This is a genomic window from Streptomyces sp. NPDC050759 (assembly GCF_044456945.1).
Lineage (GTDB): Bacteria > Actinomycetota > Actinomycetes > Streptomycetales > Streptomycetaceae > Streptomyces.
The window spans coordinates 1-56,926 of the sequence record NZ_JBITGI010000004.1 but is presented as its reverse complement, the minus strand read 5'-3'; the positions used below and the strand labels follow the sequence as shown (position 1 = coordinate 56,926).

Genomic DNA, 56,926 nt, shown 5'->3' with positions numbered 1-56,926 from the left:
AGGGGTTGACGAGCACGCGTGGTGCGGTCACGTTGAACACGCCAGGGGTGTGGGAGCGCTCCCGCGTCGAACGAGCCGTACCGGACTCGGCACCGCTTCCCGCGTCCCGCTCCGACCGTCCCCCACCGAAGGATGGCCACATGCTGCCCCCTCCGCCCCGTCCCTTACCCCGCAGAACACTGGTGACCGCCGCCGCTGCCGGCCTGGTCGCCGCCGTCGCCGCTCCCTCGCGGGCGTCCAGCGCCGCCCCGACCCGGTTCCACACGGTGGGCCGGGTCAAAGCGGCCGCCGACGGGTTCGTGCGGTACAGCTGGCCCGGCATCTACTTCGAGGGCCGGTTCCGCGGTACCGGCGTCGGCGTCGTCCTCGACGACTCCGTCAACGACTACGACGTCCAGGTGGACGGCAGGACCACGGCCACCCTCGTGACTCCGGGCCGGACCACCGCCTGGGTCAGGGGACTCACCGACACCGAGCATCGCGTGCGGCTCGTCAAGCGGACCGAGAGCGCCTGGGCCGAGGGCCGGTTCGGCGGCTTCGTCGCCGCTCCGGGCGGCGCGATCCTCGCCAGGCCGTCCGCCCGGCGCCGGCAGATCGAGTTCATCGGCGACTCCTACACCGCGGGCTACGGCAACCTCTCCGGCACGCGTGACTGTTCGAACAACGGGGGAGTCGACCGGAACACCAACTCGGACCTCTCCTTCGGCGCCCTCACCGCCCGACGCCTCGGCGCCGACTACCAGATCAACGCCTTCTCCGGCCGTGGCATGGTCCGCAACTACAACGGCAGCAGCCCCGGCACCGACTTCCGCACCTACTACGACCGTGCCCTGCTGAGCGTGGAGGGCGACGTCTGGCAGAAGCCGGCCGGCTGGCGGCCGCAGGCCGTCGTCATCGGGCTGGGTCTCAACGACTTCTCGACACCCCTCAACCCCGGCGAGCGTTGGAGCACCGAGGCCGAACTGGTCGCCGCCTACGAGTCCGCCTACCACGGCTTCCTCGACAAACTGCGTGCCCGCTACGGCCCCGGGACGTTCCTCGTCGTCAGCGCCACCAACCTGGGCTCCAGCCCCTTCGCCGAGACCGCCGAGCGCATCGTCCGGACGCGAAAAGCCCAGGGCGACGAACGAGTCGGCTATTGGTACTACGACGACCCCGCCCTGGACCACCTGGGCTGCGACTGGCATCCCTCCGCGCAGGACCACCGGATCATCTCCGGCCTGCTCTACGACCACCTCGCCGGACTTCCGCTGCGCTGGTAGCCGACGGGTCGTCAGCACACCCTCACGCCGGTCCGGTGTTCAGTTGATGCAGAGCAGGTTGAGCACGCACAGCCCCGACGGATCGGTCGCAGAGGACGAGGAAGTCGTTTGCGAGCTGTTGCTGCTTGTGCCCGTGTTCGCGGTCGTGTTCGTGTTCGTGGTCGTCGTGCTGTCCGTGGCCGTGGACGAGGAGGTCTGATCCGTCGTCGTGCCGGTGGTGCCGGACGTGCCCGTCGTGTCGCCGGTGCCGGCGCCCGCCGCGGCCGACGTCGAGAGCGTGCTCCGAGACTTCGACTGCGAGGCGGTCGTCGCCGTGGGAGTGGGGGCGGTGGCGGAGTCCGCGTGGACCGACGACCGGGTCGTGGTGGACGCCGCGTCGCCCGTCCGCCGGTGCGAGGCGACCGACTTGGAGGGCGTGTTCGTGGAACCGTGCTGTGCCTCGGCGGGCGTCGACGCCGGGAGTGCGTCGTCCGAGGTCGGCAACTCCGCCACGCCCATGGACCGGTTGTCCGGCGAAGTGGCCGCCTGGGGCCGGACGTTGGACTGCTGGTTCATCGCGGAGACGGTCAGGCCACCACCGACGAGGGCGACGGCGGTCGCGACCACGGCCTTGCGCTGGTTCTTCCGCCAGCGGGCCCGCTGGCGTCGGCGGGCCGCCCGGCCCTCCGTCGCCACGGGCGCGTCCGTCACGTCGTCGGACGGCAGCTCGGCCGGGTCGGATCCGGCGGCCGGCTCCTCGTGGAGTCCCGCGTCGTGTGACGCGGGTGCTTCGTCCCAGGCCGCTGCCGCCACGCCCGTCGTCGCGTAGATGTGGGCGGGGGGAGCGATGTCCGGGGCGTAGGCGCCGCATCCGGGACATGCCAGGGCGCCGTTGAGATGCCGACGGCACGAGGAGCAGTAGTCCATCTGGTCTTCCTGAGTCGACTGCACCATCGGCCCAGTGGCCGTGGCCGGTCTCGTTCGCACGGAGGATCGAGCCGGAGGCAAAAGTAGCGAGCCTTTCGAAAGGCGGTGTGCAGCCTGTGTGATGCTCCTGCGCAGATGTCCGAGGGGTCAGGTGGACAGGAGGGGCGTACGTCGTATTCGCGCCCCTTGTTCCTCGGTGAGCGGCATTTGCCGGGTCCCGCGCGCGACAGGGCCCTGCCGCCGACGGGGGCCTGCTGCGGCGGCGCCGCGCGCGTGCCCCGGTCCCTGGAGTGCGTCTGGCAGGCGCACCTGCTCTCAAAACCGACGAGCGGGTGTGCGCGGAGTACGCGGGCGGACCGGGAGAAACCCGCTGACGCGATGTCAGTACGCCCGCACGGCCGCGTCCGCCGCGCTGTTGCCGACGGCAGCCCCGTGCCGGTCGACGTCGAATGCCGTGAAGTGGAGGGCGCCGACCGCGGGCAGGGGCGTGAACTCGCCGGTGTCGACCCGGTAGACGTAGCCGAAGGGGCCGGGGTTGGTGTCGACGGTGGCGCACTTTCCGGACACGCCGTTGATGTAGGTCCGGCCGGGGCCGAAGGTCGACAGCGTCTGTGGCGTCCAGCCCCTCCAGCCAACCGCCCGCCCCACGGAACGTACGAAAAAACTCATCCGGGTGACGAATCCCCTGTGGACGCGCGGCGCGCAGGTGCCCGCGCCGCCAGCGCCTCCAGCAGCAGGTCCACCGCCTCCTCGAACGAGCCGTCCGCCATGCCCGGCAACTCGCGCCGTACCGCGGTGAGCGCCGGGTACGCCACCGGGTCCAGGTCCTGGTAGACGTCCCGCCACGCCCGCTGGTCGGCCTCGCGCTGCTGCCGGGGGAGTGCCTGGAACGCCGCGTCGGTGGCCGCGTGGCTGAGCACCGTGTCGATGAAGGCCAGGTACAGGCGCGCGGCGGCGGCCGGGTCGAAGCCCGCGGAGAGCAGCAGGCCGATCCCCGTGTCCACCGCCTGGATCTCGCTCCTGCGCCGGGTCACCCGGTGCGCGGCCATGGCGGCCGCCCGCGGATGGGCGAGGTATCCGGCACGGACCCGCAGGGCCATCTCGCGCAGCGAGGCCACCCAGTCCTTCCCGGGGACGAACCCCGCCATCGCGTCACCGATGATCCGGTCCGCGATGGCGAGCACCAGGTCGTCGGTGTCGTGGAAGTAGCGGTAGAGGGCGGTCGGGTCGCAGCCCAGCGCCGCGCCGAGCCGGCGCACGCTGAGCGCTTCGGGACCGTGCTCGCCGATCAGCCGCAGTGCCGTCTGCACGATGAGGTCCTCGGACAGCAGGACTCCGGAGCGGGTGGGCCGCCGGCGTCGGCGCTCCTGCGGGACACGGCTGGACATGGGCAGGTTCCTCTCGTCCGGGCGCGCTCAGTGAACGACCCCCGCCCGCCTTACGTCAACAGGGTTGACCCAATGTGGACGTCGGCTGTTCCATCACCTCACCGCGCGGCTCTTCCCCGTCTCCCGTCCCCGAGGAGCCCTCCATGTCGTCCGCCCCGCCCCTGCCCTCCGCACCGAGCCCGGATCTGCGCCGTTCCCTCGGCGTCGTCGACGGCGTGGCCATCGCCGCCTCCAGCACCGCGGCCACCACCAGCATCGCCATCGGCATGGGCACGATCGCGACCATCGTGGGCCTCCAGGCCCCGGCACTGCTGCTCCTGGCGTTCCTGCCGGTCCTCGGCATCGCCACCGCCTACGCCCGCCTGAACCGCTCGGAACCGAACTGCGGCAACGGCTACGTCTGGGTCGGCAAGTCCCTCGGCCCCTGGCCCGGCTTCCTGACCGGCTGGGTCACCCTGGTCGGCTCCGTCATCTTCTGCGCCTACACCAGCGCGATCATGGGCTCGGTCGTCCTGGCCTTCGCCAACAAGGCAGGTCTGCACAGCCTCGCCGGCATCACCCTCGACCCCACGTCCACCGGTGTCACCACGGCCGTCGGGCTGGTGATCCTCCTCGGCCTCACCGCGCTCGCCGTCACCGGGGTGCGGTCCGCCACCCGCTTCCAGTTCGCCCTGCTGATCTTCGAGTACGCCGTGCTGCTGGCCTTCTGCGGCTGGGCCCTGGTCACCGGCGACCACCCCCTCTCGCTGTCCTGGTTCAACCCCTTCGAGATCTCCAGCGGCACCACCTTCGCCCAGGGCATGGTCCTCGCGGTCTTCTTCTTCTGGGGCTGGGACGCGGCCTTCAGCGTCAACGAGGAGACGAAGAGCCCGGGCGACGCGGCCCGCGGCGGCCTCATCGCCCTCTTCGCCATGCTCGGCCTGTTCCTGTTCGCCTCGGTCGCCTTCCAGCGGGAGATGAGCCTGGCCGAACTCGTCAGGAACGGCCCCCAGGCCCTGCCGTACCTCGGCGAGAAACTGGCCGCCGAACCCTGGGCCACCCTGCCCCTGGTCGCGCTGATGTTCTCCGCCGTCGCCTCCGTGCAGGCCACCCTGATCCCCACGGCACGCGGCCTGTTCGCCATGAGCCGGGACCGCACGATGGGACCGGTGTGGACCCGGATCCACCCGCGCTACGGCACCCCCGCCGCCGGCACGGTCGTCGTGATGTCCATCGCCGGAGCGATCGCCGTGCTCGCCGTCGCGATCCCCAAGCTGAGCGACATGCTGCTGGCCGCCGTCAACGCCATCGGTCTGATCGTCGCCCTCTACTACGGCCTCACCGCGGTGGCCTGTGCCGTTCGCTTCCGCTCCGCGCTGCACGATGGAGCACGGGAGGCGCTTCTCGCCATCGGCGTGCCCGCCGTGTCCGGCCTGATCCTGCTCGGCCTCGGCGGTTACCTCGGATACTCGTACCTGACCATGAGCGATCACTTCGAACTCAGCCCGGACAACGGCTGGTTCATGTTCTCGCTGCCCGCCGCGATCGTCCTCGCCGGCCTCGGCATGGCCGCCGTCGCCAAGTACGTGCGGCACTCGCCGTACTTCACCACGGGGCGCGGTACCGACGCCGAGTCCCTGACCCTGCCGATGGACCGCACGGCGGTCTGACCATCCCTGGAGCCCACCCCCATGTCACACACCGCGGACCTAGTGCTCACCGGCGGTCCCGTGCACACCGTCGATCCCGCCCGCAGCCGCGCCACCGCCGTGGCCGTGCGCGACGGGCGGATCGCCGCCGTCGGCCACGACGAGGTGCGCGAGCTGATCGGCCCGCGCACCGAAGTCGTCGACCTGGCAGGGAAGTTGCTCCTGCCGGGCTTCCAGGACGCCCATGTCCACCCGCAGGGCGCGGGCCTCGAACTCGGCCTGTGCCACCTCGCCGACACCGTCGACCCGGCCGAGTACCTGCGCAGGATCAAGGCGTACGCCGATCAGCACCCGGACGCCGAGTGGATCACCGGCGGCGGCTGGTCCCTGGAGGCGTTCCCCGGCGGCGCTCCAACCGCTGCGGCCCTCGACGCGATCGTCCCGGACCGACCCGTCTTCCTGCCCAACCGCGACCACCACGGCGCCTGGGTCAACAGCCGGGCACTGGAGCGCGCGGGCATCGACTCCCGTACCCCGGACCCGGTGGACGGCCGGATCGAACGCGACGCCGACGGCAACCCCACCGGCATGCTCCAGGAGGGCGCGGTCCACCTGGTGGGAAGGCTGGCTCCGGACCCCACACCGGAGGAACAACTCGCGGCCCTGCTGCGGGCCCAGGCCGTGCTGCACTCGTACGGCGTCACCGCCTGGCAGGACGCCATCGTCGGCGCGTACGCCAACATGACCGACCCGGCGCCCTCCTATCACGCGGCCCTCGACCGGGGACTGCTCACCGCCCGCGTGGTCGGTGCCCTGTGGTGGGACCGTGAGCGGGGTGCCGAGCAGATCCCCGAACTCGTCGCCCGACGCGAGGACTTGAACCGTGGCCGGTTCCGTGCCACGACGGTGAAGGTCATGCAGGACGGCATCGCGGAGAACCACACCGCCGCGATGCTCGACCCGTATCTGACCGGCTGCGGCTGCTCCTCGGACAACAGCGGCATCAGCTTCGTCGAGCCGGGCGAGCTGAGGAAGTACGTCACCGAACTCGACGCGGCCGGCTTCCAGGTCCACTTCCACGCGCTCGGCGACCGCGCGGTGCGTGAGGCCCTCGACGCCGTGGAGTCCGCCCGCGCGGCCAACGGGTGGCGGGACACACGGCACCACCTCGCACATCTGCAGGTCGTGCACCCGCACGACATCCCCCGGTTCCGCGCCCTGGGCGCGAGCGCCAACCTCCAGATGCTGTGGGCCGCCCACGAACCGCAGATGGACGAACTGACCCTGCCCTTCCTCGGTGCGGAACGGGGCACACGGCAGTATCCGTTCGGCGATCTGCTGCGCGCGGGCGCGACCCTGGCCGCCGGCAGCGACTGGCCGGTCAGCAGCCCCGACCCCTTCCAGGCCATCCATGTCGCCGTCAACCGGATCGCCCCCGGCGCCCCCGAGGGCACGCCGGAGTTCCTTCCGGAGCAGCGCGTCGACCTGGGCACCGCCCTCGCCGCGTACACGGCGGGGAGCGCCTATGTGAACCACCTCGACGACGTCGCCGGCAGCATCACCGTGGGCAAGTCGGCCGATCTCGTCGTCCTCGACCGCGATCCGTTCGCGGGGCCGCCCGAGGAGATCGCCGCCACCCGGGTCCTGGAGACCTTTGTCGACGGGCAGCGGGTTCACGCGGCGCGGGATGCCTGAGCCGCTGTGATGGGAAAATCGAAATAGGTGTCCGGATAAGGCTCGTCCTTGAGTGTGTAGTGCCACCACTCGTATGGGTATGAGCTGAAACCGCCGGCCTCCATGAGGGAGCGCAGCCGGTGACGGTTTGCCGCTTCGGCCGGCGTGATCCCTCTTGCTCCATGATGCGAGAGGGAATCCATCAGGTCATGGCCACCGCCCATGGGGACGAGTTCGCCGGTTTCCAGGTGATACAGCGTAAGGTCAACGGTGCTTCCCCGGCTGTGGCCCGACTTGGCGGCCACGTACCCCTTGTCGAACATCTCGGCTCTGTCGATGTTCGGATAGTGCCGTCGTTTTGTCCGGCCGTCCTCCGGCTGTTGTGACCAGCGCAGAAAGCAGTCCACGGCGCGTTGCGGGCGGTAACCGTCCCACAGGAGCAGGCCGAAACCGAGGGACTCGGCCTTTTCCTGCGTCTTTCCCAGGGCCGCACACATGGTCCTCGTGCCGACTATGCGATTTGCCAGGTATCCGTCCACCGGTTTGCCGGTGAAGTTGTCCCAGGTGGCGTACTTGGCATCCCAGCGTATTCCGGGTACGAGTTCGTCCACGAAGGCGAAATCATCCTTCATTCGCTTTTCCCCGTCAACGCCAGCGACACGACCCGGTCGATCACTTCGGCGAGCGGCAACCCGGCGGCGGCCATCATCCTCGGATAACGGCTGTACGAGGTCATACCCGGCAGGGTGTTGACCTCGTTGAGGATCACCTCGCCATCCTCCTTGAGGAACATGTCCACCCGTGAGAGCCCCCTGCAGCCCAAGGCGCGGTACACGGCTTTCGCGGTCTCCTGCACCAGTGATCGCGACTCCGCCGGAATGTCGGCGGGAACGATCGGTGTCGAGTTTTCGGAGCCGCTTTCAGGCGCTGACTCCTGATGAATTCTGAAGAAGCCGTGCGAGAGGGCAATCCGATCCACCTCGCCCACGACCAGATCCGGACCGTTCCCCAGGACGGCACACCCGATCTCGCTGCCGACGACAGCCTCTTCGATCAGCACCTTCGAGTCGTACTCTCCTGCGCTTTTCACCGCGCTCAGGAGTTCCTCTTTTCGGGACACCTTGCTGACGCCGAAGGACGACCCCGAACGGGCCGGCTTCACGAAAACGGGGTAGGTGAGCCGGTCGGGATCGATGCTTTCGTCCGCTGCGACGGTCCAGAACTTCGGCGTGGCGATACCCGCGCTTCCGGCGACGAGGTAGGCAAGGGATTTGTCCATGCACAGGGCAGAGCTCTGGACGTCGCAGCCGACGTAGGGGATGCCCGAGATTTCCAGCAGGCCCTGTATCGCACCGTCCTCGCCGAGCCTGCCGTGCAGAACGGGAAGCACGACGTCCAAACGGATCGTTTCATATCGCCCCTGCTCCAGAATGAGCAGTCCGTGCACGCTTCTGTCCGGTGACAGGGCGACGGGACGGCAACTGCCGTTCTCCCACTGCGGTTCAGGGCCGTCACAGAGCTGCCAGGCGCCGCCCTTCGTGATCCCCACATAGAACGGTTCGTACTTCTCGGAATCGAGGTTCCGTGCTACCTCCTGTGCCGACTTGACGGAGACACTGTGCTCTTCGGAGCAACCCCCGAATATGACTCCGACCTTCACCTTAGCCATGCCGACTCCTGCTTTCGAATTTCAGACAGTTGGTGATCGAGTTCTCGACCGTGTCCCTCAGGGCGTGTTCCGTGTAGTAGGCGGTGTGCGGAGTGATGAGCACATTCGGGAGTTTTTGCAGCCGCAACAGCACCTTGCTCCCGATGGGTTTGTTTCTGCAGTCGGCGTAGAATATGCCCTCCTCCCCTTCGAGGACATCCAGCGCCGCACCGCCCAATCGGCCGCTTTCCAATGCGAGAACAAGGGCCTCGGTGTCGAGCAGTGCACCGCGTCCGGTATTGATGACGAACGCCCCGTGCTTCAACCGCTCGATACGCTGATGATCGAGGAGATGGTATGTGTCCGGGGTGAGCGGTGCGTGGAGCGTTACGATGTCGCTCAGCTGCAGCAACTCATCGAGCGGGACATGGTCGGCAGCAGTCCTCGGGCGATTGTCATGCGCCAGTATGCGACAGCCGAATCCCCGCAGCCTGTCGACGACAGCGCTGCCGATGCGTCCCGTTCCGACCACTCCGACGGTGAGGTCGCGCATTTCCTTTCCGCGCACATCGTTCAACCGGTAATCGTGCTCGTCCGTGCGGCGGGCGGTGGATTTCGCATGCCGCACCGCCATCAGCATCAGCATCAGCGTGTAGTCGGCGACGCTGTCGGGTGAATAGGTGACGTTTTCGACTGAAATACCGACGCTGGCCGCGTAGTCCACGTCGATGTGGTTGCAGCCGATACTCCTCGTGGAGATGTATTTCACCCCGGCCTGCCCGAGCGCAAGAAGAGTGGGATGGGTGATCCGGGCTTTATGGCCTACGCTGATGCACCGGTTTCCGAGGGCCAGTGACGTATTGGCTTCGGATACCGGGGCCTCCGTGATCGTCGGCTTGACGCCGAAGCGGGGCGCCATCTCACGGAACAAGAGGGCCTCGTCCTGGCCGCATCCATAGATGGTGATCCCCGTTGCCGGTTCGCTGAAGGTCATGCAGCCAGTCAAGGCAGTGGAGTGTTGCCGGAATGTATCGAAAACTACATACGCTGCGACAACACCACGCCACCTTGACTCGAGGCATGACCTATAACGAACCAGCCTCGTGATCCCGCTCAGCGTCAGCGAGATATCCGCGGTCGTCGGGGGCAGAGTCGAGGGCGACGGCTCCGTGACGGTGACCGCGCCCGCCGTGCTCGACGGCAGACGGGCCGAGCCGGGCGGCCTCTTCGTCGCCTTCGCCGGCGAGCAGGTCGACGGCCACGACTACGTCGGCCAAGCCGGCCGGACAGGCGCGGTGGCCGTGCTCGGCTCCCGGCCCACGCCGCTGCCCACCGTCGTCGTCGACGACGTCCGGGCCGCGCTGCAGGCACTCGCCGCCCACGTCGTGGCCCGGTTGCGCGACGGGCTGACCGTTGTCGGGCTGACCGGCTCCCAGGGCAAGACCGGTACCAAGGACCTGCTGGCGGCCGTACTGTCGAGCGTCGCGCCGACGACCGCCACGATCGGCTCGCTCAACAACGAGCTCGGTGTGCCGCTCACCATGCTGCGCGCCGACGCGGCCACCAGGTTCCTCGTCCTCGAGATGGGAGCCCGCCACATCGGAGACATCGCCGCGCTCACGGACCTGGTCGCGCCCGACATCGCCGTCGTTCTCAACGTCGGCCAGGCCCACCTCGGCGAGTTCGGGTCGCGCGCGGCCATCGCCCGGACCAAGGGCGAGCTGATCCAGGGGCTGGCACCGGGCGGCACCGCCGTCCTCAACGCAGACGACCCCCGGGTGACGGCGATGCGCTCGCTCACGGACGGCCCGGTACTGACCTTCGGCCGTGCCGAGCACGCCGACCTGCGCGTGACCGACCTGACGCTGGACCGGCTCGGCCGGCCGTCCTTCACGCTGCGGGCCGCCGGCGCCTCGGCACCCGTCGCGCTGTCACTCGTGGGCACCCACCAGGCGCTCAACGCGTCGGCTGCCGCGGCCGCGGGACTGGCGGCCGGCGTACCCCTCGACGTGGCCACTGCGGCGCTGGCGACTGCCTCGCTGTCACCATGGCGCATGGAACTGCGCGAGCTCGCCGGTGGCACAACGCTGCTCAACGACTCCTACAACGCCAACCCCGACTCGACCCGCGCCGCTCTGGACGCGCTGGCGGCGATCGAAGGCGGGCGCCGCATCGCCGTCCTCGGCGAGATGCTCGAACTCGGCGACGAGAGTGCGGCCCAGCACCGCGCCGTCGGCGAGTACGCCGCCTCCCGGGCCGACGTGGTGGCCGCGGTCGGCGAGGCCGCCCGGTCGATCGCCGACGGCGCGGGAGAGCGGGCGGTGGTGCTGGCCGACAACGACGCGGCGGTCGACTGGCTGCGCGGTCACCTCACCGCCGGCGATGTGGTCCTCGTCAAGGCCTCCCGCGGAGCGCGCCTCGACGAGGTCGCGGCCGCGCTCGCGTAGTCCGGCGCGGCGAGCGGGGCCCGAGGCCTGGCCTGCCCCGAGGCCCCGTGCTCGCTGAGGTCACTCGCAGTCAGACGTACGCTGACAGCGAGCCGAACTCGTAGCCGGTGCCCCCAATAACCGGTACCGGGCCCAGGCTCATCGCCCGCGCCGCTTCATGTAGAGGTCGAAGGCCCGGTAGACCATCGGCCGCAGTGGCAGGTCCCACTCACCGACATACCTCACCGCCCGGCCGCCGGTGCCGACCTTGAACTGGATCAGCCCGACGTGCGGGGAGTCGGCGTCCAGGGTGGGGGTGATGCCGCGCAGGTCATAGACGTCGCAGCCGGCCGCCAGCGAGTCGCGGATCATCGCCCACTGGCAGGCGTTGGAGCCGCGCACCTCGCGCTTCTCGGTGGAGGAGGCGCCGTAGGAGTACCACGCGTGCCCGCCGACGCGGACGAGGATGGTCGCGGCGACCAGGTCGCCTCGGTGACGGGCGAGGTAGAGCCTGATCCGCTCGGGATCCTCCGCGCTCAGCGCCGCGAACATGGTTTCGAAGTAGCGCAGCGGGCGGGGTGTGAAGCGGTCCCGCTCGGCGGTGTGGACGTAGAGATCGTGGAACGCCTTCACGTCCGCAGCGACCGTGACCTCGACTCCTTCCTTGGCCGCCTTCTTGATGTTGCGGCGCCAGAGCTGGTTCATGCCCCTGAGCACGTCGTCCTCGGTCCTGCCGGCCAGCGGGATCTCGTACTTGAACTGCGGATGCCCGACCCCGAAACCGTCCTCGGGGCTCTGCGGAAGCCAGCCGGCGTCCGTCAGCCAGTTGCTCACGCGGGCACCGACCGGGTCGGCCCACTGGGCGGACATCTCGGTGAGCCGCCTGATGCCGGGGTCGGCGATACCCTCCTTGACCTGGTCGGCGCTCCAGGTGTTCGTGCGCACCGGCGGGCCGATCCGGATGCCGAACGCGCCGTGGGCCTTGAGGTAGGACGCCAGTGGGTCGAGCCACGCGTCGATCTCGCCGGTCCAGTCGATGACCGGTCCCTCGGGCAGATAGGCCAGCGTGAAGCGCTCCAGTCGCGGCACCGGTCGGTGCAGGACGAGCCCGGCACCGACCAGCCGCCCGCCGTAGAACCAGCCGAGGGACTCGCAGCGCCACTCGGTCTTCACCCGGCCCCATGCCGGGGTCTGCAGGAAGCTGACCGACCGCTGTGTCCGCACGAACGCCAGATGTTCGGCCGCGCTGATCGGCTCGACAGTCAGCCTCACCGGGCGTTCTCGGTTCCTGTGCCTGCTTTGCTCGAGGACATGTCTCCAGTGAAGGGAGCAGGGTGTTGCCGGCATGTATGCGGTTTTCGATACGCCGACGATATGTACCGACTCGGCCGACCCTCCGGTGATTTCGATGTCCGGCGACGGGGAAGGCGGGATCCTGCACGATGCTGGACCTGACGCGCGCCAGCCTCCCGACATCCCCCGCCCCTGAAGCCCGTCGATCCGAGGAACGTCATGACAACGCACAGCCCGGCCCGTGCCCACGGAGCGGCCCTGCTCGCCGATCCCCTCCGGAACAAGGGGACCGCCTTCAGTCCCGAGGAGCGCGCCGATCTCGGTCTGGACGGGCTGTTGCCGCCGGCGACGGAGACGCTTCAGGAGCAGGCGGACCGGGCGTACGAGGCGTTCCTGGGCTACGACAAGCCGCTGAACCGGCACATCTACCTGCGCCAGTTGCAGGACACCAACGAGGTGCTGTTCTACAGCCTGCTCACCCGGCATCTGGAGGAGATGCTGCCGGTCGTCTACACGCCGACGGTCGGTGAGGCGTGCCGGCGTTTCAGTGAGATCTACCGCAGGCCGCGCGGTCTGTTCCTGACCTACGAGGACCGCCACCGCTTCCGGGAGATCCTGCGCAACCGGCCCGGCGGCGAGGTCGACGTCATCGTCGTCACCGACGGCCAGCGCATCCTGGGCCTGGGCGACCAGGGCGTCGGCGGCATGGGCATCCCGATCGGCAAGCTCAGCCTGTACACCGCCATCGGCGGCATCCACCCCGCGCGCACCCTGCCGGTCCTCCTCGACGCCGGCACCGACAACGAGCAGCTGCTGGCCGGCGAGCACTACCTGGGCCGCAGGCGGCACCGCGTCACCGGGGACGCCTACGACGAGATGATCGAGGCGTTCGTGTCCGCCGTGGAGGCCGAACTGCCCGGCACCCTGCTGCAGTGGGAGGACTTCGCCACCGCGCACGCCCGTCCGATCCTTACCCGCTACCAGAACCGGCTGCTGACCTTCAACGACGACATCCAGGGCACCGCCGCCGTGGCGCTGGGCGCGCTGTCCACCGCCACGAAGATCGCCGGAACGTCCCTGACCGACCACCGCATCGTGGTCCTGGGCGCCGGTTCGGCCGCGATCGGGGTCGCCGACATGATCCGTACCGCACTGGTGGAGGAAGGCCTCTCCGCACAGCAGGCGGCCGACCGCTTCTGGTTCGTCGACATCGACGGCCTGCTGGTGGACTCCCGCACCGACCTCACCCCCGAGCAGCGCGTCTACGCGCGCGACGACGCGGAGGTACGGCAGTGGGATGCGCGCGACCTGGCGGGGGTCGTCGGCGAGGTGAAGCCGACGGTGCTGATCGGCCTCTCCACGGCGCACGGCGCGTTCACCGAACAGATCGTGCGGACGATGGCCGACGGCTGTGACCGGCCGGTGATCCTGCCGCTGTCCAACCCGACCTCGAACGCCGAGGCCGAGCCCGCCGACCTGGCCCGCTGGACCGACGGCAGGGCCCTGATCGCGGCCGGCTCGCCGTTCCCGCCGCTGAACCTGGACGGGCGCGAGGTGCCTGTGGCGCAGGCCAACAACGTCTACGTCTTCCCCGCCGTCGGCCTGGCGGTCACCGCCTGCCGGGCCACACGCGTGACCGACCGCATGATGGTGGCGGCGGCGCGCGCGGTGGGGGAGTGCGCGGTACGGGCGGGCGCCGACGGGGCGACCCCGCTGCTGCCTCCCCTGGCGAGCATGCGCGGCGCCGCCCGCGAGATCGCCCTGGCCGTCGCGCTGGCCGCGGTCGAGGACGGCGTGGCACCTGAGGCCACGGAGGCCGAGCTGAGCGAAGCGATCGCGACGACACAGTGGACACCGCGGTACGCGTCCTGACATGCAGCTGCCGAATCGGGCCGCGCGGCCGCGGACCTGGTGGCTCTGAGGCCCTGTGACAGGATCTGCGGTGGGCGCGAGGCCTGCTGGGGTTGAAGGCAGAGGACGAGTGACATGGACCGGCCGCCAGGCATGATGGACGTGGCTCAGGAGGCCGGCGTCTCGCACATCACCGTCTCCCGTGTCATCAACGGCCATCCTTCGGTCCGTCCCGAGACCCGCACCCGGGTCGAGGCCGCGATCCAGAAGCTGGGCTACCGCCGCAACAGCGTCGCCAGGGCCCTCAAGAGCCGGCGTTCCTCGACGATCGGCGTGGTGATCGTCGGGTCGGAACTGTTCGAACTGCCGCGTATCCTCCTGGGCGTCGAGACGGCCGCCAAGCAGGCCGGTTACTGGGTGAGCCTGGCCAGCAGACAGGGTGAGAGCACCTCCGCCGACCTCCTGGAGACACTGCGACGGCTCACCGACCAGTCGGTGGAGGCGATCGCGGTCGTGGCGGACCGGCCCGTCGTGGCGGAGGCGTTGTCCGGCCTGTCCTTCGGGGTGCCGGTGACGGTGGTGATGTCCGGCAGCGCATCCGACCCCGGTCTGGGCTTCGTCGAGGTCGACCAGGAACTGGGCGCCCGTCTCGCCGTTCGCCACCTCCTCGGCCTCGGGCACCGGGACATCGCCCACCTGACGGGTGCGCTGCGCACCTTCGACGCCCGGGCACGCGTCGACGGCTGGCAGGCCGAACTCGCCGCGGCGGAAGCCGAAGGGGCCCTGCTGGAAGGCGACTTCAGTGCGGAGAGCGGATTCCGCCTGGCCCACGAACTCTGCGACGCCGACACCGGCCTGCCCACCGCGGTCTTCGCCGGGAACGACCAGATGGCGATGGGAGCGCTGGCCGCCTTCGCCGAGCGGGGCGTGAAGGTACCGCAGGACGTCTCCCTTGTCGGCTTCGACGACATGAAGGGCGCCGGATACCTGGTCCCCGCTCTGACCACGGTCCGCCAGGACTTCGCCCACCTCGGCAGGACCGCCATCGAGCAGCTGGTGCGGATGCTGGGCGGGGAACGGGCGGAACGGCAGAAGATCACGCCGGAACTCGTCGTACGGCGAAGCACCGCCGCGCCTCGCACCGGTTCCTGAAGCCCGCCACCGATTCGTCGGCCCTCACCGGAGGGCCTCACCAGAGGAGTACGAACAGCACATGCGTTATCGGGAACTGGGCCGCACCGGCCTGACCGTGTCCGAGATCGGCTACGGCGCCTGGGGACTGGGCCAGGGCGCCTGGGTCGGCGCCGACGACGACTCCGGCGTCCGTGCCCTGCGCCGCGCCCTCGATCTGGGGGTCACCTTCATCGACACCGCCCGGGCCTACGACCGCAGCGAGCGCGTCGTCGGCCGTGCGCTCAAGGAGCTCCCCGGCGGCGGGGAGGGCGTCCACGTGGCGACGAAGGTCGGGCCGAAGGTGCCCGTCTCCTTGTCGCCGAGCGGACTCGACCCCATGGAGGCGTTCCCGGGCGCGCACCTCCGGGAGAGCCTGGAGACCAGCCTGCGCGAACTCGGCCGCGATCACGTCGACCTCCTGCAGCTGCACACCTGGGAGGACGAGTGGACCGGCCGCGGCGACTGGCTGGAGACGGTGGACGCCCTCAAGCGGGAGGGCAAGATCAGGTTCTTCGGGATCTCCGTCAAGGACCACCAGCCCGAGAACGTGCTCTCGGTGCTGCGTACGGGAGTTCTCGACGCCGTCCAGGTCATCTACAACGTCTTCGAACAGGCCCCGTCCGACGCCCTGTTGCCGGCCTGCGAGGAGTACGGCGTCGGCGTGATCGTCCGTGTCGCCCTCGACGAAGGCGCCCTCACCGGAGCGGTCCGCACCGGCGTCACCTTCCCCGAAGGCGACTGGCGCAACTGGTACTTCAGGGACGACCGGCCCGCCCAGGTCGAACAGCACGTTGACGCAATCCTCGCCGACCTGGGCAGCGCCGCCGAGGAACTCCCGTCCGCCGCCCTGCGGTTCGCTCTCGCAGGACAGGCGGTCTCCACGGTCATCGTCGGAATGCGTTCCCTGCGGAACGTGGAACGCAACGCCGCGATCGCCGACGCGCCACCGCTGACCGAACGGGAACTCGCCGTGCTGACCAAGCACCGCTGGTTGAAGAACTTCTACGGCTGATCCCGGGGGAGCCCGCCTCGTGGGATCAGCTGCCTGCCCCCAGAGCGACGGCCCAGGTCTCCCCGGCCGGCGTGTCGACGAGGTCGACGTGAGCGACGTGGTGGATCGGCTCCGCCGCGCCGCGGTGGCGGTGGGTGAGCAGCGGGTTCCTCGGGCCGGTGGAGTAGGGGCCGGTGGGGAACGAACGGGGGCGGGACAGGGGCCCCGACTGCTTGTTAACGTTAACATCGTCATCAGTCAACCCGACGGAGAGACGTGCATGCCCACTGTCGCGCACACCCAACAGCTGACGTTCCCCGCCGACTTCCTCCTCGGCTCCGCGACCGCCGCCTACCAGATCGAGGGTGCCGCCGACGAGGACGGGCGCGGCCCCTCCATCTGGGACACCTACTCCCACACGCCGGGCAAGACGTGGAACGGCGACACCGGTGACGTGGCCGCCGATCACTACCACCGCCTCGACGAAGACCTCGACCTCATGGCGTCCCTGGGCTTGAGGGCCTACCGGTTCTCCATCGCCTGGCCGCGCATCCAGCCCACGGGCCGCGGCCCGGCCAACCCCAAGGGACTGGACTTCTACAGCCGGCTGGTCGACGGCCTGCTCCAGAGGGACATCGCCCCCGTCGCGACCCTGTACCACTGGGACCTGCCCCAGGCCCTCGAGGACGAGGGCGGCTGGACGAACCGCAAGACCGCGTACGCCTTCGCCGACTACGCCCGTGTGGTCGGCGAAGCGCTCGGCGACCGCGTCGCGATCTGGACCACGCTGAACGAACCGTGGTGCTCCGCCTACCTCGGCTACGGCGCCGGAGCCCACGCTCCCGGCCGCAGCGACGGCGCCGCGGCGCTGACCGCGGTCCACCACCTCAACCTCGCCCACGGACTGGCCGTTCAGCAGCTCAGGGCGGTCACCACCAACGACCCGCAGTACTCGGTCACGCTCAACTTCCATGTCCTGAGGGGCGAGGGCGAAGGTGCCGACGAGGCCGTACGGCGCATCGACGCGCTGGCCAACCGCGCCTTCACCGAACCCCTGTTGCGCGGCCACTACCCGCAGGACCTCCTCGAGGACACCGCCGCCGTCACCGACTGGGCGTTCGTGAAGGACGGTGACCTCGCCCGGATCCACCAGCCCCTGGACCTCCTCGGCGTCAACTACTACGCCACCACCACCGTCCGACTCTGGAGCGGTGTGACACCCCGTCAGAACAACGACGGACACAAGGACATGGGCGGGTCCCCCTGGCCCGGCTCGACCCACGTCGAGTTCGTCGCACAGGAGGGCCCGCACACCGCCATGGGCTGGAACATCGACCCCGACGGGCTCGAAGAACTCCTCCTGGACCTGCACACCCGGTTCCCGGACCAGCCTCTGGTCATCACCGAGAACGGAGCGGCCTTCGAGGACCAGCTCACCACCCGCCCCGACGGGAGGCACGCCGTCCACGACCCGGAGCGCATCGACTACCTCCACCGCCACTTCACCGCCGCCCATCGGGCCCTCACCGCCGGTGTCGATCTGCGCGGGTACTTCGTGTGGTCCCTGATGGACAACTTCGAGTGGGGATACGGCTACTCGAAGCGCTTCGGCATCGTCCACGTCGACTACGACACCCAGCGGCGCACGCTCAAGGACAGCGCCCTGTGGTACCGGGAACTGGCGACGACGGGAAGCATTCCGCTGCCGGGGACCAGGGTGGGCTGACCCGACACGGGCCCCAGACCATTGCCCCGGTCTATTGGGTGAAGTGTCAACTACGTTTACACTTTGTCCATGGGAGAGACGGTGCGATGGCTGACGCCGGAGGAGCAGCGCGCGTGGCGTGGCTTCGTCCGGTTGCATGAGCGGCTCGGCGGGCGTCTCGGGCGCCTGCTGCAGTCGGAGTCCCATGTGTCGCCGGCCGACTTCGCGGTGCTGGTCCATCTGACGGACACCCCGGACGGGCGACAGCGGTACCAGGATCTGGCCCGGGCGCTGGAGTGGGAGAAGAGCCGGATGTCCCACCACATCGCGCGGATGGCGGGGCGGGGGATGGTGGTCCGGGAGGACTGCCTCGAGGACGCTCGGGGCGCCTTCGTGGTGATCACGGACGTCGGCCGGGCGGCGATCGAGGCGGCGGCCCCGCGTCATGTCGAGGCGGTGCGTGAACTGTTCCTGGACCATGTCACCCCGGCCGAACTGCGGGTTCTGGCCGAGATCTCCGAGCGCGTCATCGGCAAGCTGGACGAGGAACTGTCCTGACCCGGTCCGGGCTGCCGCAGGGGTGCTTGATCGGTTGCCCGCCGGCCTCGGTGAGGATGCAATGTCCGGCATGATCACCCAGGTGCACCCGCCACAGCCGGTCAGGATCGGCGCTCTCGCTCCGCTGACCAGGCCCGGCTGGGTCGAGGCGGGCCGACACCTGCTCGCCGGACTCGAACTGGCCGTCGGCGAGGTCAATGACACCGGCGGGATCGGCGGAAGACCGCTCGAGCTGATGGTCCGGGACACCGCGGCCGACCCGCGGCGGGCCGAGGCGGCCGTGGACGAACTGGCTCAGCTGGGCGTGGCCGCCGTGGCGGGGGAGTATCACAGCGTCGTCGCCCGCGCCGCTGCCACCAGGGCCGACGCCCTCGGCCTGCCGTTCCTGTGCTCGTCAGCGGTTCTCGACGCGCTGACCGAAGAGCCGACGGAATGGGTCGCGCGCCTCTCCCCGCCGCAGTCCCACGGCTGGCGGATCTACGCGGACTTCCTCCTCGGCGCGGGCCACGGCCGCATCGCCGTGGCGACCGAACCGAGCGTCTACTGGGCCTCGGGGGTCCACATCCTGCGGGACCACCTCGCTCCACGCGGCGGCACCGTCGTCGAACTCGATGCGCGGGCGCTCACCCCCGCGGCCGTGTGCGACGCACTCGTCGACCATCGCGCGACAGCCCTCCTCCTGCTGGTCGGCTTCCCCGAGCCGGCGGTGTCGCTCGTCAGGTCCGTCCGCCGCGACCAGCGCCTCACCGGGGTCATGATCGGTGCTCCGGCCGGGCAACCGGAGTTCGCCGAGTGGGCGACGCGGCTGGGCGGCGACAGCGCCGCGATCCCGTTCCTGCGCTATCTGCCCCGGCGTCTCGGCCCGCTCGGCGCACGCGTCGCGACGGCCCTGCGTGAGCGGCTGTCCGAAGCGCCCTCCTTCGTGGCCTTCGAGGGCTACGACACGATCACCGTCCTCGCCGACGTGCTGCGTACTCACGGCACGGACCGGGCGCGCATCGCCGCATCGTGGCCGCACGTGGCAGTCGAGGGCGCCCGCGGGCAGATCCGGTTCTCCCGCGCGCCCGGCATCAGCGTCTGGCAGTCGGCTCGGACGCCGGTCCAGGTCGTTGACCGGGACCCGGCGGAACCCGGCCGCTTCCGGGTCCGGCACGCCGGCTGAGAGCCGGGGCTGGGCCGGTCAGGCGGGCTGCCACAGTTCGATGCGGTTGCCCTCCGGGTCGGTGACCCAGCCGAATCGACCGACACCCTCCATGTCCTGCGTCTCCTCGGCCACGTCCGCTCCGCCGGCGCGCAGTTGCGCGAGCATCGCGTCCAGGTCGCGGACCCGGAAGTTGAGCATGGTCTGCTGGGTGCGGGGCCCGAAGTAGTCGGTCCCGGACTCGAATGTCGCGAACACCGTGGGCCCGGCTTCCTGACGCCACAAGCCGTTCTCGTCGGCGTCCAGGCCCAGGCGGTCGCGGTACCACGCGCTCAGGGCGACCGGGTCGGCGGCCCGGAGGAAGTATCCGCCGATTCCAAGCACTCGTTCCATGCCGGCCATCCTGCCAGGAAGGCAGCCGGGCAGCCGGGCAGCCGGGCAGCTGCGCTGGGCTTGGGCGGGGCGCCTAGGGGGGTGCCGGGTGGGGTTGTCGGGCGGGTGCGGGCCGGTGGGGGCTGGTCGCGCAGTTCCCCGCGCCCCTGGGGAGTTGCAGTCACCTGCACCACGACGGACTGATCCCCACCTCGCGCACCACGACGGACCGTTCGCCGCACCGCGCGCCACAACGGGCCGGTAGCCGGGTACGGCGCACCGGGGACGGGGTGGGGGCTCCGTGACGTGCACATCGGTCTTCCCGAGCCGGTTCCGCCTCATCCACCGTTCCCCTCGTCGGGCCGACATCGCGCGATCACCCTGTCGTGGCGGGCGCCCACGGCCAAGGCGATGTACCGGCGCGAGGCTTCCGCCATCGGCTCCTCGGCCTACCTGTCGTTCCAGGCCTCGTAACCGGGGGCGGTGCCCTCGGGGAAACCGTTGTTCGTGAAGGCGGCCAGGGCCATGGTGTCGATGTCGGACTCCGCTCCCGTGCCCCGATAGGTGATCGTGTCCGGGAGCATCGCCAGCGCCGTCGTGCCCTGGCCCTCCTCGTGCGGGCGCAACTGGACGCGGATGCCGTGCCGGTCCGCCAGCCGGCCGACCACGTACAGGCCCATGCGCTGGGAGATCGCGACGTCCACGGTGGGCGGGTCGGCCAGGTGGTGGTTGATGTCGGCCAGTTCCCCGGGCGGCAGCCCGATGCCCCGGTCGTGGATCTCGACCATGATCCGGCCGTCGGGCAGTCGCGCCGCGGTGACCAGGACACTGGAGTGCGGCGACGAGAACGTCGTCGCGTTCTCCAGCAGTTCCGCCAGCAGGTGCACCAGGTCGGTCACCGCACGGCCGTGGATCTGGGCCTCCGGGACACCCGACAACTCGACCCGCTCGTACTGCTCCACCTCCGAGGCGGCGGCGCGGATCACGTCGACCAGGGGCAGCGGCTGGTCCCACTGCTGGGCGGGGGTCTCGCCGCCGAGGACGAGGAGGTTCTCGCCGTTGCGGCGCACACGCGTGGCCAGATGGTCCAGCTTGAAGAGGTTCTCCAGCTGGTCGGGGTCGGCCTCCTTGCCCTCGAGACCGGTGATCAGGGCGAGTTGACGCTCGATCAGCGACTGGCTGCGGCGCGCCAGGTTGCTGAAGATCGTGTTGATGTTGGCGCGCAGCAGGGCCTGTTCGGCGGCGAGCCTGACGGCCTCGCGGTGCACATGGTCGAAGGCGCGCGCGACCTCGCCGATCTCGTCCGTCGTGGTGATCGGGATCGGTGCCACCTGGGCGTCGACCCGGCCCGGGATGGCCCGGGTGAGCTGGGTGAGCAGCGCGGGCAGACGCTGCTCGGCGATCTCGAGGGCCGAGGCGCTCAGCCGGCGCATGCTGGTGCTCATCGTCCTGGCCACCCAGGCGGCGAGCAGGAAGGCGGCGAGGACGGCGGTGAGCACCAGCGCGGCGTTGATGACGGCGTCGTTGCGGGCGTCGTCGGCGATGCTGTGGGCGTCCGCCAGCGCGCTGTCGGTGAGGTACACCTCGACACTGCGGTACGCGTCGAAGCTGAGGGTGGAGGCGGCGAAGAACGTCTCGGGCGTGATGCCCTGCGCGGCGAGCTGCGCGGCCGACTTGCCCGAGGCGATCTCGGCGGCCATCTTCTCCAGGCTCGGCGGGGCCACGAAGGTCTTCCCCGCCGCCTCGGCCTGCTCCTGGGCCTTCTCGGCCTGCTCCTTGCCCCGCTTCTCCGCGTCGGACAGGGCCTTGCGCAGCCGCGTCATGTCGTCGGCGGTGCCGGCGCCGGCGTACTCCTGGAGCGCGACCTGTTCGAGATAGACGTAGGAGCTGAACGAGCCGAGCTGGACCTGGAGTTCGCCCTCGGCGAGCTTGCCGCGGTCCTCGACGAGGAGATGGGTGCCGATCGCCCGGATCAGGGATTCGGCGGCCTGGGTGAGAGAGCCGGCGTAGAGGGTGCGGCCGAAGCTGGCCTGGTTGCTGCTGCCGAAGCCGAGCTCGTTGGAGAGCTCCATCAGCGGGTGCTGGACGGCGTGGTAGCTCTCCTCGGTCTGCACGCCGGTCAGCCGGGAGGTGAAGGCGTTGGCGCGCACCGACGCGAGCTGTTTCTCGCCGATGCGGACCAGCTGGACCCGGCGCTGCAGCCCGGCGGTCTGCGGCATCCGCTCCACCGCCTCGTCGAACGCCTTCGCGTCCGCGTCGGTGACGGCCCGGGCCTTGGCGACCACGCTCGACGTCCGGTCGCCCTTGACCAGGGGAATGACCGACACATCGCGTTCGTCGATGGCGTCGCTGGCGTACTTGTTCGCCGCCTGGACCAGTTCGGCCACGCGGACCGCGTCGTCGGCGTCCTGCCAGGTGTCCACGGAGCGCTTGACGCGGATGCCGCCGAGAACAAGGGCCACGATCACCGGGATGAGGAGGATGGCCTGGAGCTTTCTGGCCACGCTCCAGTTGCGGGTCCCCCATCCCCTGCGGGGGGCGGACGGTGTGTTCGACAAGATGGCCTCACGGTTCTGGTTCGCCTCGCGTCCTGCACTCATAAGAACGCGGCGCACAGGGATGGTTGTTCAGATCGGCCCGTCCGAGTGTCACAGATTCCGTCGCTGTCCTGTCTGTCTGAAGGAAACCCGAACAAAAAAGGGAGGCAGCGATGAAGATCGTCGTCATCGGAGGTACGGGCCGGATCGGGTCGCAGGTGGTGAACCTGCTCCAGGACCGCGGCCACGAGGCCGTGGCGGCCGCGCCCAGTACGGGCGTCGACACCCTCACCGGGGAGGGCCTCGCCGAGGTCCTCAAGGGCGCGGACGTGGTCGTGGACGTGGCGAACTCCCCGTCGTTCGAGAAGGAGGCCGCCATCGACTTCTTCACGCGCGCCATGCGCAATCTCACGGCGGCCGAACAGAAGGCGGGTGTCCGCCACCACGTGGCGCTCTCCATCATCGGCGTCGACGAGGTGCCCGAGCTCGGCTACTACCTGGCCAAGGTCGCCCAGGAGGAGGCCGTGCGCGCGAGCGGTGTGCCCTTCAGCATCGTGCGGGTCGGTCAGTTCTTCGAGTTCATCGCGCCGGTGATGGACCTGACCACCCAGGGCAAGGAGGTACACCTGCCCTCCACCCAGCTGCGCCCGATCGCCGCCGCGGACGTCGCCGCCGTCGTCGCCGAGACGGCCCAGGGTGAGCCCGTGAACGGCCTGCGCCTCAAGGCCGGCCCCGAGATCCACCGCCTCGACCGGCTCGCCGAGATCACCCTGGAGGCCAAGCCGGACGGCCGCACCGTCGTCACCGACGAGAGCGCCGGCATGTTCGCGGGCATCCCGGACGGCGTCCTGACCGGCGACGACACCGTGGAGACGGCGTCCACCCGCTATGAGGACTGGCTCAAGCAGAACTGATCCCGGCGCTGGATCGGACCGGCTGCTCCGGGTCACCCGGGTGTCGGTCCCCCTGACACCGGCACGCTCCGCCGCACACGGACCGGGGCATCGCCAGGGCCTGTACGGCGGGTCGGGCCGACTTCAAGCAACGGTGCCTGATCAGCGCAGATGTGCGTGCCAGGCCCCGCGAACTCGGCATGATCCGCCGGACAGGCCGGCCCTAAGGCTCCCGGCGGACGAGCCGGTCCGACGACCGCTCGTACGCCCGGAGCTTCTCGGGTGCCAGCACCCAGTAGAGCCCGTCGATGCCGTCCGCTCCCACCGTCACGCTCACCAGGCCGACGGTCTCCCCGTCCTTGCGGATGAGCAGGCTGGGCAGACCGTTGGCCTCCGCCATCGCGAATTCCGCCCCGGGGATGAACTTGTTCACGAAGGCACTGATCTTGGCGACCCGCCCCGCGCCCACCACCTCGAGCCGCGCCACGCCCCGCAGACCATTGCCGTCGGCGTAAGCGACCACGTCGGCCGACAGCACGCTCTCCAGAGCCGCCACGTCACCGTGTCGCGCCGCCGCGACGAACGCGTCGAGCAGCCGGCGGTGCTCGGCCGTGTCGACGGAGCCACGGCGCTCGGCGGACAGCCGCTTGCGGGCCCGGCTGACGATCTGTCGCACGTTGGCCTGGCTCAGCCGGACGATGCCCGCGATCTCGTCGTACGGGTAGTCGAACGCCTCCCGCAGCACATACGCGGCCCGCTCCACGGGATTCAGCTTCTCCAGAACCAGCAGCACGGCCAGCTCCACCGCCTCACCGCGCTCCGCGCCGACCTGCGGATCCACACTGGTGTCCACGGGCTCCGGCAGCCACGGCCCGATGTACGCCTCCCGGCGCACCCGCGCCGACTGGGCCACGTTGATGGCCAGCCGCGTGGTGATCTTCGCCAGGAACGCCCCGGGATCGAGCACCTCGCTCCGGTCGGTGTCCTGCCACCGCGGCCACACGTCCTGCACCACGTCCTCGGCCTCGGACACACTGCCCAGGATCCGGTAGGCGATCCCGAACAGCCGTGGACGCAGTCGCTGGAACGCGTCCGCCTCCTCGTCCAGAGAGCCGTCCAGAGAGCCATCCAGAGGCCCGTCGAGGGAGCCGTCGGTCGGCGGCGGAGGCTTGTCCATGGAGGCGATGCTACGGCGGTCCCGCCAGGCCCCCCAGCAGCGCGACGGAAGCCGCCCGGGGAGCCTGCGGACGGGAGACCTGTCTCAGAGGCGCGGGGAGCGCCGGACCGTCAGGACGGCGACGTCGTCGTGTGGGCCACCATTGCCGGCGAACGCGCGGGCGTCGTCGTGCAGGGCCTGCGGCAGCTCGGTGGGGGGAAGGCCGACGTACTTCGTCAGGCGTTCGTCGACGGGGTAGAACGTGCCGTCCGCGGAGCGGGTCTCCGTCAGGCCGTCGGTGCTCAGCAGCAGCGTCGCGCCCTCGGGGAACTCGAACCAGCCCACGGTCGTGGGTTCGTGGGCGAGCTCGGCCAGGCCGAGCGGGACGCCGGGCTCCAGTTCGGGAGTGCTGATCGTCCCCTCGTACAGCACGTGCGGCAGGACGTGTCCGCAGTTGACGGCCTGCACCTCGGTCTCCGCGTCGACGCCGACGACGAGGGCGGTGACGAAGCGTTCGTCGTCACCGGTGTGCAGGGCATAGGAGTTGTGCCGCACGACGGCGGCGTCCAGGGCGTCCACGAGCCCGGTGAGAGTGGGCTCGCGATGGGCCGCCTCCCGGAAGGCGCCGATGACGGCGAACGCGGAGCCCACCGCGGCGAGCCCCTTGCCCTGCACGTCCCCGATCAGCACCCGGGTCCCGAAGGGCGAGTCGACGACGTCGTAGATGTCGCCGCCGACGAGCCGCTCCTCCTGGAGCGGCTCGTACACGCCGTTGACCAGGACGTCCTCGGTGAGCAGGGGGAGAGGGTGCAGGATGTGCCGCTGCATGGCCGCGGCGGTCGAGCGCAGCCGCAGCATCGCGTGCTCGCGTCGGATCCGCCGGTGGCAGCCGTAGACGGAGGTCGCGGCCAGCGCCAGGGTGAACAGGATCAGCAGGAGCCGGTCGAACCAGTGGCCCCCGTCACGGTCCCGCACCAGCACGCTGAGGGTGACGACGATCGCCGTCCACACGGCGACGAACGTCGTCTGCCGGACCGTGCACAGCGCCGAGGCGGCGCCCGGCAGGAACACCAGGAGCCCCAGGAGCCACACCTCGGACCCGGACAGCGTGCCGAGGATCTCGACCAGGCCCGTCACGGTCACCACTCCGGCGACCAGTTCGGCGTTGCCCGGAGGCTCGATGGCGTCGAAGGTGTCGCCAGGTCTCTTGCGGCGGCTACCTGTCATGCGTGCTCCCGGGCAGGTGGTGATCTCCCCCTACGTTATGCAGGCCCGCCCCGGCCCGGTGACGCGCCCCGCCGATCCGGGCGGGGGCTGACGGGAGGCACCTCTGCTCGAAGGCCGATGACTATCCGCCCAGCTCCTTGCTGATCCGGTCCAGCATGAACGCCGAGGACTCGCGCGCCCGCTCCTCCCAGGCGAACACACAGGCCGTCGCCACGCCGTCGAAGTTCAGCTCGCGCAGGGTGCCGAAGAAGGCGTCCCAGTCGACCTCGCCCTGGTCGATGTCCAGGTGCTGGTGGACACGGGCCGTGGTGCCGGGCGGGTTGAGGATGTAGCGCAGGCCGCTCGACCCCTTGTGGTTGAAGGAGTCCGCGATGTGTACGTGCTGGAGCTTGTCACCCGCGTAGCGCATCATCTGCGCGATGTCCGCTCCGGTCTCCGAGGCGCCCGAGAGGTGGAAGCTGTGCGGCGCGCAGTACAGGTAGTTCACCCAGGGCTTGTTGATTGCCCGGACGAGGTCGACCGCGGGGGTGTTCTCCTCGCAGAAGTCGTCGGGGTGGGCCTCCAGGTTCAGAGCGATGCCTTCGCGCTCGAACAGCGGGAGCAGCTCCTCCAGCGAGTTCCAGAACGCGGCCTCGCTCTCGGCGGCGCGCTCGGGACGACCGTTGAACTCGCTGTTCATCAGCGGGCATTCGAGGTCCGCGGTGATCTCGATCATCCGCTTCCAGTAGCGGACGGCGGCCTGCCGCTCGGTCTCGTCGGGCGATGACCACTTGTACAGCGGCAGCACGGAGGACAGCTTCACGCCGTACGTGCGCAGGGCGTTCTTCAGTTCCGCGATGCGCTCGTCGTCCGCCCGGGGGTGCAGGAAGAACGGCATGAAGTCGTCTCGCGGCGACAACTCGATGTATTCGTAGCCGAGTTCGGCCACCGTGCGCACCATGTCGTCGATCGGCAGGGCACGGAACATGTAAGGGTCGAGGGCGATCTTCACGCGGCACCTCCGTAGAAGGCGGGACGGGGCTTGAGGTCCGTGGCGACGACGCGGCCCGACTCCAGGGCCTCGACGGTCGCGGCGGTGATGACGGTGGCGGCGTACCCGTCCCAGGAGGACGGACCCGTGGGCTCGTCACCGGCGGCAATGCCCGCGATCCACTCCCGGAACTCGGTGTCGAAGGCGTCCCGGAAGCGGCTCACCCAGTCCGTGAGCACCTCGGTGCTGTGCCGGCCGGCGGTCCGGACTCCCACGGTGGCCGGGTCGGGCAGCCGTACGAGGCCTTCCTCGCCGACCGCCTCGCACTGGATGTCGTATCCGTACTGGCAGTTGACGAAGACCTCGAGATCGATGCGGACGCCCTTCGCCGTCTCGAAGAGCATGATCTGCGGGTCCTTGAGGTGGGCGAACCGTTTGCTCGTGGCGCGCGGGGTGAGCACCTGGGTGGAGACGATCTCGTCGTCGAGAAGCCAGCGCAGGACGTCCACCTCGTGCACGGCCGTGTCCAGGGCCGCCATGGCGGAGGTGTACGACTCCGGGACGGTCGGGTTGCGGTGGGCGCAGTGTACGATCAGCGGCTCACCGATCCCGCCCGATGCGATGACCTGCCTCATCTGCCGGTACCCGGCGTCGTAACGGCGCATGAAGCCGACCTGGACCAGGCGGCGGCCGTGGGCCGTCTCCGCCTCGACGATCCTCACGCAGTCCTCGGCGGTGGTGGCCAGCGGCTTCTCGCAGAACACCGGCTTTCCGGCGGCGATCGCGGTCAGCACGTGCTCGGCGTGGGTGGGGCCCCAGGACGTCACGAGAACGGCGTCCACGTCGTCCGAGGCGATGAGTTCGGCACCGCTCGCGTACACCCGGGCGCCGACCGGTGCCGCCGCCTCCTCGGCACGGGCCGCGTCGATGTCGGTCACCGCGGTGACCCGGGCACCGGTCACGGTGTGGGTGAGACGCCGGATGTGTTCGTGGCCGATCCAGCCGGCGCCGATCACCCCTACACGTACAGTCATGGTCGTTTCCTAACGAGTCGTCACTACGGAAGCCGTAACTAGGAGAAGCGCGCCCGGAGTTCGGCTTCGAGGGTTTCGAGGGTGCGGCCCTTGGTCTCGGGGACGTAGACCTTGACGAAGGCGATCGAGAAGACGCCCGCCACCACGAAGAGGAAGAAGGTGTTGGAGATCCCGATGCCGGAGACCAGCGACGGGAAGACAAGACCGATCACGAAGTTGGTCAGCCACAGCACCACCGCGGCCACCCCCATGCCGAAGCCGCGCATCCGCATCGGGAAGATCTCCGACAGCATCAGCCAGGTCACCGGCGAGATCGCGCCCTGCTGGAAGGCCAGGAACGTGACGGTCATCGCGAGCACGGCGTAGGCACGGCCGTCGCCCGAGGGCAGCACCAGCGAGAAGACGCCGATGAGCAACAGGGCCGCCGTGGTACCCGTCTGACCGGTCATCAGCATCGGGCGGCGGGGCACCCGGCCCAGCAGCCAGATCCCGACGAAGGTCGCCAGCACCGAGATCACACCGTTGGCGATGTTCGCGGTCAGCGCGCTGTCGGCGGCGAAGCCGGCGTCGGTGAGGATCTGGGTGCCGTAGTACATGATCGTGTTGACGCCGGTGATCTGCTGCACGATCGCGATGCCGAAGCCGACGAACATCAGCTTGCGGATCCATGGGGTGGACTTCATGTCCTGCCAGCCGCCCAGCCGTTGCTCCTCCTCCTTGACCGCGAGCGCGGACACCTCGGCGAGTTCGGCTTCGGCGCGCTGCTGCGAACGCACCTGCTTCAGGACCTCCAGCGCCTCGTTGAAGCGCGTCCGGGAGGCCAGCCAGCGCGGGCTCTCCGGCATCACCAGCATGCCGAACCACAGCACCACGGCCGGGATCGTGGCGATCACCAGCATCCACCGCCACACCCCGCCGGACTCGCCGCCAGCCCGCGCGATGATCGCGTTGGAGGTGAAGGCGAGCAACTGCCCGCTGACGATCATGAGTTCGTTACGGGTGACCAGCGCGCCACGCCGCTCGGCGGGGGAGACCTCGGCGAGGTAGACCGGCACGGTCACCGAAGCACCGCCGACCGCGAGACCGAGCACGAACCGCGCGACCACCATCACCGCGGTGGTCGGCGCGAGCGTGCAGCCCAGCGCCCCGACGAAGAACAGCACCGCGAGGGCGAGAATCGTACGGCGCCGTCCGCGTGCGTCCGACAGTCGTCCGCCGATCACCGCGCCCAGCGCGGCACCCAGCAGCAGCGAGCTGGTGACCATGCCCTCGGTGACCGCGGTCAGACCGAGGTCGTCCGTCATGTACGGCAGGGCGCCGTTGATGACGCCGGTGTCGTAGCCGAAGAGCAGTCCGCCGAAGGTGGCGATGATCGTGATGACCCGCAGCCGCCGGGAGACGGCGGGAGGAGCGTCGTCCGTGAGGGCGGGGGCCCGAGTCGCGTCGTCCCTGACGTCCATGGCCACCTCCTAGCGGTCGTCGTTCGGGCGTCGGGTACCGGTGAGGCCGCAGCCGGCCAGGTGGTCCCGCGTGGTCACCGCGATGGGCAGCGGCACCTCGGGCGCGCACGGATACAGGTCCTGCTCGACGATCACGAACAACTCGGCGTCCAGCTTGGCGAGTTCGGCCACCACGTCGGCCGGGTTCGGCACTCCCGCGGGCGGCGACACGCACACCCCCCGCTTGACGGCCTCGCCGAAGGAGAGGTTTTCGGCGGCGACCTGCGCGAGTATCTCCGGGTCCATCTGCTTGATGTGGACGTAGCCCACCCGCTCGCCGAACCGGCGGATGAGATCGAGGTTGTCCCCGCCGCCGTAGGCCACGTGCCCGGTGTCCAGGCAGAGGTTGGTGTACCGGCCGTCCGACTCGTTCAGGAGCCGCTCGATCTCCGGCTGGGTCTGGATGTGGCTGTCGGCGTGCGGGTGGATCACCAGCCGGACGTCGTACTCGTCGAGCAGCAGCCTGCCCAGCCGGTCGGCGGCCTTGCCGAAGCCCGCCCACTGCTCGGCGGTCAGCTCGGGGGACTCGGTGAACGCGCCGGTCTTCTCGTCCCGGTACATGGGTGGGATGAGCACCAGGTGGTGGGCTCCCGCGGCCTGGGTGAGCGTGGCGACCTGGCGGACGTGGGTGAGCATCTCGTCCCAGGCCTCGGGCCGGTGCAGCGCGCCGAAGGCCGTACCGCCGGAGACCTGGAGGCCACGGGCGTCCAGTTCCTCCTTGAGGCGCTGCGGGTCGGTGGGGAGATAGCCGTACGGGCCGAGTTCCAGCCACCGGTAACCGGCCTGCGCGAGTTCGTCGAGGAAGCGGGTGTGCGGCACCTGGTGCTCGTCCTCGGGGAACCAGACGCCCCAGGAGTCGGGGGCGGAGCCCAGGCACAGGTTGCCGACGGTGGTGCGGAGCGGGGAGGGCGCCGTTGCCATGAAGTGTCCTTCGGGGCAGGGGACGGGGGTCAGTGGGAGGTGGGGAAGTCGAAGCCGGCGGCGATCTGCTGGGACCGCTGGGGCCAGCGGGTGGTGACGACCTTGGGGCGGGTGTAGAAACGGATGCCCTCGGGGCCGTGGATCGGGTGGTCGCCGATGAGGGAGTCCTTCCAGCCGCCGAAGGAGTAGTAGGACATCGGGACCGGTACCGGCACGTTGATGCCGATCATGCCGACCTTGATGCGGCGCTGGAATCGCCGCGCGGCTTCGCCGGAGGCGGTGAACAGGGCGGTGCCGTTGCCGTACGGGTTGGCGTTGATGACGTCGATGGCCTGGTCGAGGGTGTCCACGCGCACGATCGCGAGGACGGGGCCGAAGAGCTCTTCCTTGTAGGCGTCCATGGCCGTGGTGACGTGGTCGAGGAGGGAGGGGCCGGTGAAGAAGCCGTCCTCGTGTCCGTCGACCTTGAGGCCCCGGCCGTCGACCACGACGGTGGCGCCCTGTGTCTGGGCGGTGCCGACCGCGTTCTCCACCCGCTCCTGGGCGGCCTTGGTGACCAGGGGACCCATGTCGGTGCCGGGCCGGTCGCCGGGGCCGACGTTGATCTCACGGGCTTTGCGTTCGAGGACTTCGACGAGTCCGTCGGCCGCGTCACCGACGGCGACGGCCACGGAGACGGCCATGCAGCGTTCGCCGGCGGAGCCGTAGGCGCCGGCGGTGATGTGGTTGGCGGCGAACTCCAGGTCGGCGTCCGGCAGGACGACGGCGTGGTTCTTGGCGCCGCCGAGGGCCTGGACGCGCTTGCCCGCCGCGGTGGCCTGTTCGTGCACGTACTTGGCGATCGGCGTGGAGCCGACGAAGGAGACGGCCTCGATGCCCGGGTGGGTCAGGATCGCGTCCACGGCGTCCTTGCCGCCGTGCACGACGTTGAACACGCCGTCCGGCAGACCGGCCCGCTGGTAGAGCTCGGCGACGAAGTTGGCGGCGGAGGGATCACGCTCGGAAGGCTTCAACAGGAACGTGTTGCCGGTGGCGATGGCGATCGGGTGCATCCACAGCGGCACCATGGCCGGGAAGTTGAACGGGGTGATGCCCGCGACCACGCCGAGGGGCTGGCGGAAGTCGTGCACGTCCACGCCGCGCGACACCTGGTCGGAGAAGGATCCCTTGAGTACGTCACCCAGGCCGCAGGCGAACTCGACGACCTCCCGGCCGCGGGTGATCTCCCCGCGGGCGTCGTCGACGGTCTTGCCGTGCTCGGCGGAGATGATCCGGCCCAGTTCCTCCTCGTGCTCGACGAGGAGCTGACGGAAGGCGAACATCACCTGGGTGCGCTGCGAGAGCGAGGACTCCGACCAGGTCTCGAAGGCCCGGCCGGCGGCCTGCACGGCGGCGTCCACGTCGGAGGCGCCGCCGAGGGCGACCCGGGCCTGCTCGGCCCCGGTGGCCGGATTGAACACCGGGGCGGTGTCCGTGCCAGGGACCGGGGAGCCGTTGATCCAGTGGGGAATGGTGTTCACGGGGAGCGGTTTCCTTACAGGTAGTGGCGCTGGGTCTGCTTGTGGGCGACGTAGGTGGCGTGGGCGGCCCGGGTGGTGTCGAGGGCGGCGACCTCGCTGACGGGGACGTCCCACCAGCCGTGGCCGGGCGGGTTGGGCCCGTACAGGTCGGTCTCCACGTGCACGACCGTGGTGCGGGTAGCCGCCTTCGCCTTCTCCATGGCCGAGCGGAACTCGTCGACGGAGGTTGCGTGCAGGACGTCCGCACCCAGGGAGGAGGCGTTCGCGGCCAGGTCGACGGGGAGGACATCGCCGTCGAGGAGGCCCGAATCGCCGTCGCGGTAGCGGTACTTGGTGCCGAAGCGCTGAGATCCGAGCGACTCCGACAGGGCGCCGATGGAGGCGAAGCCGTGGTTCTGGACCAGGACGACGATGACCTTGAGACCTTCGGAGATCATGGTCACGATCTCCTGGGCCATCATCAGATACGAGCCGTCGCCGACCAGAACCACGACCTCGCGGGTGGGGTCCGCCATCTTGACGCCGACGCCGGCGGCGACCTCGTAGCCCATGCAGGAGTACGCGTACTCGACGTGGTAGGCCTTTGAATCGCGGGCCCGCCACAGCTGCTGCAGATCGCCGGGCAGGGATCCGGCCGCGTTGATGACCACGGCCCGGTCGTCGAGCACGTCGTTGAGGGCGCCGAGGATCTCGGTCTGGGCGGGCAGCGGGCCATGACCGACGTGGAAGCACTCCTCCTCGATCTCCCGTGTCCGGGCGATGAGTTGGCGGGTGCGCTGGCGGTAGTCGGCGGACACCTCCCAGTCCGTCAGCGCGCCCGCCAGTGCCTCGATGCCCAGCCGGGCGTCGGCCACCAGGGGTTCCGCCGAGTGCTTGACGGCGTCCAGGCGGGCCACGTTGAGGTTGACGAAGGTGACGTCGGGGTTGGCGAAGATCGTGTGGCTCGCGGTGGTGAAGTCGGAGTACCGGGTGCCGACACCGAGCACCACGTCCGCCTCCCGGGCCAGTTCGTTCGCCGCGTACGACCCCGTCGAACCGATACCGCCGACGGCACAGGGGTGGTCCCAGGGCACCGCGCCCTTGCCGGCGTGGGTGTCGGCGACCGGGATGCCGGTTGCCTCGGCGAAAGCACGCAGCGCGGTCTCGGCGCCGGAGTAGACGGCGCCGCCGCCCGCGACGATGAGCGGCTTTCTCGCGTTACGCAGCAGCCGTGCGGCCCGTTCCACGGCGGCGGCCTCGGGCACCGGGCGGCCGACGTGCCACACCCGGCGCCGGAAGAAGGCCACCGGCCAGTCGTACGCCTCGGCCTGCACGTCCTGCGGCAGCGCGAGGGTGACCGCCCCCGTCTCCACGGGGTCGGTCAGGACCCGCATCGCCGCGAGCGCGGCGGGGATGAGCTGTTCCGGGCGCGAGATGCGGTCGAAGTACTTCGATACGGCGCGGAAGGCGTCGTTGACGGTGACGTCCCCGCCGCGCGTGTCCTCCAGCTGCTGCAGCACCGGGTCGGCGGCGCGGGTGGCGAACATGTCGGACGGCAGCAGCAGCACGGGCAGGCGGTTGGTGGTGGCCAGCGCCGCGCCCGTGATCATGTTCGTCGAGCCGGGCCCGGTGGACGCGGTGCAGGCGAAGGTGGCCAGCCGGTCGCGCATCTTGGCGTAGGCGACGGAGGCGTGGACCATGCCCTGTTCGTTGCGGGCGAGGTAGTAGGGGAGGTCGGCCTCTCCGGTGGTGGCGGCCTGCAGCAGCGCCTGGCCGATGCCGGCGACATTGCCGTGGCCGAAGATGCCCCACACCCCGGGGATCAGCCGTTGCTCCTGTCCGTCGCGCTCGCTGTACTGGTGGGCCAGGAAGCGCACGAGGGCCTGCGAGGTGGTCAGTCGTACGGTGTTCATCGGTGTTCTCCGATACGCAGCCGGTCGTCGACGTCCTGGGACGCCCAGGTGTCACGGACCCAGCCGCGCGCGGGGTCGTCACAGATCAGCGGGGCGCGGTCCTGGCCGGGCCCCGCCATGACGTCGAGGCAGTACAGGTCGTAGCCGGGCGCGGCGATGGACGGGCCGTGCCGGCCGTGGGGATCAGCACCGTGTCGCCACCATGAGCAGGCACCCGCCCCGCGCAGTTCCACGGGGACGTCCTCCTTGCGCCCGTACCGAGCCGAGTGACCTCCCTGCTCGGTACGGGCGGAGGGCAGTGCGTACGTTCCACCGTCCGCACTGCTGATCACGGCCTGCGACTCGCGGGGCAGATACGCGAAGTCGGTGACCGCCGAGAACACGTCCGTCCAGCCGCCGAGCTCGAAGCTCCGCCCGTCGACGGCGACGGTGCAGCCGCCGTTCAGGGGCAGGACCAGGAACTCGTTCTCCCCGGTGGACAGGGCGTGCTCCTCGCCCGGCCTCAGGGGAAGGACCCTGAGGCCGGAGTATGTCCAGCCCGCCGACTCCGGCGTGATGGCCAGGTCGTGGGGGCCGTCGGCCGAAGTCCCCTTCGACAGGTGGTACTTGCTCGCCCCGGTCACAGCAGGCTCACCGCCTTGTCGACCGCACCGGCCACATCGCCGCCCGCGGGGTAGAGCAGCGAACGGCCCACGACCAGGCCCTGCGCGGTCGGCTGCTGCAACGCCCTGCCCCAGGAGGCGAAGGCCGCCTCGGCGTCCTTGACCTCCCCGCCCAGCAGCAGCGCCGGCAGGGTGGAGGAGGCGAGCACCCGCTCCATCTCGGCGACCACCGGGAGCTTCAGCCAGTTGTAGGCGGTCCGCCGGCCCAGCGCCGAGGCAATGGTGACCGACTTGATGACCGCGTCAGTCGAGAGGTCGTTGCGGACGCGGCCGTCCTGCCACACTGAGATGAACGGCTCGACCATCGCGATCAGTTGGCGGTCGTTGAGCTCGTCCACCGCGCGGGCCGTGTTCTCCAGCGCCGAGGGCGTCGCGGGGTCGTCGAGGGCGATCCGGGTGAGCATCTTGCCGCCGTCGAAGCCCATCGCGGCGATCGTGGCGGCGTCGTAGCCGGTGAACCGGTCGTCGATCTCGAACACCGAACCGGCGAGACCGGCCCGGTTCATGGAGCCGAAGACGCTCTTGCCGTCCAGCACGCCGAGCAGGAGCAGGTCCTCCAGGATGTCCGCGGTGGCCAGCACGCCGGTCACACCGGGGCGTTCGAGGGCGACGCAGAGCCGGTCGAGCAGTTCGGAGCGGTCGGCCATCGCGTGGGGGTCGTCGCCGACGCCGTTGGCGCCGCGTGCCGGGTGGTCGGCGGCGATGATCATCGCCTTGCCGTGCTCACCGAGGATCGAGGTCGCCTTCACCCGGCGGACGGCGGCGGCCGCGACGGCGCCGGGGTCGCCCACGCGGGCGGACACGATCCGGCTCAGCTTCTCAGACGGCACGGGGCACCTCACCCAGCTTGGCGTGGACTTCCGACGCGGTCGGCATGGCGTCGGAGCAGGACAGCCGGCCCGCGACGATCGCGCCGGCGGCATTGGCGAAGGACACCGCCCGGCGGGTGTCCCAGCCGGAGAGCAGCCCGTGGCAGAGCGCACCGCCGAAGGCGTCCCCGGCCCCGAGCCCGTTGACCACATCCACTGGCACCGGCGGGATCTCGACGGCAGAGCCGTCACCGTCCATCGCCAGCACACCCTTCGGCCCCTGCTTCACCACCGCCAGCTCCACACCGGCTGCCAGCAGCGCCTTCGCGGCGGCATACGGCTCACGCTCACCGGTGGCCACCTCGCACTCGTCGAGATTGCCGACCGCGACGGTCGTATGGCGAAGAGTCTGCGCGTAGTAAGCACGCGCTTCGGCGGGGTCGGTCCAGAACATCGACCGCCAGTCGAGGTCGAAGACGGTCGGGCCCGACGTGGACCGGTGGGACAGGGCCGCGAGGGTGGCCGAACGGCTCGGCTCCTCACTCAGCCCGGTCCCGGTCACCCAGAAGATCCGCGCGTCCCGCACCGCGTCCAGGTCCAGCTCACCGGCCTCGATGTCCAGGTCGGGCGCCTTCGGCAACCGGTAGAAGTACAGCGGGAAGTCGTCCGGCGGGAAGATCTCGCAGAACGTCACCGGGGTCGGCGCGATGTCCGACGTACCGACGAAGCGGCTGTCGACGCCGTAGCCGTCGAGCGCCTGTCGTACGAAGTCCCCGAAGGGGTCCCGGCCCGTCTTGGTGATCACCGCGGCCGAATGCCCGTACCGGGCCGCCGCCACCGCCACATTGGTCGGACTGCCGCCCAGGTACTTGCCGAACGACGTGACCTCCGCCAGCCCCACACCCGTCTGGAGCGGATAGACGTCCACCCCCACGCGGCCCATGGTCAGCACATCGAACGGCATCGCTGGATTCCCTTCGCTGGCGCGCTCTACTAGCGCGCTCTAGTGCGAGTACGATGACCCCTGTCCAAATGTCATGTCAATAGCTTGTTGCCGGAAGATTTCGAGGCTGCCCTAGGGTGGGCTCCGTCGAAAGGTGGGTTCACGCGTGGATGCAGTACCGGGCAGGCAGCGGCCGACGATGGCCGATGTGGCCGTCAAGGCAGGTGTGTCCCGGGCGCTGGTCTCGATCGTGTTCCGCGATCAGCCCGGCGCGAGCCAGGAGACCCGTGAGCGCGTGCTGAGGGTCGCCGACGAGATCGGCTACCGCCCGGACAGCGCGGCCCGGTTGCTGGCCCGGGGCCGCAGCCGCACGCTCGGCGTGATGTTCACCGTGCACCAGACCTTCCAGACCGACCTGATCGAGGGCATCTACCCCGAGGCCGAGCGGCTCGGATACGACGTCCTGCTCTCGGCGGCGGTCCAGGGGCGCAGCGAGGCCAAGGCGGTCGAGGCACTCCTCGGGCACCGCTGCGAGGCACTGATCCTCCTCGGCCCCGACGCGGACGCCGGCTATCTCGACGCGCTCGGCCAGCGGGCCGTGACCGTGTCGGTCAGCCGTCGCGTCCCGCGGGCCCGCGTGGACTTCGTACACAGCGCGGAGAGCAAGGGTGTCCGGCAGGCCATGGATCACCTGGTCGAACTCGGCCACCGCAGGATCGTGCACATCGACGGCGGCCGGGGTCCCGGGTCCGCCGAGCGGCGGCGCTCCTACCGGGCCGCGATGCGCCGGCACGGCCTCGAGTCGGAGATCCGGGTCATCCCCGGTGAGCACACCGAGCAGTCCGGTATCGAGACCGGCAGGCTGCTGCTGGAGGAGCGGGACCGCGGGCTGCCGCTGCCGACCGCGGTGCTCGCGGGCAACGACCGGTGCGCGATGGGCCTGTTGATGCCGCTGGCCCGGGCCGGTGTCGAGGTTCCGCGGGACATGTCCGTCGTCGGCTACGACGACAGTCACCTCTCCCATCTCATGCCGATCGGCCTCACCACCGTGCGCCAGGACGCGGTGCTGATGGCCGAGCACGCGGTGCGGTTTGCCGTGGAGCGGCTGGAGAATCCGCAACTGGAGCCGCGGGAGGCCGTGTTGGACCCGAAGCTCGTCGTGCGCGGCACCAGCGGGCCGCCACGGGAAGCACCCTGAACGACGTGTCCGCCACCCGGTTACTCGGGTGCCGAGCCCGCGCCTCAGCCCTCGTACTCCCGCAGTTTGCGGTACAGCGTGGCCCGTCCGATGCCGAGTACCGCCGCCGCGCGGGACTTGTTGCCGCCGTGGCGGTGCAGAGTCTCCAGGATCGTGGCCCGTTCGGCGTGTTCCATCGGGCTGAGCGGACGGACGGCGGGCCCTTCCCGCACGGTGTCCGGCAGTTCGGCCCGGCGTACCGGCCCGGAGGCTCGTCGGTGTTCCGCCAACGCCTGGACGACATGGGCGAGTTCGGTGATGTTCCCGGGCCACGGATGCTGTTCGAGCGCGCGCAGGGCGTCCAGGGTCCAGGTCAGCGGAGGACTTCCCGGTACGGGGCGCGGCGTGAGGGCCGACAGCAACTCCCTGATGTCCTCGGTGCGTTCACGCAGCGGCGGCAGGACGACCGTGCGGGCGGCCAGTTTGTCGAGGAGCCGTTGCAGGCACGGGCCGGGCGGCGTGCCGGGGGTGTGGGTGACCAGCAGCCGGGCGTCCGGGTGCGCGTCGAGCAGGGAGTTGAGCGTGGCCACGGCGGGCTGCGTCAGCCGCTCGGCATGCCGGAGGATGAGGGGGCTCGCAGCGGCCCATTCCGCCAAGTCCCCTTCGAGCGCGCCCCCTTCGGCCGCGTCCACCGTCTCGATGTCGGCAGGCCCCAGCAACTCCCGGGCCAGCGCGGTCTTCCCCGTACCCCGTTCACCGGTCAGCAGCACGGGCTCGGGGGAGCCGACCAGTTCGGCGGCGCGCTCCACGGCGTACCGCCACGGAAGGGAGGAGCCGGTCAGACGGGGGAGCGGGCGCGGTCTCGGCCTCGGCGTGCCCTCGTCCTGCGGCTCCAGGACGGCCACGATCCCCACGACCCCGCCCGCCTGCCGCACCAGGTCGATCCGAGCACTGCAGCCTGCTCCCTCGGGCAACTCGACGGTGGACGGCGCGTCCGTGTGCCGCGCCGTCGTCGCCGTACGCTCAAGAACCCGAAGGACCTCCTCCGTCAGCAGCCGCTCCGCCGCCGCGCTGATCAGGCGGTTGCGGCCGTCCAGTGCGACCACCGCGCGGTCCTCTCCGCGCGCGGCGCGCAAGTAGGCGTCCAGGAGGACCTGTTCGGCACGTCCCGCCCGGGCGAGGAGTTCGGCCTCCACCGCGGCGGCAGCGGCCTCGGCGAGAGCCGCCTGCGGGTGCGGCGGGCATCCTCCGCACAGGTGGGAGGCGACGGTGAGGGTGCCGAGTGCCTGTCCGCTCTTCGGCGCGAGCACCGGGACGCTGACCGCCGACACGTCCTGCCACACGTCGAGGAAGTGCTCGGGCCCGTGCACCTCGGCCCGGCGCCGCCTGCGCAGGGCGAGGGCCGCGCTGTTGTGGCCGACCTCCTGCTCCGACAGTCCCGGGTGCGGGGTGAGTTCGGGCGCGCTCCCGGACGTCCACAGCACACGCAGGCGCGCGTCGGTGAGGAGGAGGACCGAGCCGTCGGTGCCCAGGGCGGGGGCGATCCGTTCGAGCACCGGACGGGCGGCGCCGAGGAGCGGGGACTCGACCGGCCGTGGCGGATCGGCGGCGGGTTCCTTGAGGTCGTGCGGTACGCCGAAGAACCGGGCCCGCCGCCACGCCGCGAGGACCTCCTCCGGCACACCGTCGGGCAGCGGGCGCCCGGACAGGAAGCGCTCGCGCGCCACGCGCAGCGGTGGGAGGGCGTGGACTGCGGGGGAGGGCTCAGTGGTGGTCACGACGTACCCACCGTAGCGGGTGCGGTTGAACCGACAACGACCGGCCCGTGCGGGCGGCGTCTGCTGTCATGGATGCGCCGCATGTCTCGTATTGAGACACCCGCGCACCGCCGTACCGCACCATGATCAAGACTGTCCGTCGTCCGTGAGCCCACGCCAGGAGCGTCCCGTGTCCCCCGTCGTCGAGACCGACGTCCTGATCGTAGGCAGCGGCCCGGCCGGTGCCTCGGCCGCGCTCGCCCTGAGCACGTACGGCGTCCCCAACATCGTCGTCACCCGTTACGCGAGCCTCGCCGACACTCCCCGCGCGCACATCACCAACCAGCGCACGATGGAGGTGCTGCGCGACCTCGGCGTCGAGCAGGACGTCATCGCACGGGCGACCCCGCAGCACCTGATGGGCAACACCACCTTCTGTACGAGCCTGGCCGGCGAGGAACTCGGCCGGGTGCGCTCATGGGGCAACGACCCGCTCGTCCAGGCCGCCCACGAACTCGCCAGCCCCACCCGCATGTGCGACATGCCGCAGCACCTCATGGAGCCGGTCCTCGTCGACGCGGCCGTCGCCCGCGGCACCAGCCTGCGCTTCCAGACCGAGTACCTCTCCCACACCCAGGACGCCGACGGCGTGACGGTCACCGTGCGGGACCGGCTGCGCGGGGACACGTACGAGATCCGCGCGAAGTACCTCATCGGCGCGGACGGTGGCCGCTCCAGGGTCGCCGAGGACCTGGGGCTCCCGATGGGCGGCCAGATGGGCGTGGCCGGCAGCATCAACATCGTCTTCGAGGCGGACCTGACCAAGTACACCGCCCACCGGCCCTCCACCCTCTACTGGGTCCTCGCCCCGGGCGCCACCGTCGGCGGCATCGGCGCGGGCCTGGTGCGCTGTGTGCGGCCGTGGAACGAGTGGATGATCGTGTGGGGGTACGACGTCACGGCGGGCGCCCCCGACCTGACCACCGAGTACGCCGAGTCGATCGTGCGCCAACTGGTCGGCGACGACGAGATCCCCGTGACGATCAAGTCGTCCTCGGCCTGGACCGTCAACGAGATGTACGCCGAGACCTACTCCCACGGCCGCGTCTTCTGCGCCGGTGACGCCACCCACCGCCACCCGCCGTCCAACGGCCTCGGCTCCAACACCTCCATCCAGGACTCCTACAACCTCGCCTGGAAGCTCAAGCTCGTCCTCGACGGCACCGCCGCCCCGAGACTCCTCGACACCTACACCGCCGAACGCGCCCCCATCGGCAAGCAGGTCGTCACCCGCGCCAACCAGTCGATCGGCGAGACCGCCCCGATCTTCGAGGCCCTCGACGGACTCTCCCCGCAGACCCCCGAACAGCTGTGGGCCAACATCGCCGCCCGCAAGGACACCACCGAGGCCGCCGAGAAGCAGCGGGCCCGGCTCCGCGAGGCCATCGCCTTCAAGGTGTACGAATTCAACGCGCACGGCGTCGACCTCAACCAGCGCTACGCCTCGGACGCCGTCGTCCCCGACGGCACCCCCGCGGAGACCTTCGCACGCGACCCCGAGCTCCACCACCAGCCCACCTCCCGCCCCGGCGCTCGCATCCCGCACGCCTGGATCACCTCCGGCACCCGCACCCTCTCCACCCTCGACACCGTCGGAAAGGGCCGCTTCACGCTGCTGACCGGCATCGGCGGCGAGGGCTGGGTCCGGGCCGCCGCGGTACAAGACATCGAGATCGCCACCGTGGCCGTCGGTCCCGGGCAGGAGTACGAGGACCCGTACGGCGACTGGGCGCGCCTGAGCGAGATCTCCGACGCGGGCGCGCTGCTCGTACGGCCCGACGGGTTCGTCGCCTTCCGGCACGCGACCGCGGCCCCGGACGCCGAAGCGCTGCTCAAGGACGCGCTGCGGCGGATCCTCGGTCACGCCTGAGAACGCGCGACCATGGAAGAAGCGGAACGCCGTCGAGAACGAGGAGCCGGGATGACCACCGACGCGATCGGAGCCGGCGTCACCGAGGAGGCGGTCGCCAGCCTCCACGCGACCGCCGATCCCCGCCTGCGCGAATTGCTCGCCGGCCTGATCGGCCACCTGCACGACTTCGTGCGCGAGAGCCGGCTCACCCAGCAGGAGTGGGAGAAGGCGATCGCCTTCCTCACGGCGACCGGGCAGAAGTGCACCGACACCCGGCAGGAGTTCATCCTGCTCTCGGACGTCCTCGGCGTCTCCATGCTCGTGGAGACACTCAACGGCGACCGGGTACCGGGCGCCACCGAGTCCACCGTGCTCGGCCCCTTCCACATGACCGAGTCGCCCGTGCGGGAACTCGGGGACGACATCGACCTGGTGGGCGGCGCCGAGCCGTGCGTGGTCAGCGGCCGGGTGCTGTCGGCGGACGGCACCCCGCTTCCCGGCGCCGTCCTCGACGTCTGGCAGGCCGACGACCAGGGCTTCTACGACGTCCAGCAGCCCGACGTACAGCCCCCGGGCAACGGACGCGGACTGTTCACCACTGACGCCGAGGGCCGTTTCTGGTTCCGCACCTGTGTCCCGGCGCCGTACCCGATCCCCACCGACGGCCCGGTCGGTGACCTGCTCGACGCGACCGGACGGCACCCGTACCGGCCCGCCCACATCCACTTCATCGCCGGAGCCGAAGGCCACACCACCGTCACCACCCACATCTTCGTCGCGGGCAGCGACTACCTCGACTCCGACGCCGTCTTCGCCGTGAAACAGAGCCTGGTGCAGGACTTCGCGACGACCGACGACCCGTCCCTGGCCGCGGAGTTCGGCATCCCGAACCCCTTCCGGCACGCCCGCTTCGACCTCGTACTGGAGCCGAACGCATGACGTTCCCGGCCGACTTCACCTACGAGAGCCCTCCCGTGCGGGTCGTCCTCCGGTCCGGCGCCGCCGTGACCGCGACCCCCGGCGAGGCCGAACACCTGGGTCTGCGCCGCCTGTTGGTGGTGTGCGGCAGCCGGGGCGAGGCCGTGGCGCGGGAGGTCGCGGACGCGCTCGGCGACGCGTGCGCGGGGCTGCACGCCGAGGCCCGTATGCATGTACCCGTCGAGGACGCCGACCGGGCCGTGGCGGTGGCCCGCGCGGCCGCGGCCGACGGGGTCGTCGCGGTCGGCGGCGGCTCGTCCATCGGCCTCGGCAAGGCGATCGCCCTGCGCACCGGACTGCCGCTGATCGCCGTCCCGTCGACCTACTCGGGCTCCGAGATGACCCCCGTGTGGGGCCTGACCGAGGGCGGGGTCAAGCGCACCGGCCGCGACCCGAAGGTCCAGCCCCGCAGTGTCGTCTACGACCCCGAGCTGACCGTCTCCCTGCCGGTGCCGCTCACCGTGACCAGCGGCATCAACGCCCTCGCCCACGCGGTCGAGGCGCTCTACGCCCCGGACACCTCGCCGCTGATCGCGCTGATGGCGGAGGACGGCGTCCGGGCGATGACCGAGGCGCTGCCCCGACTGGCCACCGACCCGCTGGACATGGCGGCTCGCGGCCAAGCGCTCTACGCGGCGTGGCTGTGCGGGTCCTGCCTCGGGTCCACCACCATGGGCCTGCACCACAAGCTGTGCCACACGCTCGGCGGCAGCTACGGGCTCCCGCACGCCGAGACCCACACCGTCGTCCTGCCGTACGCCCTCGCCTACAACGCTCCCGCGATCCCGGAGGCGTTGACCGTGCTGAAAAGGGCACTGGGCACCGACGACCCGCCACATGCCCTGTGGCAACTGGCCGGACGCCTCGGCGCACCACGCTCCCTCGCCGAACTAGGTCTCAAGGAGACCGACGTGGCGGAGGCGGCCGTACAGGTGGCGGGGCAGCCGTACGCCAACCCGCGTCCTGTGACGGCGGAGGGTGTGCGGGAGGTACTCCAGGCGGCCTATCAGGGACGTCGACCGTGAATACCGCAGCACCACAGCAAGTCCCCTAAGAAAGGTGAACATCATGGCCCTCGCACTGCTCCGGCGTCGGCGGTCCAAGGCTGCCCTTGCCGAGGCGGCGGGCCTCTCCGTCCCCCTCCCGGAAGGCGCGGGCGCGGTGGCCCGTGAGGTCGTCGACCCGATGGGCTCGCCCATGGCGGGCGCGGACGTCACCGTCACCGCCCTGGACACGCACCGGGTCGCGGTCCGCGGGACGACCGACCCCTACGGCTACTTCCTCGCCGTTCTGCCGCCCGGCCGCTACAGCCTGATGGCCGCCGCCGAGGGCCTCCAGCCGCACCGCGAGACGGTCGAGGTGGGGCCGTACGGGATGACGCCCACCGAGCGGGTCTGGCTCCAGCCCGCCCAGGCGCTGCAACTGCCCACGCCCGGCGTCTGGCTGTTCGATCCGCCGCACACCGCGATCCGCTTCATCGCCAAACACGTCGGCATGGCCAACGTCCACGGCCGCTTCGAGCGTTTCGAGGGCGGCATCCAGGTCGCGCAGGACATGGCGCAGACCCGTGTCCAGGTCCGTATCGACGCCTCGAGCATCACCACCGGCAACACCACGCGCGACAACCATCTGCGGTCCGCCGACTTCCTCGACGTCGAACGCTTCCCGCACATCGACTTCGTCAGCACCCGCTTCGCCTATCGCGGCGGAAGCAAGTGGACCCTCCAGGGCAGCCTGACCATGCACGGCGTGAGCCGCTCGGTCGCCCTGGACACGACGTACCTCGGCACGGTGAACGGCGGCTACGGCGAGGAACTCCGCTGCGCGGCCCTGGCGACGGCGGAACTCCACCGCGAAGACTTCACGCTGAACTGGCGGTCCATGCTGGCCCGGGGCATCGCGGTCGTCGGCCCCACGGTCCAGCTGGAACTGGACGTCCAGGCGATGTACCGCACCCACGACACGCCGACCCCGCCGGAGTAGGCGCGCGCGGACAGCCGGGCATTGTCAGACCCGGTCGGTACCGTCGGGCTCATGAGAGCCAACGGAACATTTAGCGTGAAGGCGTTCGTCCCGACCGAGCTGAAGCCCGAGCCGGCCGTGACCACCGGGCTTCCGGTCGGGGTCGCGACGATGGAGAAGCACTTCGAGGGCGAGATCGCCGGCCGCTCGGCGACCTTGTTCACCGCCGCGTACGACCAGCAGTCCGGCGTCGGCACCTACGTGGCCATGGAGTCCTTCGAGGGTTCGCTGCACGGCAGGTCGGGCGCCTTCAACTTCGTGCACTCGGCGACGACCTCCGGCAGCGACCGCACCGCGGAGTTCTTCACGATCGTGCCCTCCAGTGGCACCGGGGACCTGGCGGGGATCTCCGGCACCGGCGGCCTCGCGGTCGACGCCGACGGCACCCACCGGATCCGGCTCGACTACGAGCTCGGCTGACGTCGGGTCCAACTCGCCGTCACCGGAGGGCACATCGCACGTCCCCGGGGCCGACAGCTTCACGGAAAGCTCACATAACCCAACTCAAACTTTAGGTTTCAAGCGTTACGCTCACCGGCATCCGAGTGCTCGGGGGAGCGGCTCGTCCGCCATGGCACTCCCTCCCCCCACGGTTTCAGGAGACTCGGCGTGAGTGACGGCGACGTAGTGGTGATCGGCGGCGGCTATGCGGGCGTCCGGCTGGCGAAACGGCTGGACGCGACGGCACGGGTCACGCTCGTGGACCGCAAGGAAGTCTTCTTCCACCGTATCTCCTCCCTCCGGGCGGGTGTGCGCAGGGAGTGGAGCGCCACCCCCTTCATCCCGTACGACCGGCTGCTGCGCCACGGCCAGATGGTCGTGGGCAAGGTGGTGCGCATAGACACCGCCGAGCGACGGGTGGTACTGGCCAACGGCACGCGGCTGCCCTACGACGTGGTGGTGATCGCGACCGGCGCCGACTACCCGGAGCCGGCCCGCTTCGCCGGGACCACCGCCGAGGAGGCGATGAAGGCCTTCGCCGAGCACCAGCAGAAGATCGCCTTCGCCGAGCACGTCCTCGTCGTCGGCGGTGGGCCCTCCGGCGTCGAACTCAGCGCCGAGATCCGGCTGGCCAGGCCGGACGCCCGGGTCACGCTCGCGCACTCCGGTCCCGCGCTGCTCGGCAGCACGGGCAGCGAACGGGCCGGACGCAAGGCGCGCGAATGGCTTGAGGCGCACGACGTGGAGGTACGGCTCGACTCCTTCATGGCACCGGGCAACGACTACTCCACCTACCGCGACGCCCACGGCGACGTCATCACCGCGGACCTCTCCTTCTGGGCGACCGGCACCACCCCCAACACACTCTGGCTGCGCCTGGGCGGCCACGGCGACCTGCTGACCCCCTCCGGACATGTGAAGGTCGACCGCTCACTGCGGGCCGAGGGGCACCTGGACGTCTTCGCGGTCGGCGACGTCAACGACGCCACCGAGCTCAAGATCACCCCGGCGGCGCTCGCCCAGGCCGACCTCGCCGCCTGGAACATCCGCACCCACCTGAACAGTTCGGGCAAACACCGCAAGGAGCCGCGCTTCTACCGGCCGATCCACCGCACCCCGCTGATCGTGCCCTTCGGCCCCGCCGACGGAGTGACCATGCTGCCCGTGCCGGGTGGTGAGACGGCGGTGCTCGGCAGCCGCACCAGCGCCGTGGCCAAGGCCAAGACCCTCATGACGCCCTACATGAGGCGCCAACTCGGCTACACGGCGGCCTGATCGGCGAAGGCGACCTCGGCGGCTCCAGCAGGACGGGGTCCGGCTGGAGCCGCAGTCCGCATTCTCACGCATGCAGGACGTGCTGCGTGGGCCGGACCAGTCCCGACTCGTACGCGAAGACCACCGCCTGGACCCGGCCGCGGGCGCCGATCTTGGTGAGGATGTTGCTGACGTGGGACTTCACGGTGGTCGGGGCGATGGAGAGCCGGTCGGCGATCTCGGCATTGGAGTCGCCGGAGGCGACGGCCGTGAGGACGTCCCGCTCGCGTCCGGTGAGGGTGCCCAATCGGTTGCCCGGTGCGTTGCCCCCGACGGCGCGCTGGTCGCGGACGGCGTCGATGAGCGCACGGGTCAGTCCGGGGGAGACGACCACGTCACCGGCGGCCACGACCCGCACGGCCGCGACCAGTTCGTCGGCGGTGGCGTCCTCGGGGAGGTGTCCGGCGGCCCCGGCGCGCAGGGCACCGTAGGGGTAGCTGTCGTCGGTCGTGGTGAGGAGCAGGACGTGCGGGGCGTGTCCGTCCGGGGCGTGGGTGATCCGACGGACGGTCTCGACGGTGTCCGTGTCGGTGGCACGGCCTTCCAGCAGGACGACGTCCGGCCGGAGCAGGGCGCTCAGCCGGACCGCCTCCGGCCCGTGCGCAGCCTCGCCGACGACGTTCAGGTCGGGCTGGGACTCGAGGAGCATTCGAAGGCCGACACGCTGAAGTGACTGGCCGGTGGCGATGAGGACGCTGGTCATGGCGGCGTGCTCCATCCTCGTCCAGCGGACAACATGCTGAACGAAACGGTTTCGTTCTCGTGGGTTTCAGAGTAGCTCCGGAGTTATCGAAACGGGCGCGTATCGGTTGTGGGGTGGGTCACATTCCGGTTGTGTTGGGGCCCTCAGGGAGTCGTCGTCGCCGGTGAGGACGGGGGCCGGGAAGTGCCCGCGACCGTCGGCGGTGGAGTGGTCTCCGGCAGCCTGGTCTCGCCGCCCGGCGGAATCGCGGTGACGATCATGACGGCGGCCACCGCTGCGGCGACGATCAGCACCAGCGCGGTGAGGAGACGGGAGCGCGTGTCGCGCGTCGGTCGCGGTATCCGCCCGGCCGGCTCGGGTGCCGAGGCGAGCGGAGCCAGATACGCCACGACGTCGTCCGCCCCGGGCCGCAAGGCCGGATCCTTGCTGAGGAGTCCGCGCAGCAGCGGCGTCAACGGGCAGTCCGCACCCGGCAGTTCGGGCTCCTCGTAGACCACGGCCAGCAGCGTCGCCGGCAGCGAGGGGCGGGAGAAGGGGGAGCGGCCGGTCAGCGCCGTGCACAGGGTGGCGCCCAGGGACCACCAGTCGGAGGCCGTGCCCGGCTCGGCACCCGTGGCGCGCTCCGGGGCCATGTACTCCGGGGAGCCGATGAGCACGCCGTCCCTGGTGAGCGCCTGCGCGTCCTGGAGGGCGGCGATCCCGAAGTCGGTGAGCACGACCCGCTGTCCGGGGCCCAGCAGGACGTTGCTGGGCTTGACGTCACGGTGCAGCACTCCCGCGGCGTGTACCCGGCGCAGCGCCTGGGCCAGCGCCAGTCCGATGCGGGCCGTCTCGCGCATGCCCAGCGGTCCCCGGTCGGCGACGGTCCGCTCCAGCGAGGGTGCCTCGATCAGCTCCATCACGATCCAGAGCCGGTCGTCCTCCTCGGCCACGTCGTAGACGCGGACCACGCCCGGATGGTCGATCCGCGCACCGGCCCTCGCCTCACGCAGCGCGCGCTCCCGACGGATGCGCGCGTCGGTGTCCGTGCCCGGGCCCTCCAGATACAACTCCTTGACCGCGACCGGACGTTCCAGCACTTCGTCGCAGGCCCGCCACACCCGCCCCATACCGCCCTGCCCGACGCTCTCCGTCAGGCGGTAGCGGCCCCCGATCCGCATGTGTGTTCACCTCCCGGCTGCTTCCATGACAGCACGGCCCGAGCGGTGTGCGGCAGGGGGCAACCCCGCCCGGACCGGCGGCGACCCATGAGTGAATCCCCGCCCCCATGAAGGGAGTTCACTCCATGCGCACCCGCATCGCGCGTCTCGTCACCGTCCTCGCCGCTCTGCTCGCGGTCCTCGCCGCCCCCGCCGTCACGGCGACCCCTGCACAGGCGGCCGACACCTGGAACCCGCCCGCAGGCCTCGTGCAACCGCTGGGCGAGGTGTGGAACCACGTCGAGTCGACCTACCCCGACCTCTACGGCTTCCGCAACTACGGCTGGGACCAGATCGTCGCCAACAAGGGAAGCGTCAACTACTGCGTCCGCTGGGAGTCCGACGCCCCCGTCAGCGCCGCCCTGCGTGACCAGGTCCACGCCGCGCTGAAGAAGCAGTTCGGCAAGTGGACGGCGGCCATGCTCGACAACGGCACCGGCACCAACGCCTGGCCGTACACCACCGTGCCCGTCAACATCGTCGGCTGGGCGGTGAAGAACCGCTCGACCCTCCAGTGGACGGACAACTCGGTCGACATCTACGCCGGAAACCTGGACTCCGGCGGCGCCCCGCAGTGCGCTCCCGACTGCGGCCGCTTCTTCCACCAGGACGGCAACTACGCGAAGTGCCCCGGCGGTGCGGCCCGCCACTACGACCAGTCGCTCTGGCTCACCAAGGGCTTCCAGGGCGGCGCCGGCGGGGACTGGGGTCAGCGCGTCGGCCAGGAGTACTTCACCGGCGCCCTCGCCCAGGAGGACATCCACATCTACCTCCACGAAGTCGGCCACACCTTCGGTCTCGACGACTTCTACGACTGGACCCCGACCGGCCAGTGCTGCTTCCTGATGAAGGCGGGCAGCGCCACGCAGATCACCGACTTCGACAAGTGGATGCTGCGTGACTTCTGGCGCCACTTGAAGAGCCGGTACGGCTACTGAGCGGAAGGGGATTGACGCGGCCGGGAGTGGCTGTCACTGTTTTGACTACGTAGTCATCGAGCCGTGACGCATGTGTGTGGGCTTCAGTGACTACGTAGTCAAAGTTCTACGGCGAGGAGCGCACATGGCGGCCACCGGACCCGGACGTCCGCGGCGCGGACCCGGCATGACCGAGGTCGCCCGGGCCGCCGGTGTCTCGCAGAAGACCGTGTCGCGGGTCGTCAACGGCGAACCGCACGTCAGCCCGGAGGTGCACGACCGCGTGCTCCGGGCCGTACAGGAGCTGGGGTACCGCCCGAACACCGCGGCGCGCGCCCTGCTCCTCGGCCGCTACCGGCGGATCGGCGTCGTCTCGCTCGGCAGCGCGCTCTACGGCCCCTCCACCCTGCTCCTCGCCCTGGAACGAGCCATGCACCGCGCGGGCTACTCCTTCACCCTGGCCGGAACCCTCGAGGGACAGCCGGTCCAGGTCGCCGTGGAGGCACTGCTGGAACAGGGTGTGGACGGGATCGTCCTGTCCGAGCCCATCGACGACGGCGCCCCGCTCCGGCTCAGCGCGGACGTGCCGGTGGTCAGCCTCGGCGAAGGCGTCGAGGTCGGCCAGGGCAGGAGTGCCGTCGTCGGCGCCGACGGGCTCGTGGCCGCCCGGACCGCCACCGAACACCTGCTGTCCCTGGGCCACCGCACGGTCTGGCACATCCCGGGACCGCACGACTGGTGGGCAGCGCGTGACCGTGTGCGCGGCTGGCGGCAGGCCCTCGCCGCGGCCGGTGCCCCCGAACCCCCGCTGCCGGTCGAGGGCGACTGGAGCCCGGCCTCCGGGTACGCGGCCGGACGCCAACTGGCCGGGCTCTCCGACGTCACCGCCGTGTTCGCCGCGAACGACGACATGGCGATCGGGGCGCTGCGGGCGTTCGCCGAGGCGGGCCTGTCCGTCCCCGGCGACGTCAGCGTCGTCGGCTTCGACGACATCCCCGCGGCCGCCTATATCTCCCCGCCCCTGACCACCGTCCGCCAGGACTTCACCGCGGTCGCCGACCGGGCCGTCGACGTGCTCATCGCCATGATCGAAGGCGCCCCGGCACCGGCCGAACGCACCGACATCCCCGTCGAGTTGAGAGTACGGGCCTCCAGCGGCCCGGTACGCGAACCCGCACCACCCCTGCGCTGAACCGTCGGCGCGACGGCCCGCGGCCCACGATGCCGCAGGCCCGCTCCGCCCTGCCCGCGAGTGCCGCCCGGGACGGCCGCACCCGCGCTCCCCGTAGCCGCACCACGTGAGGAGTCACGTGTGTTCCCCGCATCCCCGACCCGCCGCACCCTGCTGCGTGGCGCCCTCGGCCCTGGCCGGCTACGGCTTCGCCAAGTTCCGCTTCGCCGGCAGGCGCCTGCTGTTCGGCGTGATGTTCAGCTCGCTGTCGGTCCCGTTCGCGGTGATCCTGGTGCCGTTGTTCGTGATCCTCGTCAAGACCGGCCTCGGCAGCCCCTCGTTCGCGCTGATCGTGCCGTGGGTAGCGCCCGCGTTCGGGATCTTCATGATGCAGCAGTACATCGTTCAGTCCGTCCCGGACTCCGTCCTCGAGGCCGCCAGGATCGACGGGGCGAGCGAGTTCGGCATCTTCCGCACCATCGTGCTGCCCCTGCTGCGGCCCTCGCTGGGCGCGCTCGCCGTCCGGCAGCTGACCCAACCACCGTATTGGAGAAGGATGTTCGAGCTTCCACCCCGCGTTCTGTTCGGCGCCGCCTACTACCACGAGTACCAGCCGTACGAACGCTTGAAGGACGACCTCGACCTGATGGCCGAGGCACGCTTCACGGTGATCCGGGTCGGCGAGTCCGTGTGGTCCACCTGGGAACCGGATAACGGCCGCTTCGACCTCGACTGGCTCCAGCCCGTCCTCGACGGCGCCCACGAGCGGGGCATCTCGGTGATCCTCGGGACACCGACGTACGCCGTACCGCCGTGGCTGGCCCGCCAGTACCCGGAGATCGCGGGGGAGTCACGCACGGGTGAGCGGATCGGCTGGGGTGCCCGGCAGGAGGTCGACTTCACCCACCCGGCGTTCCGCTTCCACGCGGAACGGATCGTCCGGAAGATCGTCGCCCGGTACGCCGACCACCCCGCCGTGATCGGCTACCAGGTCGACAACGAACCCGGCCCCCATCTCCTGCACAACCACGGCGTGTTCCAGCGCTTCACCGACGAACTCCGCGCGCAGTACGGCGACGTGGAGACCCTCAACCGGGAATGGGGCCTGGTCTACTGGTCGCACCGGCTCTCCACCTGGGCCGACCTGTGGACCCCCGACGGCAACGCCCAGCCCCAGTACGACCTGGCCTGGCGGCGCTTCCAGGCCCGGCTCGTCACCGAGTTCATCGCCTGGCAGGCGGACATCGTCCGCGAGTACGCGCGACCCGGCCAGTTCGTCACCACCTGCATCTCCTACGACCGCCTCGGCGTGGAGGACGACAAGCTCACCGAACGGCTCGACGTCACCGCGGGCAACCCGTACTACACGATGCAGGACGCCCTCGAACTGCCCGACCGGGGCGGCGACGGACAGGACTGGACGACCAACGGCACCTGGGCGCTGTACCGCAGCGCCGACCGCATGTACTCCTCCCGCCAGGAACCGTTCCTGGTCACGGAGACCAACGCCCAGGCCATCGGCTACCCGTGGAACAACCGACCCGCCTACGACGGCCAATGGCGCCAGGCCGCCTGGGCGTTGATCTCCCGCGGTGCCTCGATGATCGAGTACTGGCACTGGCACACCCTGCATTTCGGCACCGAGACCTACTGGGGCGGCATCCTCCCGCACAACGGCCGCCCCGGCCGCGTCTACCGGGAACTCGCCGTGCTGGGAGCGGAGTTGGAGAAGGCGGGCGACCTAGCGGCGGCCCTCACCCCGGACGCCGACGTGGCCTTCCTGTACGACGGCCCCAGCAAGTGGGCGCTCCAGGCGCAGCCGCCACTGGCCCTGGCGGACGGGGGTGCGAACGGGCGGTCGTACGAGACGGTCTTCGACGCCTTCTACCGGGGCGCCTTCGACGCGGGGCTCCAGACCCGCATCCTCCACCCCGGGCAGCTCTCGACGGCCGCCCTGCCCGAGGTCCTCGTCGCCCCCGCCTTCTACGCCGCCGACGACGAGACCCTCGACCGCCTCAAGGCCTACGCCGAGGCGGGCGGGCACCTCATCGTCGGTCCCCGCACCGGCTACGCCGACACCGAGGCGCGGGCCCGCACCGAAGCGCAGCCCGGAAGGCTGGCGGAGGCGGCCGGGGTGACGTACGACGAGTTCAGCAACCTGGGCGCCCCACTGCCGGTCACCGGCACGGAAACTCTCCCCCTGCCACCCGAAGCGTGCGCCCTGCACTGGGCCGACGGTCTCCAGCCGCAGGGCGCCGAGGAATTGGCGTCCTACGACCACCCCCACTTCGGGCGCTGGCCGGCGGTCACGACACACCGTCATGGCGCGGGCCGCATCACCTACGTGGGCACGGTCCCCGACCCCGCCTTCGCCCGGGCCGTGTTCGCGTGGGCGGCCCCGGCCACCTGGCGCCCGGACCGTCCGAGCGTCACCGCGACCTCGGCCACCGCCCGCGACGGCCGCCGGGTGCGCTTCCTGCACAACTGGTCGTGGGAGGCGGTGTCGGTCGCCGTGCCGATGTCCCTGCGGGACGTTCTCACGGACGAGGTGTACTCGGAGGCCGTGCCCCTGGGACCCTGGGACGTGAAGATCCTCACGGAGGACGCGATGAAGGAGTAGCTCCGCTAGTGCTGTGACCGCGTAGGTTCGCCGGGTTGGTGGTCGTGGCGGTTGGATGTGCGGTGACGTCCGATCCGACCGCTGGAGGCGCGGTGGCTGAGCCTGTCCGTGTGCGCAGACTGACCGACCAGGAAGGACAGCGGCTGCAGCAGATCATGCGCCGGGGCAGCACGAGTTCGGTGCGCTATCGGCGGGCGATGATGCTGCTGGCCTCGGCCGGCGGGAACCGGGTGCCGGTGATCGCGCAACTGGTCCAGGCGGATGAGGACACCGTCCGCGACGTCATCCACCGGTTCAACGAGATCGGCCTGGCCTGTCTGGACCCTCGGTGGGCGGGAGGCCGTCCCCGCCGACTCAGCTCTGACGACGAGGACTTCGTCGTCCAGACGGCCACCACCCGACCTGCCAAGCTCGGCCAGCCCTTCACCCGCTGGTCGCTGCGCAAACTCGTCGCCTACCTGCGGAAAGTCCACGGCCGGATCATCCGCATCGGCCGCGAAGCATTACGCTGCCTGCTTGCCCGCCGCGGCATCACCTTCCAGCGCACCAAGACGTGGAAGGAATCCCCGGACCCAGAACGCGACGCCAAACTCGACCGCATCGAGGACGTAGTGGACCGCTTCCCGGACCGCGTCTTCGCGTTCGACGAGTTCGGCCCGCTCGGGATCAGGCCCACCGCGGGCTCGGGCTGGGCTGCGCAGAGGCGCCCCGACCGGCTGCCCGCCACCTACCACCGCGCCCACGGCATCCGGTACTTCCACGGCTGCTACTCAATCGGCGACGACCGCATGTGGGGCGTCAACCACCGCAAGAAAGGTGCCGCGAACACACTGGCCGCGCTGAAGTCGATCCGCGCCGCCCGGCCCGACGGCGCCCCGATCTACGTGATCCTGGACAACCTGTCCGCCCACAAAAGCACCGACATCCGCCGCTGGGCGAAAAGCACAAGGTCGAGCTGTGCTTCACCCCGACCTACGCCTCGTGGGCGAACCCGATCGAAGCCCACTTCGGACCGCTGCGGCAGTTCACCATCGCCAACTCCAACCACCCCAACCACACCGTGCAGACCCGGGCCCTGCACGCCTACCTCCGGTGGCGCAACGCCAACGCCCGCCACCCCGACGTCCTCGCAGCCCAAGGACGTGAACGAGCCCGCATCCGCAGCGAGAAGGGTGTCCGCTGGGGAGGGCGTCCCACCACGATGATGGCCTGAACGACTACACCTGCTCCTGATACACCCTGATCTCAGTCGGCTTGAGTCTGTGGATCGTTGCCCAGGCTGCTCGCTCGGTCAGTCCTTGAGCCCACTCTTCGAGATCATCTCCGGCATCGTGGAAGAACCACGAGTCGAAGCTTCCGAGGGCCTCCAAGGCGGGTGCGAGTCCGTATCCGAGCTCGCAGTGGACCTGCACGTAATGGCCGTGATCACCGTCGCTGTCGGATATCTCGAACTGCCGGGTGAGGTCCAGCATGAACGCCGGAGGACCGTCGAACGCGTGGGTCCCGTACTGGAACAGAAGACCGTCAGCGTCGGGTGTGTCTGGGACGTCGAACAGCCGTCGGCCGAATCGGAGGAAACCAAGCCAGAGATCTTCCGTGACCAGATCGTCAAGCGCTCGCTGGCCTGAGCCCAGTTCGCCCTCAAGCAGTCCCACGGCCTCGTCCATCGACAGTCTCCGCGTCATGCCCGACCTCCTCGTCGACCGCAGCCGGGCTCAGCGTACTGACCCCGGTGAACCTTCCCGGTCAGAGCACTAGCTTCTCTCGACCAGGCTCTGCGTGCCCAGCACCGAGAGCAGCCGCAGCTTCTCGGCCGCCTCGGTGCCCGGCTCGGCCGAGTACACGAGGATGTGCAGGTCGTTCTCCTCCACCCGGAGCAGGTCGCAGTCGAGCGTGAGCGTGCCGACCTGCGGATGGTCGATCGTCTTGAGAGAGCCGGCGAGACGGCCCACCACCCCCGCGTCCCACAGTTCGGCGAACCGCGCGCTCCTCGTCCGCAACTCCGCCACCAGGGCCTGGAGTTGCCGGTCGGCGGGATAGCGGGCGGCGGTGGCGCGCAGTTCGGCGACCATGCCCGCCTCGAAGTCACGCCGTTCCGCCGGCGTGTGCCGCACCCGGGTCGGCATGCCCGTGAAGTTGCGCCACACACCGTTGCGTTCGAAGCCACGCAGGACCGACGGGTCGCCCATCAGAGCCGCGTACATCGGGTTGGCCAGCAGCAGCGTCATGGCCGCGTCGGAGACCGCGACGGGGGTGTCGACCAGCCGGTCCAGCAGCCGCTGCACGCTGGGCGTGATGAACCCGGGCACGACATCCGGCCCGGGCGGCACCAGTTCCGCGAGGGCGAAGAGGTACGTCCGCTCGTCCCCCGAGAGCCGCAGCGCCCGGGCCAACGCCTCGACGACCTGCACGGATGGGTTGACCGCCCGCCCCTGTTCGAGACGCGTCACGTAGTCGACCGAGATGCCGGCCAGCAGGGCCAGCTCCTCGCGCCGCAGCCCGGCAGCCCGCCGCCGGCCACCCGAGGGCAGCCCGGCCGCATCCGGGCGCACCCGGTCGCGCCAGCGCCGCAGCGCCCGTCCCAGTTCTGTCACCGCCATGCTCCTCAGTGAACACCGTCGGCCGCGGATGTGCCTGGTACCGCCAGTCCCAGGAAGAAGGGTCTTCTGGCTGGCCGGGCCTCCGCGCAGCAAGCTGGACGGCATGACGACAACACTCATCACCGGAGCGAACAAGGGCCTCGGCTTCGAGACCGCCCGCCGGCTCATCGCCGCAGGCCACACCGTCTACGTCGGCGCCCGTGACGCCGAGCGCGGCCGCCGCGCCGCCGACGAGCTCGGCGCGCGGTTCGTCCAGCTCGACGTCACCGACGACGCCTCCGTCGAGGCCGCGGCCAAGACCCTGGACGCCGCCGGCGGCCTCGACGTCCTGATCAACAACGCCGGTATCGAGACCCGCACCGAGGACAACAGCGTGCCGGTCGCGGCGACCGTGACCGCCGACCAGATGCGCACCACCTTCGAGACGAACGTCTTCGGTGTCGTCCGCGTCCTGCACGCCTTCCTCCCGCTGCTCCAGCGCTCGGCCGCGCCCGTCGTGGTCAACGTCAGCAGCGGCCTGGGCTCGCTGACCCACCTCTCCGACCCGGACCACCCCGCGCACTTCTACCCGGGCATCGCCTACCCGACGTCCAAGACCGCGGTCAACATGCTCACCGTGCAGTACGCGAAGGCGTTCCCGGCCCTGCGGATCAACTCGGTGGAGCCCGGATTCACCAAGACCGACCTGAACGGCAACACCGGCACGCAGACCGTGGCGGAGGGCGCCGAGATCATCGTCCGCATGGCGCAGGTCGGTCCGGACGGCCCGACCGGTGGCTTCTTCGACGCCAAGGGGCCGCTGCCCTGGTGACCCGGGCAGCGGTCCAACCGACTCACCCCTTGCGGGCGTTGATCTCCTCGGTGAGGGCGGGGACGACGTCGAAGAGGTCGCCGACGACGCCGTAGTCGGCGAGGTCGAAGATGGGCGCCTCGGCGTCCTTGTTGACGGCCACGATGGTCTTGGAGGTCTGCATGCCGGCGCGGTGCTGGATGGCGCCGGAGATGCCGTTGGCGATGTACAGCTGCGGCGAGACGCTCTTGCCGGTCTGGCCGACCTGGTTGGTGTGCGGGTACCAGCCCGCGTCCACCGCGGCACGCGAGGCGCCGACGGCCGCACCGAGGGAGTCGGCGAGGGCCTCGATGATCGCGAAGTTCTCGGCGCCGTTGACGCCGCGGCCGCCGGAGACCACGATCGCGGCCTCGGTCAGCTCCGGACGCCCGGTCGACTCGCGCGGGGTACGGCCGGTCACCTTGGTGCCGGTGGCCTGCGCGGAGAACGTCACGGACAGCTCCGAGACCTCGCCGGCGGCCGGGGCGGCCTCGACGGCGGCGGAGTTGGGCTTGACCGTGATGACCGGGGTGCCCTTCGAGACGCGTGACTTGGTGGTGAAGGAGGCGGCGAACACCGACTGGGTGGCCACCGGACCCTCGTCGCCGGCCTCCAGGTCGACGGCGTCGGTGATGATGCCGGAGCCGATGCGCAGCGCCAGGCGGGCGGCGATCTCCTTGCCCTCGGCGGAGGACGGCACCAGCACGGCCGCCGGGGACACGGCCTCGACGGCGGCCTGGAGGGCGTCGACCTTGGGGACGACCAGGTAGTCGGCGTACTCGGAGGCGTCGTGGGTCAGGACACGCACGGCGCCGTGCTCGCCCAGGACGGCGGCGGTGTCGGCGGCACCGGCACCGAGCGCGACGGCGACCGGCTCGCCGATACGGCGGGCCAGGGTCAGCAGCTCCAGGGTGGGCTTGCGGACGGCACCGTCCACGTGATCGACATAGACGAGAACTTCAGCCATGGGAAAGCAACTCCTACCGGATCAGATGAACTTCTGGCTTGCGAGGAACTCGGCGAGCTGCTTGGCGCCCTCGCCCTCGTCCTTGACGATCGTGCCCGCGGTGCGGGCGGGACGCTGGGCGGCGGAGTCCACGGCCGTCCAGGCACCCTCCAGGCCGACCTGCTCGGCCTCCAGGTCCAGGTCGGACAGGTCCCAGGCCTGCACCGGCTTCTTCTTGGCCGCCATGATGCCCTTGAAGGA

General features: G+C 70.4%; 48 protein-coding genes and 2 pseudogenes. 23 read left to right on the top strand and 27 right to left on the bottom strand.

Features of this window, described 5'->3' with window-relative positions:
• The first annotated feature begins 140 nt into the window (after nt 1-140).
• Nucleotides 141-1,262, top strand: coding sequence for an SGNH/GDSL hydrolase family protein (locus ACIBJB_RS13755; protein WP_398929964.1), 1,122 nt, complete (start codon nt 141-143; stop codon nt 1,260-1,262).
• Nucleotides 1,263-1,301: 39 nt separating this feature from the next.
• Here ACIBJB_RS13755 and ACIBJB_RS13750 read toward each other — a convergent pair whose 3' ends face one another.
• The 3 genes from ACIBJB_RS13750 to ACIBJB_RS13740 form a co-directional block, all read right to left on the bottom strand.
• Nucleotides 1,302-2,195, bottom strand: coding sequence for a hypothetical protein (locus tag ACIBJB_RS13750; RefSeq protein WP_398929962.1), 894 nt, complete (start codon nt 2,193-2,195; stop codon nt 1,302-1,304).
• Nucleotides 2,196-2,549: 354 nt separating this feature from the next.
• Nucleotides 2,550-2,816, bottom strand: a complete 267-nt coding sequence (locus tag ACIBJB_RS13745; RefSeq protein WP_398929960.1) for a hypothetical protein — start codon at nt 2,814-2,816, stop codon at nt 2,550-2,552.
• 17 nt (nt 2,817-2,833) lie between these two features.
• A complete protein-coding gene (locus tag ACIBJB_RS13740) occupies nt 2,834-3,556 on the bottom strand; it encodes a TetR family transcriptional regulator (RefSeq protein ID WP_398929958.1) in 723 nt (240 codons plus the stop codon).
• Between the two features lie 143 nt (nt 3,557-3,699).
• Here ACIBJB_RS13740 and ACIBJB_RS13735 point away from each other — a divergent pair, with 143 nt between their 5' ends.
• Entirely contained in the window at nt 3,700-5,205 is a 1,506-nt protein-coding gene (locus ACIBJB_RS13735) for an APC family permease (RefSeq protein WP_398929956.1), read from the top strand.
• Nucleotides 5,206-5,226: 21 nt separating this feature from the next.
• A complete protein-coding gene (locus ACIBJB_RS13730) occupies nt 5,227-6,879 on the top strand; it encodes an amidohydrolase (protein ID WP_398929954.1) in 1,653 nt (550 codons plus the stop codon).
• On the opposite strand, the gene vanX is transcribed toward ACIBJB_RS13730, so the two are convergent.
• The 3 genes from vanX to vanH are packed head-to-tail and all read right to left on the bottom strand — an operon-like array spanning nt 6,858 to nt 9,500.
• Nucleotides 6,858-7,490, bottom strand: a complete 633-nt coding sequence (gene vanX / locus ACIBJB_RS13725) for a D-Ala-D-Ala dipeptidase VanX (RefSeq protein ID WP_398929952.1) — start codon at nt 7,488-7,490, stop codon at nt 6,858-6,860. The genes ACIBJB_RS13730 and vanX overlap by 22 nt on opposite strands.
• Nucleotides 7,487-8,527, bottom strand: a complete 1,041-nt coding sequence (gene vanA-Sc / locus ACIBJB_RS13720; protein ID WP_398929950.1) for a D-alanine--(R)-lactate ligase VanA-Sc — start codon at nt 8,525-8,527, stop codon at nt 7,487-7,489. The genes vanX and vanA-Sc overlap by 4 nt, the downstream gene beginning before the upstream one ends.
• A complete protein-coding gene (vanH, locus tag ACIBJB_RS13715; protein WP_398929948.1) occupies nt 8,520-9,500 on the bottom strand; it encodes a D-lactate dehydrogenase VanH in 981 nt (326 codons plus the stop codon). The genes vanA-Sc and vanH overlap by 8 nt, the downstream gene beginning before the upstream one ends.
• Before the next feature lie 109 nt (nt 9,501-9,609).
• On the opposite strand from vanH, the gene murF reads away from it, so the two are divergent.
• Nucleotides 9,610-10,953, top strand: a complete 1,344-nt coding sequence (murF, locus tag ACIBJB_RS13710; protein WP_398929946.1) for a UDP-N-acetylmuramoyl-tripeptide--D-alanyl-D-alanine ligase — start codon at nt 9,610-9,612, stop codon at nt 10,951-10,953.
• Nucleotides 10,954-11,091: 138 nt separating this feature from the next.
• Here the strand turns inward: murF and ACIBJB_RS13705 are convergent, their stop codons facing one another.
• Nucleotides 11,092-12,204 (bottom strand): lipid II:glycine glycyltransferase FemX, encoded by a 1,113-nt coding sequence (locus ACIBJB_RS13705; RefSeq protein ID WP_398929944.1) that lies wholly within the window; start codon nt 12,202-12,204, stop codon nt 11,092-11,094.
• 240 nt (nt 12,205-12,444) lie between these two features.
• On the opposite strand from ACIBJB_RS13705, the gene ACIBJB_RS13700 reads away from it, so the two are divergent.
• The 6 genes from ACIBJB_RS13700 (at nt 12,445) to ACIBJB_RS13675 (ending at nt 19,665) form a co-directional block, all read left to right on the top strand.
• Nucleotides 12,445-14,097 (top strand): NAD-dependent malic enzyme, encoded by a 1,653-nt coding sequence (locus tag ACIBJB_RS13700; protein WP_398929942.1) that lies wholly within the window; start codon nt 12,445-12,447, stop codon nt 14,095-14,097.
• Nucleotides 14,098-14,211: 114 nt separating this feature from the next.
• Entirely contained in the window at nt 14,212-15,228 is a 1,017-nt protein-coding gene (locus tag ACIBJB_RS13695) for a LacI family DNA-binding transcriptional regulator (protein WP_398929940.1), read from the top strand.
• Nucleotides 15,229-15,289: 61 nt separating this feature from the next.
• Nucleotides 15,290-16,261, top strand: a complete 972-nt coding sequence (locus ACIBJB_RS13690; RefSeq protein WP_398929938.1) for an aldo/keto reductase — start codon at nt 15,290-15,292, stop codon at nt 16,259-16,261.
• 259 nt (nt 16,262-16,520) lie between these two features.
• Nucleotides 16,521-17,966, top strand: coding sequence for a GH1 family beta-glucosidase (locus ACIBJB_RS13685; RefSeq protein WP_398929935.1), 1,446 nt, complete (start codon nt 16,521-16,523; stop codon nt 17,964-17,966).
• A 69-nt stretch (nt 17,967-18,035) separates the two neighbouring features.
• Nucleotides 18,036-18,503, top strand: a complete 468-nt coding sequence (locus ACIBJB_RS13680; RefSeq protein ID WP_398929933.1) for a MarR family winged helix-turn-helix transcriptional regulator — start codon at nt 18,036-18,038, stop codon at nt 18,501-18,503.
• A 70-nt stretch (nt 18,504-18,573) separates the two neighbouring features.
• Nucleotides 18,574-19,665 carry an ABC transporter substrate-binding protein gene (locus ACIBJB_RS13675; RefSeq protein WP_398929931.1) on the top strand — a complete coding sequence of 364 codons (1,092 nt, stop codon included), beginning with the start codon at nt 18,574-18,576 and terminating at the stop codon, nt 19,663-19,665.
• A gap of 18 nt (nt 19,666-19,683) precedes the next feature.
• Here ACIBJB_RS13675 and ACIBJB_RS13670 read toward each other — a convergent pair whose 3' ends face one another.
• Nucleotides 19,684-20,037 carry a VOC family protein gene (locus tag ACIBJB_RS13670; protein ID WP_398929929.1) on the bottom strand — a complete coding sequence of 118 codons (354 nt, stop codon included), beginning with the start codon at nt 20,035-20,037 and terminating at the stop codon, nt 19,684-19,686.
• A gap of 428 nt (nt 20,038-20,465) precedes the next feature.
• Complete coding sequence (locus ACIBJB_RS13665) at nt 20,466-22,616, bottom strand: nitrate- and nitrite sensing domain-containing protein (RefSeq protein ID WP_398929927.1); 2,151 nt, start codon at nt 22,614-22,616, stop codon at nt 20,466-20,468.
• Between the two features lie 110 nt (nt 22,617-22,726).
• Here ACIBJB_RS13665 and ACIBJB_RS13660 point away from each other — a divergent pair, with 110 nt between their 5' ends.
• Nucleotides 22,727-23,467 (top strand): SDR family oxidoreductase, encoded by a 741-nt coding sequence (locus tag ACIBJB_RS13660; protein ID WP_398929925.1) that lies wholly within the window; start codon nt 22,727-22,729, stop codon nt 23,465-23,467.
• 202 nt (nt 23,468-23,669) lie between these two features.
• On the opposite strand, the gene ACIBJB_RS13655 is transcribed toward ACIBJB_RS13660, so the two are convergent.
• From ACIBJB_RS13655 to iolC, 11 genes are all read right to left on the bottom strand, one after another.
• On the bottom strand, nt 23,670-24,623 hold the full coding sequence (locus tag ACIBJB_RS13655) for an RNA polymerase sigma-70 factor (protein WP_398929923.1): 954 nt from the start codon (nt 24,621-24,623) through the stop codon (nt 23,670-23,672).
• A gap of 84 nt (nt 24,624-24,707) precedes the next feature.
• On the bottom strand, nt 24,708-25,829 hold the full coding sequence (locus ACIBJB_RS13650; protein WP_398929921.1) for a PP2C family protein-serine/threonine phosphatase: 1,122 nt from the start codon (nt 25,827-25,829) through the stop codon (nt 24,708-24,710).
• 121 nt (nt 25,830-25,950) lie between these two features.
• Nucleotides 25,951-26,820, bottom strand: a complete 870-nt coding sequence (locus tag ACIBJB_RS13645) for a sugar phosphate isomerase/epimerase family protein (RefSeq protein ID WP_398929919.1) — start codon at nt 26,818-26,820, stop codon at nt 25,951-25,953.
• Entirely contained in the window at nt 26,817-27,833 is a 1,017-nt protein-coding gene (locus ACIBJB_RS13640) for a Gfo/Idh/MocA family protein (RefSeq protein ID WP_398929917.1), read from the bottom strand. Before ACIBJB_RS13640 ends, ACIBJB_RS13645 begins: the two co-directional genes overlap by 4 nt.
• A 38-nt stretch (nt 27,834-27,871) precedes the next feature.
• Complete coding sequence (locus ACIBJB_RS13635; protein WP_398929915.1) at nt 27,872-29,293, bottom strand: sugar porter family MFS transporter; 1,422 nt, start codon at nt 29,291-29,293, stop codon at nt 27,872-27,874.
• Nucleotides 29,294-29,302: 9 nt separating this feature from the next.
• On the bottom strand, nt 29,303-30,253 hold the full coding sequence (locus tag ACIBJB_RS13630; RefSeq protein ID WP_398929913.1) for a TIM barrel protein: 951 nt from the start codon (nt 30,251-30,253) through the stop codon (nt 29,303-29,305).
• Nucleotides 30,254-30,282: 29 nt separating this feature from the next.
• Nucleotides 30,283-31,773 carry a CoA-acylating methylmalonate-semialdehyde dehydrogenase gene (locus tag ACIBJB_RS13625; protein ID WP_398929911.1) on the bottom strand — a complete coding sequence of 497 codons (1,491 nt, stop codon included), beginning with the start codon at nt 31,771-31,773 and terminating at the stop codon, nt 30,283-30,285.
• 14 nt (nt 31,774-31,787) lie between these two features.
• Nucleotides 31,788-33,665, bottom strand: a complete 1,878-nt coding sequence (gene iolD, locus ACIBJB_RS13620) for a 3D-(3,5/4)-trihydroxycyclohexane-1,2-dione acylhydrolase (decyclizing) (protein WP_398929909.1) — start codon at nt 33,663-33,665, stop codon at nt 31,788-31,790.
• A complete protein-coding gene (locus ACIBJB_RS13615) occupies nt 33,662-34,288 on the bottom strand; it encodes a 5-deoxy-glucuronate isomerase (protein ID WP_398929907.1) in 627 nt (208 codons plus the stop codon). Before ACIBJB_RS13615 ends, iolD begins: the two co-directional genes overlap by 4 nt.
• The gene (locus ACIBJB_RS13610) at nt 34,285-35,157 is read right to left on the bottom strand and encodes an aldolase (protein ID WP_398929905.1); all 873 of its coding nucleotides are present in this window, start codon (nt 35,155-35,157) and stop codon (nt 34,285-34,287) included. The genes ACIBJB_RS13615 and ACIBJB_RS13610 overlap by 4 nt, the downstream gene beginning before the upstream one ends.
• Nucleotides 35,147-36,100: a 5-dehydro-2-deoxygluconokinase gene (iolC, locus tag ACIBJB_RS13605; protein ID WP_398929903.1), complete on the bottom strand. Its 954-nt coding sequence runs from the start codon at nt 36,098-36,100 to the stop codon at nt 35,147-35,149. The genes ACIBJB_RS13610 and iolC overlap by 11 nt, the downstream gene beginning before the upstream one ends.
• Before the next feature lie 178 nt (nt 36,101-36,278).
• Between iolC and ACIBJB_RS13600 the strand changes: the two genes are divergently transcribed.
• Nucleotides 36,279-37,277 (top strand): LacI family DNA-binding transcriptional regulator, encoded by a 999-nt coding sequence (locus ACIBJB_RS13600; protein WP_398930979.1) that lies wholly within the window; start codon nt 36,279-36,281, stop codon nt 37,275-37,277.
• 44 nt (nt 37,278-37,321) lie between these two features.
• On the opposite strand, the gene ACIBJB_RS13595 is transcribed toward ACIBJB_RS13600, so the two are convergent.
• A complete protein-coding gene (locus ACIBJB_RS13595; protein ID WP_398929901.1) occupies nt 37,322-39,034 on the bottom strand; it encodes a helix-turn-helix domain-containing protein in 1,713 nt (570 codons plus the stop codon).
• Between the two features lie 169 nt (nt 39,035-39,203).
• On the opposite strand from ACIBJB_RS13595, the gene ACIBJB_RS13590 reads away from it, so the two are divergent.
• The 6 genes from ACIBJB_RS13590 to ACIBJB_RS13565 all read left to right on the top strand — a co-directional run bounded on the left by ACIBJB_RS13590 (nt 39,204) and on the right by ACIBJB_RS13565 (nt 45,641).
• Nucleotides 39,204-40,943 (top strand): FAD-dependent oxidoreductase, encoded by a 1,740-nt coding sequence (locus ACIBJB_RS13590; RefSeq protein ID WP_398929899.1) that lies wholly within the window; start codon nt 39,204-39,206, stop codon nt 40,941-40,943.
• Nucleotides 40,944-40,994: 51 nt separating this feature from the next.
• Nucleotides 40,995-41,864: an intradiol ring-cleavage dioxygenase gene (locus ACIBJB_RS13585; RefSeq protein WP_398929897.1), complete on the top strand. Its 870-nt coding sequence runs from the start codon at nt 40,995-40,997 to the stop codon at nt 41,862-41,864.
• The gene (locus tag ACIBJB_RS13580) at nt 41,861-42,928 is read left to right on the top strand and encodes a maleylacetate reductase (protein WP_398929895.1); all 1,068 of its coding nucleotides are present in this window, start codon (nt 41,861-41,863) and stop codon (nt 42,926-42,928) included. Before ACIBJB_RS13585 ends, ACIBJB_RS13580 begins: the two co-directional genes overlap by 4 nt.
• Before the next feature lie 43 nt (nt 42,929-42,971).
• Nucleotides 42,972-43,886 (top strand): YceI family protein, encoded by a 915-nt coding sequence (locus tag ACIBJB_RS13575; protein WP_398929893.1) that lies wholly within the window; start codon nt 42,972-42,974, stop codon nt 43,884-43,886.
• A 51-nt stretch (nt 43,887-43,937) separates the two neighbouring features.
• Complete coding sequence (locus ACIBJB_RS13570) at nt 43,938-44,345, top strand: DUF3224 domain-containing protein (protein WP_307081040.1); 408 nt, start codon at nt 43,938-43,940, stop codon at nt 44,343-44,345.
• Between the two features lie 189 nt (nt 44,346-44,534).
• Complete coding sequence (locus tag ACIBJB_RS13565; RefSeq protein ID WP_398929890.1) at nt 44,535-45,641, top strand: NAD(P)/FAD-dependent oxidoreductase; 1,107 nt, start codon at nt 44,535-44,537, stop codon at nt 45,639-45,641.
• Between the two features lie 64 nt (nt 45,642-45,705).
• Here ACIBJB_RS13565 and ACIBJB_RS13560 read toward each other — a convergent pair whose 3' ends face one another.
• Nucleotides 45,706-46,383 carry a LuxR C-terminal-related transcriptional regulator gene (locus ACIBJB_RS13560; RefSeq protein ID WP_398929888.1) on the bottom strand — a complete coding sequence of 226 codons (678 nt, stop codon included), beginning with the start codon at nt 46,381-46,383 and terminating at the stop codon, nt 45,706-45,708.
• A 143-nt stretch (nt 46,384-46,526) separates the two neighbouring features.
• Nucleotides 46,527-47,543 carry a serine/threonine-protein kinase gene (locus ACIBJB_RS13555; protein ID WP_398929886.1) on the bottom strand — a complete coding sequence of 339 codons (1,017 nt, stop codon included), beginning with the start codon at nt 47,541-47,543 and terminating at the stop codon, nt 46,527-46,529.
• A gap of 125 nt (nt 47,544-47,668) precedes the next feature.
• Here ACIBJB_RS13555 and ACIBJB_RS13550 point away from each other — a divergent pair, with 125 nt between their 5' ends.
• The 4 genes and pseudogenes from ACIBJB_RS13550 to ACIBJB_RS13535 all read left to right on the top strand — a co-directional run bounded on the left by ACIBJB_RS13550 (nt 47,669) and on the right by ACIBJB_RS13535 (nt 53,503).
• Nucleotides 47,669-48,520, top strand: coding sequence for a hypothetical protein (locus ACIBJB_RS13550; protein WP_398929884.1), 852 nt, complete (start codon nt 47,669-47,671; stop codon nt 48,518-48,520).
• A gap of 124 nt (nt 48,521-48,644) precedes the next feature.
• Complete coding sequence (locus ACIBJB_RS13545; RefSeq protein WP_398929882.1) at nt 48,645-49,691, top strand: LacI family DNA-binding transcriptional regulator; 1,047 nt, start codon at nt 48,645-48,647, stop codon at nt 49,689-49,691.
• Between the two features lie 157 nt (nt 49,692-49,848).
• Entirely contained in the window at nt 49,849-52,290 is a 2,442-nt protein-coding gene (locus ACIBJB_RS13540; protein WP_398929880.1) for a beta-galactosidase, read from the top strand.
• Nucleotides 52,291-52,382: 92 nt separating this feature from the next.
• Nucleotides 52,383-53,503 (top strand): annotated as a pseudogene (locus tag ACIBJB_RS13535) (IS630 family transposase).
• A gap of 4 nt (nt 53,504-53,507) precedes the next feature.
• Here ACIBJB_RS13535 and ACIBJB_RS13530 read toward each other — a convergent pair.
• Together ACIBJB_RS13530 and ACIBJB_RS13525 are read right to left on the bottom strand one after the other, a co-directional pair.
• Nucleotides 53,508-53,975 carry a hypothetical protein gene (locus ACIBJB_RS13530; protein WP_398929878.1) on the bottom strand — a complete coding sequence of 156 codons (468 nt, stop codon included), beginning with the start codon at nt 53,973-53,975 and terminating at the stop codon, nt 53,508-53,510.
• Between the two features lie 69 nt (nt 53,976-54,044).
• Nucleotides 54,045-54,890, bottom strand: a complete 846-nt coding sequence (locus tag ACIBJB_RS13525) for a helix-turn-helix transcriptional regulator (RefSeq protein ID WP_398929876.1) — start codon at nt 54,888-54,890, stop codon at nt 54,045-54,047.
• A 103-nt stretch (nt 54,891-54,993) separates the two neighbouring features.
• On the opposite strand from ACIBJB_RS13525, the gene ACIBJB_RS13520 reads away from it, so the two are divergent.
• Nucleotides 54,994-55,701 carry an SDR family oxidoreductase gene (locus tag ACIBJB_RS13520; RefSeq protein ID WP_398929874.1) on the top strand — a complete coding sequence of 236 codons (708 nt, stop codon included), beginning with the start codon at nt 54,994-54,996 and terminating at the stop codon, nt 55,699-55,701.
• A 22-nt stretch (nt 55,702-55,723) separates the two neighbouring features.
• Here ACIBJB_RS13520 and ACIBJB_RS13515 read toward each other — a convergent pair whose 3' ends face one another.
• Together ACIBJB_RS13515 and ACIBJB_RS13510 are read right to left on the bottom strand one after the other, a co-directional pair.
• The gene (locus ACIBJB_RS13515; protein ID WP_398929872.1) at nt 55,724-56,686 is read right to left on the bottom strand and encodes an electron transfer flavoprotein subunit alpha/FixB family protein; all 963 of its coding nucleotides are present in this window, start codon (nt 56,684-56,686) and stop codon (nt 55,724-55,726) included.
• A gap of 21 nt (nt 56,687-56,707) precedes the next feature.
• A pseudogene (locus ACIBJB_RS13510) lies at nt 56,708-56,926 on the bottom strand (electron transfer flavoprotein subunit beta); the annotation flags it as partial.

Coding starts and splice junctions, on each gene's coding strand:
- ACIBJB_RS13750 (WP_398929962.1), bottom strand. CDS start 2,195: ATGGTGCAGTCGACTCAGGAAGACCAGATGGACTACTGCTCCTCGTGC.
- ACIBJB_RS13570 (WP_307081040.1), top strand. CDS start 43,938: ATGAGAGCCAACGGAACATTTAGCGTGAAGGCGTTCGTCCCGACCGAG.
- ACIBJB_RS13640 (WP_398929917.1), bottom strand. CDS start 27,833: ATGACTGTACGTGTAGGGGTGATCGGCGCCGGCTGGATCGGCCACGAA.
- ACIBJB_RS13665 (WP_398929927.1), bottom strand. CDS start 22,616: ATGAGTGCAGGACGCGAGGCGAACCAGAACCGTGAGGCCATCTTGTCG.
- ACIBJB_RS13660 (WP_398929925.1), top strand. CDS start 22,727: ATGAAGATCGTCGTCATCGGAGGTACGGGCCGGATCGGGTCGCAGGTG.
- iolC (WP_398929903.1), bottom strand. CDS start 36,100: ATGCCGTTCGATGTGCTGACCATGGGCCGCGTGGGGGTGGACGTCTAT.
- ACIBJB_RS13695 (WP_398929940.1), top strand. CDS start 14,212: ATGGACCGGCCGCCAGGCATGATGGACGTGGCTCAGGAGGCCGGCGTC.
- ACIBJB_RS13520 (WP_398929874.1), top strand. CDS start 54,994: ATGACGACAACACTCATCACCGGAGCGAACAAGGGCCTCGGCTTCGAG.
- ACIBJB_RS13575 (WP_398929893.1), top strand. CDS start 42,972: ATGGCCCTCGCACTGCTCCGGCGTCGGCGGTCCAAGGCTGCCCTTGCC.
- ACIBJB_RS13700 (WP_398929942.1), top strand. CDS start 12,445: ATGACAACGCACAGCCCGGCCCGTGCCCACGGAGCGGCCCTGCTCGCC.
- ACIBJB_RS13545 (WP_398929882.1), top strand. CDS start 48,645: ATGGCGGCCACCGGACCCGGACGTCCGCGGCGCGGACCCGGCATGACC.
- ACIBJB_RS13690 (WP_398929938.1), top strand. CDS start 15,290: ATGCGTTATCGGGAACTGGGCCGCACCGGCCTGACCGTGTCCGAGATC.
- ACIBJB_RS13530 (WP_398929878.1), bottom strand. CDS start 53,975: ATGACGCGGAGACTGTCGATGGACGAGGCCGTGGGACTGCTTGAGGGC.
- vanX (WP_398929952.1), bottom strand. CDS start 7,490: ATGAAGGATGATTTCGCCTTCGTGGACGAACTCGTACCCGGAATACGC.
- ACIBJB_RS13635 (WP_398929915.1), bottom strand. CDS start 29,293: ATGGACGTCAGGGACGACGCGACTCGGGCCCCCGCCCTCACGGACGAC.
- iolD (WP_398929909.1), bottom strand. CDS start 33,665: ATGAACACCGTACGACTGACCACCTCGCAGGCCCTCGTGCGCTTCCTG.
- ACIBJB_RS13555 (WP_398929886.1), bottom strand. CDS start 47,543: ATGCGGATCGGGGGCCGCTACCGCCTGACGGAGAGCGTCGGGCAGGGC.
- ACIBJB_RS13730 (WP_398929954.1), top strand. CDS start 5,227: ATGTCACACACCGCGGACCTAGTGCTCACCGGCGGTCCCGTGCACACC.
- ACIBJB_RS13685 (WP_398929935.1), top strand. CDS start 16,521: ATGCCCACTGTCGCGCACACCCAACAGCTGACGTTCCCCGCCGACTTC.
- ACIBJB_RS13525 (WP_398929876.1), bottom strand. CDS start 54,890: ATGGCGGTGACAGAACTGGGACGGGCGCTGCGGCGCTGGCGCGACCGG.
- ACIBJB_RS13550 (WP_398929884.1), top strand. CDS start 47,669: ATGCGCACCCGCATCGCGCGTCTCGTCACCGTCCTCGCCGCTCTGCTC.
- ACIBJB_RS13515 (WP_398929872.1), bottom strand. CDS start 56,686: ATGGCTGAAGTTCTCGTCTATGTCGATCACGTGGACGGTGCCGTCCGC.
- ACIBJB_RS13755 (WP_398929964.1), top strand. CDS start 141: ATGCTGCCCCCTCCGCCCCGTCCCTTACCCCGCAGAACACTGGTGACC.
- ACIBJB_RS13585 (WP_398929897.1), top strand. CDS start 40,995: ATGACCACCGACGCGATCGGAGCCGGCGTCACCGAGGAGGCGGTCGCC.
- ACIBJB_RS13740 (WP_398929958.1), bottom strand. CDS start 3,556: ATGTCCAGCCGTGTCCCGCAGGAGCGCCGACGCCGGCGGCCCACCCGC.
- ACIBJB_RS13650 (WP_398929921.1), bottom strand. CDS start 25,829: ATGACAGGTAGCCGCCGCAAGAGACCTGGCGACACCTTCGACGCCATC.
- ACIBJB_RS13735 (WP_398929956.1), top strand. CDS start 3,700: ATGTCGTCCGCCCCGCCCCTGCCCTCCGCACCGAGCCCGGATCTGCGC.
- ACIBJB_RS13630 (WP_398929913.1), bottom strand. CDS start 30,253: ATGGCAACGGCGCCCTCCCCGCTCCGCACCACCGTCGGCAACCTGTGC.
- ACIBJB_RS13670 (WP_398929929.1), bottom strand. CDS start 20,037: ATGGAACGAGTGCTTGGAATCGGCGGATACTTCCTCCGGGCCGCCGAC.
- ACIBJB_RS13680 (WP_398929933.1), top strand. CDS start 18,036: ATGGGAGAGACGGTGCGATGGCTGACGCCGGAGGAGCAGCGCGCGTGG.
- ACIBJB_RS13600 (WP_398930979.1), top strand. CDS start 36,279: ATGGCCGATGTGGCCGTCAAGGCAGGTGTGTCCCGGGCGCTGGTCTCG.
- ACIBJB_RS13580 (WP_398929895.1), top strand. CDS start 41,861: ATGACGTTCCCGGCCGACTTCACCTACGAGAGCCCTCCCGTGCGGGTC.
- ACIBJB_RS13560 (WP_398929888.1), bottom strand. CDS start 46,383: ATGACCAGCGTCCTCATCGCCACCGGCCAGTCACTTCAGCGTGTCGGC.
- vanH (WP_398929948.1), bottom strand. CDS start 9,500: ATGACCTTCAGCGAACCGGCAACGGGGATCACCATCTATGGATGCGGC.
- ACIBJB_RS13675 (WP_398929931.1), top strand. CDS start 18,574: ATGATCACCCAGGTGCACCCGCCACAGCCGGTCAGGATCGGCGCTCTC.
- ACIBJB_RS13655 (WP_398929923.1), bottom strand. CDS start 24,623: ATGGACAAGCCTCCGCCGCCGACCGACGGCTCCCTCGACGGGCCTCTG.
- vanA-Sc (WP_398929950.1), bottom strand. CDS start 8,527: ATGGCTAAGGTGAAGGTCGGAGTCATATTCGGGGGTTGCTCCGAAGAG.